Source organism: Pseudonocardia sp. NPDC049635, from assembly GCF_040659795.1.
Lineage (GTDB): Bacteria > Actinomycetota > Actinomycetes > Mycobacteriales > Pseudonocardiaceae > Pseudonocardia.
On the sequence record NZ_JBFAON010000003.1, the window covers coordinates 1 to 54,797 of the forward strand.

The 54,797-nt window shown below is 71.8% G+C and carries 63 protein-coding genes, 1 tRNA gene, 1 pseudogene and 1 riboswitch (1 of these 66 running past the window's edge); of the genes and pseudogenes, 35 read left to right on the top strand and 30 right to left on the bottom strand.

The window, feature by feature from the left end:
- Window positions 1–541 precede the first annotated feature (541 nt).
- The 3 genes and pseudogenes from AB0J24_RS04720 (at window position 542) to AB0J24_RS04730 (ending at window position 3,068) form a co-directional block, all read left to right on the top strand.
- Window positions 542–1,095: pseudogene (locus AB0J24_RS04720) on the top strand (sugar O-acetyltransferase).
- Between the two features lie 648 nt (window positions 1,096–1,743).
- Window positions 1,744–2,121 carry a hypothetical protein gene (locus AB0J24_RS04725; RefSeq protein ID WP_358675463.1) on the top strand — a complete coding sequence of 126 codons (378 nt, stop codon included), beginning with the start codon at window positions 1,744–1,746 and terminating at the stop codon, window positions 2,119–2,121.
- Window positions 2,091–3,068, top strand: a complete 978-nt coding sequence (locus AB0J24_RS04730) for a hypothetical protein (RefSeq protein ID WP_358675466.1) — start codon at window positions 2,091–2,093, stop codon at window positions 3,066–3,068. Before AB0J24_RS04725 ends, AB0J24_RS04730 begins: the two co-directional genes overlap by 31 nt.
- A gap of 150 nt (window positions 3,069–3,218) precedes the next feature.
- Here the strand turns inward: AB0J24_RS04730 and AB0J24_RS04735 are convergent, their stop codons facing one another.
- Window positions 3,219–3,647, bottom strand: coding sequence for an NUDIX hydrolase (locus AB0J24_RS04735; protein WP_358675469.1), 429 nt, complete (start codon window positions 3,645–3,647; stop codon window positions 3,219–3,221).
- A 76-nt stretch (window positions 3,648–3,723) separates the two neighbouring features.
- Here AB0J24_RS04735 and AB0J24_RS04740 point away from each other — a divergent pair, with 76 nt between their 5' ends.
- The 12 genes from AB0J24_RS04740 to AB0J24_RS04795 all read left to right on the top strand — a co-directional run bounded on the left by AB0J24_RS04740 (window position 3,724) and on the right by AB0J24_RS04795 (window position 11,568).
- Entirely contained in the window at window positions 3,724–4,500 is a 777-nt protein-coding gene (locus tag AB0J24_RS04740; RefSeq protein ID WP_358675471.1) for a GntR family transcriptional regulator, read from the top strand.
- Between the two features lie 112 nt (window positions 4,501–4,612).
- On the top strand, window positions 4,613–5,017 hold the full coding sequence (locus tag AB0J24_RS04745; RefSeq protein ID WP_358675474.1) for a hypothetical protein: 405 nt from the start codon (window positions 4,613–4,615) through the stop codon (window positions 5,015–5,017).
- Window positions 5,014–5,277 (top strand): hypothetical protein, encoded by a 264-nt coding sequence (locus AB0J24_RS04750; RefSeq protein WP_358675477.1) that lies wholly within the window; start codon window positions 5,014–5,016, stop codon window positions 5,275–5,277. Before AB0J24_RS04745 ends, AB0J24_RS04750 begins: the two co-directional genes overlap by 4 nt.
- A 278-nt stretch (window positions 5,278–5,555) precedes the next feature.
- Window positions 5,556–5,744, top strand: a complete 189-nt coding sequence (locus AB0J24_RS04755) for a hypothetical protein (RefSeq protein ID WP_358675480.1) — start codon at window positions 5,556–5,558, stop codon at window positions 5,742–5,744.
- Window position 5,745: 1 nt separating this feature from the next.
- On the top strand, window positions 5,746–6,090 hold the full coding sequence (locus tag AB0J24_RS04760) for a hypothetical protein (RefSeq protein ID WP_358675482.1): 345 nt from the start codon (window positions 5,746–5,748) through the stop codon (window positions 6,088–6,090).
- Window position 6,091: 1 nt separating this feature from the next.
- Window positions 6,092–6,280: a hypothetical protein gene (locus AB0J24_RS04765; protein ID WP_358675485.1), complete on the top strand. Its 189-nt coding sequence runs from the start codon at window positions 6,092–6,094 to the stop codon at window positions 6,278–6,280.
- A gap of 100 nt (window positions 6,281–6,380) precedes the next feature.
- Window positions 6,381–7,847, top strand: coding sequence for an FtsK/SpoIIIE domain-containing protein (locus tag AB0J24_RS04770; protein ID WP_358675488.1), 1,467 nt, complete (start codon window positions 6,381–6,383; stop codon window positions 7,845–7,847).
- Window positions 7,847–8,062 (top strand): hypothetical protein, encoded by a 216-nt coding sequence (locus AB0J24_RS04775; RefSeq protein ID WP_358675491.1) that lies wholly within the window; start codon window positions 7,847–7,849, stop codon window positions 8,060–8,062. The genes AB0J24_RS04770 and AB0J24_RS04775 overlap by 1 nt, the downstream gene beginning before the upstream one ends.
- Window positions 8,059–8,748: a hypothetical protein gene (locus tag AB0J24_RS04780; RefSeq protein ID WP_358675494.1), complete on the top strand. Its 690-nt coding sequence runs from the start codon at window positions 8,059–8,061 to the stop codon at window positions 8,746–8,748. Before AB0J24_RS04775 ends, AB0J24_RS04780 begins: the two co-directional genes overlap by 4 nt.
- An 89-nt stretch (window positions 8,749–8,837) precedes the next feature.
- A complete protein-coding gene (locus AB0J24_RS04785; RefSeq protein WP_358675497.1) occupies window positions 8,838–10,208 on the top strand; it encodes a replication initiator in 1,371 nt (456 codons plus the stop codon).
- Window positions 10,205–10,393, top strand: a complete 189-nt coding sequence (locus AB0J24_RS04790; protein WP_062401553.1) for a helix-turn-helix domain-containing protein — start codon at window positions 10,205–10,207, stop codon at window positions 10,391–10,393. The genes AB0J24_RS04785 and AB0J24_RS04790 overlap by 4 nt, the downstream gene beginning before the upstream one ends.
- Window positions 10,393–11,568 carry a site-specific integrase gene (locus tag AB0J24_RS04795; protein ID WP_358675500.1) on the top strand — a complete coding sequence of 392 codons (1,176 nt, stop codon included), beginning with the start codon at window positions 10,393–10,395 and terminating at the stop codon, window positions 11,566–11,568. The genes AB0J24_RS04790 and AB0J24_RS04795 overlap by 1 nt, the downstream gene beginning before the upstream one ends.
- Window positions 11,569–11,632: 64 nt before the next feature.
- Here AB0J24_RS04795 and AB0J24_RS04800 read toward each other — a convergent pair.
- A tRNA-Asn gene (locus tag AB0J24_RS04800) sits at window positions 11,633–11,704 on the bottom strand.
- Between the two features lie 174 nt (window positions 11,705–11,878).
- Here AB0J24_RS04800 and AB0J24_RS04805 point away from each other — a divergent pair.
- Window positions 11,879–12,079, top strand: coding sequence for a hypothetical protein (locus AB0J24_RS04805; RefSeq protein ID WP_358675503.1), 201 nt, complete (start codon window positions 11,879–11,881; stop codon window positions 12,077–12,079).
- Between the two features lie 33 nt (window positions 12,080–12,112).
- Here the strand turns inward: AB0J24_RS04805 and AB0J24_RS04810 are convergent, their stop codons facing one another.
- The 5 genes from AB0J24_RS04810 to AB0J24_RS04830 form a co-directional block, all read right to left on the bottom strand.
- Entirely contained in the window at window positions 12,113–12,883 is a 771-nt protein-coding gene (locus AB0J24_RS04810; RefSeq protein WP_358675506.1) for a trans-aconitate 2-methyltransferase, read from the bottom strand.
- Window positions 12,880–13,395: a hypothetical protein gene (locus AB0J24_RS04815; protein WP_358675509.1), complete on the bottom strand. Its 516-nt coding sequence runs from the start codon at window positions 13,393–13,395 to the stop codon at window positions 12,880–12,882. Before AB0J24_RS04815 ends, AB0J24_RS04810 begins: the two co-directional genes overlap by 4 nt.
- The gene (gene dnaG, locus AB0J24_RS04820) at window positions 13,392–15,257 is read right to left on the bottom strand and encodes a DNA primase (RefSeq protein WP_358675512.1); all 1,866 of its coding nucleotides are present in this window, start codon (window positions 15,255–15,257) and stop codon (window positions 13,392–13,394) included. Before dnaG ends, AB0J24_RS04815 begins: the two co-directional genes overlap by 4 nt.
- A 24-nt stretch (window positions 15,258–15,281) precedes the next feature.
- Complete coding sequence (locus AB0J24_RS04825) at window positions 15,282–16,223, bottom strand: DMT family transporter (RefSeq protein ID WP_358675518.1); 942 nt, start codon at window positions 16,221–16,223, stop codon at window positions 15,282–15,284.
- Window positions 16,224–16,316: 93 nt separating this feature from the next.
- Window positions 16,317–16,550 (bottom strand): hypothetical protein, encoded by a 234-nt coding sequence (locus tag AB0J24_RS04830; RefSeq protein WP_358675520.1) that lies wholly within the window; start codon window positions 16,548–16,550, stop codon window positions 16,317–16,319.
- Window positions 16,551–16,788: 238 nt separating this feature from the next.
- Here AB0J24_RS04830 and AB0J24_RS04835 point away from each other — a divergent pair, with 238 nt between their 5' ends.
- The 5 genes from AB0J24_RS04835 to AB0J24_RS04855 all read left to right on the top strand — a co-directional run bounded on the left by AB0J24_RS04835 (window position 16,789) and on the right by AB0J24_RS04855 (window position 19,839).
- Window positions 16,789–17,136, top strand: coding sequence for a helix-turn-helix domain-containing protein (locus AB0J24_RS04835; protein WP_358675523.1), 348 nt, complete (start codon window positions 16,789–16,791; stop codon window positions 17,134–17,136).
- A gap of 144 nt (window positions 17,137–17,280) precedes the next feature.
- A complete protein-coding gene (locus AB0J24_RS04840; protein WP_358675526.1) occupies window positions 17,281–17,727 on the top strand; it encodes an Hsp20/alpha crystallin family protein in 447 nt (148 codons plus the stop codon).
- A 65-nt stretch (window positions 17,728–17,792) separates the two neighbouring features.
- Window positions 17,793–18,104: a hypothetical protein gene (locus AB0J24_RS04845; protein ID WP_358675529.1), complete on the top strand. Its 312-nt coding sequence runs from the start codon at window positions 17,793–17,795 to the stop codon at window positions 18,102–18,104.
- A 161-nt stretch (window positions 18,105–18,265) separates the two neighbouring features.
- A complete protein-coding gene (locus tag AB0J24_RS04850) occupies window positions 18,266–19,066 on the top strand; it encodes an HNH endonuclease family protein (RefSeq protein WP_358675532.1) in 801 nt (266 codons plus the stop codon).
- 59 nt (window positions 19,067–19,125) lie between these two features.
- Window positions 19,126–19,839 carry a TIGR02206 family membrane protein gene (locus AB0J24_RS04855; protein WP_358675534.1) on the top strand — a complete coding sequence of 238 codons (714 nt, stop codon included), beginning with the start codon at window positions 19,126–19,128 and terminating at the stop codon, window positions 19,837–19,839.
- A gap of 30 nt (window positions 19,840–19,869) precedes the next feature.
- Here AB0J24_RS04855 and AB0J24_RS04860 read toward each other — a convergent pair whose 3' ends face one another.
- The 3 genes from AB0J24_RS04860 to AB0J24_RS04870 all read right to left on the bottom strand — a co-directional run bounded on the left by AB0J24_RS04860 (window position 19,870) and on the right by AB0J24_RS04870 (window position 22,989).
- The gene (locus AB0J24_RS04860) at window positions 19,870–21,153 is read right to left on the bottom strand and encodes a deoxyguanosinetriphosphate triphosphohydrolase (RefSeq protein ID WP_358675536.1); all 1,284 of its coding nucleotides are present in this window, start codon (window positions 21,151–21,153) and stop codon (window positions 19,870–19,872) included.
- Between the two features lie 85 nt (window positions 21,154–21,238).
- A complete protein-coding gene (locus tag AB0J24_RS04865; protein WP_358676424.1) occupies window positions 21,239–21,856 on the bottom strand; it encodes a YdcF family protein in 618 nt (205 codons plus the stop codon).
- Window positions 21,857–21,948: 92 nt separating this feature from the next.
- Window positions 21,949–22,989, bottom strand: a complete 1,041-nt coding sequence (locus AB0J24_RS04870) for an XdhC family protein (RefSeq protein WP_358675539.1) — start codon at window positions 22,987–22,989, stop codon at window positions 21,949–21,951.
- A 316-nt stretch (window positions 22,990–23,305) separates the two neighbouring features.
- On the opposite strand from AB0J24_RS04870, the gene AB0J24_RS04875 reads away from it, so the two are divergent.
- Both AB0J24_RS04875 and AB0J24_RS04880 read left to right on the top strand, forming a co-directional pair.
- Window positions 23,306–24,721 (top strand): hemolysin family protein, encoded by a 1,416-nt coding sequence (locus AB0J24_RS04875; RefSeq protein WP_358675542.1) that lies wholly within the window; start codon window positions 23,306–23,308, stop codon window positions 24,719–24,721.
- Window positions 24,718–25,707, top strand: a complete 990-nt coding sequence (locus AB0J24_RS04880) for a hemolysin family protein (protein ID WP_358675545.1) — start codon at window positions 24,718–24,720, stop codon at window positions 25,705–25,707. The genes AB0J24_RS04875 and AB0J24_RS04880 overlap by 4 nt, the downstream gene beginning before the upstream one ends.
- Before the next feature lie 73 nt (window positions 25,708–25,780).
- Here the strand turns inward: AB0J24_RS04880 and AB0J24_RS04885 are convergent, their stop codons facing one another.
- Window positions 25,781–27,187, bottom strand: coding sequence for a glycine--tRNA ligase (locus tag AB0J24_RS04885; protein ID WP_358675548.1), 1,407 nt, complete (start codon window positions 27,185–27,187; stop codon window positions 25,781–25,783).
- 103 nt (window positions 27,188–27,290) lie between these two features.
- The gene (locus tag AB0J24_RS04890) at window positions 27,291–27,620 is read right to left on the bottom strand and encodes an antibiotic biosynthesis monooxygenase (RefSeq protein ID WP_358675551.1); all 330 of its coding nucleotides are present in this window, start codon (window positions 27,618–27,620) and stop codon (window positions 27,291–27,293) included.
- Between the two features lie 103 nt (window positions 27,621–27,723).
- Here AB0J24_RS04890 and AB0J24_RS04895 point away from each other — a divergent pair, with 103 nt between their 5' ends.
- Window positions 27,724–28,098 (top strand): metalloregulator ArsR/SmtB family transcription factor, encoded by a 375-nt coding sequence (locus AB0J24_RS04895; protein WP_358675554.1) that lies wholly within the window; start codon window positions 27,724–27,726, stop codon window positions 28,096–28,098.
- Entirely contained in the window at window positions 28,095–28,550 is a 456-nt protein-coding gene (locus AB0J24_RS04900; RefSeq protein ID WP_358675556.1) for a Fur family transcriptional regulator, read from the top strand. The genes AB0J24_RS04895 and AB0J24_RS04900 overlap by 4 nt, the downstream gene beginning before the upstream one ends.
- Window positions 28,551–28,554: 4 nt before the next feature.
- Here the strand turns inward: AB0J24_RS04900 and AB0J24_RS04905 are convergent, their stop codons facing one another.
- Complete coding sequence (locus tag AB0J24_RS04905; protein WP_358675559.1) at window positions 28,555–29,910, bottom strand: aminotransferase class V-fold PLP-dependent enzyme; 1,356 nt, start codon at window positions 29,908–29,910, stop codon at window positions 28,555–28,557.
- Between the two features lie 51 nt (window positions 29,911–29,961).
- Window positions 29,962–30,075: riboswitch (SAM riboswitch) on the bottom strand.
- A gap of 143 nt (window positions 30,076–30,218) precedes the next feature.
- Between AB0J24_RS04905 and AB0J24_RS04910 the strand changes: the two genes are divergently transcribed.
- Both AB0J24_RS04910 and AB0J24_RS04915 read left to right on the top strand, forming a co-directional pair.
- Complete coding sequence (locus tag AB0J24_RS04910; RefSeq protein WP_358675561.1) at window positions 30,219–30,902, top strand: hypothetical protein; 684 nt, start codon at window positions 30,219–30,221, stop codon at window positions 30,900–30,902.
- A gap of 82 nt (window positions 30,903–30,984) precedes the next feature.
- A complete protein-coding gene (locus AB0J24_RS04915; protein ID WP_358675564.1) occupies window positions 30,985–31,320 on the top strand; it encodes a DUF2795 domain-containing protein in 336 nt (111 codons plus the stop codon).
- A 77-nt stretch (window positions 31,321–31,397) separates the two neighbouring features.
- Here AB0J24_RS04915 and AB0J24_RS04920 read toward each other — a convergent pair whose 3' ends face one another.
- The 16 genes from AB0J24_RS04920 to AB0J24_RS04995 form a co-directional block, all read right to left on the bottom strand.
- The gene (locus AB0J24_RS04920) at window positions 31,398–31,799 is read right to left on the bottom strand and encodes a hypothetical protein (RefSeq protein ID WP_358675567.1); all 402 of its coding nucleotides are present in this window, start codon (window positions 31,797–31,799) and stop codon (window positions 31,398–31,400) included.
- Window positions 31,796–32,593 carry an isoprenyl transferase gene (locus AB0J24_RS04925; RefSeq protein WP_358675570.1) on the bottom strand — a complete coding sequence of 266 codons (798 nt, stop codon included), beginning with the start codon at window positions 32,591–32,593 and terminating at the stop codon, window positions 31,796–31,798. Before AB0J24_RS04925 ends, AB0J24_RS04920 begins: the two co-directional genes overlap by 4 nt.
- A gap of 32 nt (window positions 32,594–32,625) precedes the next feature.
- The gene (locus AB0J24_RS04930; RefSeq protein WP_358675572.1) at window positions 32,626–33,033 is read right to left on the bottom strand and encodes a hypothetical protein; all 408 of its coding nucleotides are present in this window, start codon (window positions 33,031–33,033) and stop codon (window positions 32,626–32,628) included.
- 88 nt (window positions 33,034–33,121) lie between these two features.
- A complete protein-coding gene (gene recO, locus AB0J24_RS04935; RefSeq protein WP_358675575.1) occupies window positions 33,122–34,003 on the bottom strand; it encodes a DNA repair protein RecO in 882 nt (293 codons plus the stop codon).
- Window positions 34,004–34,049: 46 nt separating this feature from the next.
- Window positions 34,050–34,955 carry a GTPase Era gene (era, locus tag AB0J24_RS04940; RefSeq protein WP_358675578.1) on the bottom strand — a complete coding sequence of 302 codons (906 nt, stop codon included), beginning with the start codon at window positions 34,953–34,955 and terminating at the stop codon, window positions 34,050–34,052.
- On the bottom strand, window positions 34,952–36,232 hold the full coding sequence (gene lhgO / locus AB0J24_RS04945; RefSeq protein ID WP_358675581.1) for an L-2-hydroxyglutarate oxidase: 1,281 nt from the start codon (window positions 36,230–36,232) through the stop codon (window positions 34,952–34,954). The genes era and lhgO overlap by 4 nt, the downstream gene beginning before the upstream one ends.
- A gap of 81 nt (window positions 36,233–36,313) precedes the next feature.
- A complete protein-coding gene (locus AB0J24_RS04950) occupies window positions 36,314–37,813 on the bottom strand; it encodes a hemolysin family protein (RefSeq protein WP_358675584.1) in 1,500 nt (499 codons plus the stop codon).
- A 40-nt stretch (window positions 37,814–37,853) separates the two neighbouring features.
- The gene (gene ybeY, locus AB0J24_RS04955) at window positions 37,854–38,399 is read right to left on the bottom strand and encodes an rRNA maturation RNase YbeY (protein ID WP_358675587.1); all 546 of its coding nucleotides are present in this window, start codon (window positions 38,397–38,399) and stop codon (window positions 37,854–37,856) included.
- 67 nt (window positions 38,400–38,466) lie between these two features.
- Entirely contained in the window at window positions 38,467–39,543 is a 1,077-nt protein-coding gene (locus AB0J24_RS04960; protein ID WP_358676426.1) for a PhoH family protein, read from the bottom strand.
- A gap of 125 nt (window positions 39,544–39,668) precedes the next feature.
- Window positions 39,669–40,532, bottom strand: a complete 864-nt coding sequence (locus AB0J24_RS04965; RefSeq protein ID WP_358675590.1) for a prolyl oligopeptidase family serine peptidase — start codon at window positions 40,530–40,532, stop codon at window positions 39,669–39,671.
- Between the two features lie 312 nt (window positions 40,533–40,844).
- Window positions 40,845–41,618 carry a 16S rRNA (uracil(1498)-N(3))-methyltransferase gene (locus tag AB0J24_RS04970; RefSeq protein ID WP_358675593.1) on the bottom strand — a complete coding sequence of 258 codons (774 nt, stop codon included), beginning with the start codon at window positions 41,616–41,618 and terminating at the stop codon, window positions 40,845–40,847.
- Entirely contained in the window at window positions 41,615–41,899 is a 285-nt protein-coding gene (locus AB0J24_RS04975) for a hypothetical protein (RefSeq protein ID WP_358675596.1), read from the bottom strand. The genes AB0J24_RS04970 and AB0J24_RS04975 overlap by 4 nt, the downstream gene beginning before the upstream one ends.
- A gap of 101 nt (window positions 41,900–42,000) precedes the next feature.
- Window positions 42,001–43,170, bottom strand: coding sequence for a molecular chaperone DnaJ (gene dnaJ, locus AB0J24_RS04980; protein WP_358675599.1), 1,170 nt, complete (start codon window positions 43,168–43,170; stop codon window positions 42,001–42,003).
- Window positions 43,171–43,223: 53 nt separating this feature from the next.
- Window positions 43,224–44,243, bottom strand: a complete 1,020-nt coding sequence (gene hrcA / locus AB0J24_RS04985) for a heat-inducible transcriptional repressor HrcA (RefSeq protein WP_358675601.1) — start codon at window positions 44,241–44,243, stop codon at window positions 43,224–43,226.
- 51 nt (window positions 44,244–44,294) lie between these two features.
- Window positions 44,295–45,515, bottom strand: coding sequence for a radical SAM family heme chaperone HemW (hemW, locus tag AB0J24_RS04990; RefSeq protein WP_358675603.1), 1,221 nt, complete (start codon window positions 45,513–45,515; stop codon window positions 44,295–44,297).
- Window positions 45,516–45,531: 16 nt separating this feature from the next.
- Window positions 45,532–46,254, bottom strand: coding sequence for a hypothetical protein (locus AB0J24_RS04995; RefSeq protein WP_358675606.1), 723 nt, complete (start codon window positions 46,252–46,254; stop codon window positions 45,532–45,534).
- Window positions 46,255–46,686: 432 nt separating this feature from the next.
- Here AB0J24_RS04995 and AB0J24_RS05000 point away from each other — a divergent pair, with 432 nt between their 5' ends.
- The 8 genes from AB0J24_RS05000 to AB0J24_RS05035 all read left to right on the top strand — a co-directional run bounded on the left by AB0J24_RS05000 (window position 46,687) and on the right by AB0J24_RS05035 (window position 53,207).
- The gene (locus tag AB0J24_RS05000; RefSeq protein ID WP_358675609.1) at window positions 46,687–48,354 is read left to right on the top strand and encodes a nitrite/sulfite reductase; all 1,668 of its coding nucleotides are present in this window, start codon (window positions 46,687–46,689) and stop codon (window positions 48,352–48,354) included.
- On the top strand, window positions 48,351–48,527 hold the full coding sequence (locus tag AB0J24_RS05005) for an Insertion element protein (protein WP_085913445.1): 177 nt from the start codon (window positions 48,351–48,353) through the stop codon (window positions 48,525–48,527). Before AB0J24_RS05000 ends, AB0J24_RS05005 begins: the two co-directional genes overlap by 4 nt.
- Window positions 48,524–49,228 carry a phosphoadenylyl-sulfate reductase gene (locus tag AB0J24_RS05010; RefSeq protein WP_358675612.1) on the top strand — a complete coding sequence of 235 codons (705 nt, stop codon included), beginning with the start codon at window positions 48,524–48,526 and terminating at the stop codon, window positions 49,226–49,228. The genes AB0J24_RS05005 and AB0J24_RS05010 overlap by 4 nt, the downstream gene beginning before the upstream one ends.
- Before the next feature lie 22 nt (window positions 49,229–49,250).
- Entirely contained in the window at window positions 49,251–50,165 is a 915-nt protein-coding gene (cysD, locus tag AB0J24_RS05015; protein WP_358675615.1) for a sulfate adenylyltransferase subunit CysD, read from the top strand.
- Window positions 50,165–51,475 (top strand): GTP-binding protein, encoded by a 1,311-nt coding sequence (locus AB0J24_RS05020; RefSeq protein WP_358675618.1) that lies wholly within the window; start codon window positions 50,165–50,167, stop codon window positions 51,473–51,475. The genes cysD and AB0J24_RS05020 overlap by 1 nt, the downstream gene beginning before the upstream one ends.
- Before the next feature lie 232 nt (window positions 51,476–51,707).
- On the top strand, window positions 51,708–51,848 hold the full coding sequence (locus AB0J24_RS05025) for a hypothetical protein (protein ID WP_358675621.1): 141 nt from the start codon (window positions 51,708–51,710) through the stop codon (window positions 51,846–51,848).
- An 85-nt stretch (window positions 51,849–51,933) separates the two neighbouring features.
- Window positions 51,934–52,104: a hypothetical protein gene (locus AB0J24_RS05030; protein WP_358675624.1), complete on the top strand. Its 171-nt coding sequence runs from the start codon at window positions 51,934–51,936 to the stop codon at window positions 52,102–52,104.
- On the top strand, window positions 52,101–53,207 hold the full coding sequence (locus AB0J24_RS05035; RefSeq protein ID WP_358675627.1) for a putative sulfate exporter family transporter: 1,107 nt from the start codon (window positions 52,101–52,103) through the stop codon (window positions 53,205–53,207). Before AB0J24_RS05030 ends, AB0J24_RS05035 begins: the two co-directional genes overlap by 4 nt.
- Before the next feature lie 42 nt (window positions 53,208–53,249).
- On the opposite strand, the gene AB0J24_RS05040 is transcribed toward AB0J24_RS05035, so the two are convergent.
- On the bottom strand, window positions 53,250–54,797 hold the 3' portion of the coding sequence (locus tag AB0J24_RS05040; protein WP_358675629.1) for an FAD/NAD(P)-binding protein. It continues 375 nt past the right edge of the window; 1,548 of the gene's 1,923 nt are visible here — the last part of the coding sequence; its start codon lies off the right edge, out of view; its stop codon occupies window positions 53,250–53,252.

The window sequence follows — 54,797 nt, forward strand, 5'->3', positions numbered from 1 at the left end:
TCCGCCCAGTCCTCCACGTTCAACACCTCCCTAGCGTCGGGAGGGGGTCAACATTCCCGGAACGCCTGGGGGTCAGAGTTCAGGATCCGGCGACAGGTGGCGTCTCACGGCTCAGCGACGGCTCAGACTGCCCGGAGACGGCCAGGAGCCCCCATTGGCCCCGCTCCCCACACGCCTCGGCTGCACCTTGAACGCCATCCCTCGGCCTCGGCGCACCTCGACCGCGCGGTCGTTCGTGGGCAGCTCCTCGACACCGATCGGCAGCCGATCGTGCGGAGCTGCCCGCGGGCGGGCATGCGGTAGCCCGTGGGGAGGTCGACGGGATGGCACGGCCCACCATCCTGGAGGTCTGCCCGCCGGCGAGGGCGCCGCAGTAGGAGATGTACTGCCGCTGGGGAAACTCCGACCACCCGAAACACCGCCGATCCGGTCGCTGAGCTGCGGATTCGCTGGTGGTGGCCGGTCGTCATTGGGTGTCGCTGGCCGGGCTAATTAGTACCGGATCTGTACCCGCGGACCTTCGGGACGCAGGATCGGAAGGGTGGGCGAGCACAAGGAACGCATGCTCCGCAACGGCTGGTACCTCGACGCACCCGACCTCGTCGACGACCGACGTCGCTGCTGGCGCCTCCTCGACCGGTTCAACGCGACCGGCGCTGATGACGACGACGAACGTGCAACGCTCCTCCGCGACATCGTCGGACAAGTCGGTGACGGCGTCGTGGTGCTGCCCCGCTTCCTGTGCAGCTACGGCAGCCACATCACCCTCGGGGACCGCGTCTTCGTCAACCTCGACGCCCTTTTCATGGACGACGCCACGATCACGATCGGCGACGACGTCCGCATCGGGCCGCGCACCCAACTCCTGACAGCACAGCACCCCGTGGAGGACCACGACCGCCGTCGCCAGGGCTGGGAACGTCCACTTCCGATCGACATCGGCAGCAACACCTGGCTCGGAGCAGGGGTCATCGTCTGCCCCGGCGTGACCATCGGGCAGGCGCCGTGGTCGGGGCAGGGAGCGTCGTCACCCACGCCGTCCCTGATCGCGTCCTCGTCGCAGGCAACCCGGCCCGACCCATCCGCCAGATCTGAAAGATCGACAAGATCTTCTGGGAGACCAAGCAGGCTGCCTGATCACAGGCTCTGAAACGGCGCTGACCAGCGGGTACCTTCTCCCGTAGGTCAGCGTCGTTTCTCGTTGTCGGGTGGTCTCCGACGGACCCACGACGGCCCAGACGGCCCGGAGACGGCCCAGGAAACCCCTCGCCGACCCGCTCCCCCACATGCCCCGCTGCGGTTCGAGTGCCATCCCGTCGGCCTGGCGCAGCCCGACCGCACGGTCGTTCGTGGGCAGCCCCTCGACGCACACCGGCGCCTTACGATGCGGAGCTGCTGCCCACGGGCGGCCGTGCGGTAGCCCTCCGGGAGGTTGACGGGATGGCACGACCCCACCATCCCGGAGGTCTGCCGCCCGGCGAGGGCAGGTTCTTGTCGTGGTGAACCGGTAGTCTTCGAACGTACGTTTGACAAGGAGGTGCTGAGATGCGAGTTGGCAGAGGTTCGGACCGGACGCCGGGGCAACTCTTATTTCGAGCAAGACTCTTTGTCAGCGCCTACTCAGTTCTATTCTTTCTATTCGCGATTCGCTACGAGAATCCCTGGACTCAAGGAGTTTTCTACACCCTGGGGTGCATTGGGATACTCAGTGCACTTTCGATAGTTCTTCATTATTCAAGACAGGTGAACTCCTACACGTATAGAGTCCAATCAGTGGAAGATGCAGGCAACTTAGTGAGCGGCTTTCTGGCGAGCCACCTCCTGCCATTCCTTGCCCCCGGCGAGCCCACGATGCGCGACATAATATCGTATGGAGTCTTCTTCTTAGTCCTGCTCGTAGTATCTATCAATTCAGACCTTGCCCTGATCAACCCATTGATATACCTCCTAGGCAGGAGGGTGGTCCGGGTCACAGTAAATGGGCAGTCCCGTATACTCGTGTGCTCCACCCCTCCGAAGGCAGGAGACGACATCCGCGTTGTGCGCGCGACCGGAGGGCTCATCGAGAAGCACGAAGGAGACTCCAGACCATGGATGAGCCGACGGACTGGACACGGCTAGACCTTGCAGACGAGGTAACCCTAGTCCTCGGGTTCCGTCCACGCCCCGGTTCAAAGAACCTAACCGCCGGTCGAGTGGAGATCAAGAAGGATCTGGCGGACGCACTGCTACAGGCTTGCAGGCGATGGTTGCTTGAGCTGCAGACAAAGACCCGAGTTCCCTACGATTCGGATCTACATCTGGACCCAGGCGAGTACCTGAGAACCACCGTGTCTGAGCTCACTCAACGTTCGACGATCTCGAACGAGCTTGCCGACGAGGAGTCCGACCAAGGAACCGAGCTGTACTCGATCCTGTCAACTGCATTTGATTCAGACGACTGGTACACCGCGCCGGAACTGCGTCGAAACTTCCTTTTCTACGCTATCGTTGTGCGTCGAAAGAGTGGGGGAACTGTTGCATTCGTTAAGCAGTCCTCGCCCCAGAGGGTAGCTAAAGCTGGTGGCTGGATGACAATCTTCAGCGACACCCTCAGCGAAGTCGACCGCCCCGTTTTCGTTCTCGAGCCTGACGTCGATATCGTCGTAAGCGGCGAGGAGATTGCAGTCCTGCGACCGTTAGCTTTCGAGCGCTTATTCGCAGACTTGGAACTCTCTAAAGAGCTTATCCCTGAGCACGTTAACGTGATCACAAGCTCGATCAGCTGCGGAGATGACCTTGGGGACCAACTCGCTCTGATTACCAGTCGGAAAGTTCGAGCGCGACGCCTTCTCCGCGATATTTCGTCGTTTACTGCTGATCAATGGGCGGCCAGGACCAACGAGAAGATCCGCGAGGTGATCAGTCGGCGACAGCTAGAGCCCGATGACTTCTTCGACGAAACTGGACGACTGGCCGTTGAAGGAGAACAGGTTGTCACGCTTCTTGAAGTGCTGGCTTCGCGGTACTACACATCAGACTTTGATGAGGAAGAGATGCGGGCGGATAAGGTACGTCGCCGCCTGTAGCCACCAAATAGACCACGGTAGCCCCGGGACCGGCCGGAGGCCGCAGCCCGGGGCTACCCCCGTGAGGGAGCGGGAGCCCGGCGCCGCAGGCGCCACTTGATACCGAATGGAGACTATAAACACGGCGCGCCCTGGCGCCGTCCTTCGAGGTCAGGAGGCTACGAGCTGCACGCCGTCGTGGGCGCGTGATGCGGGGTGGTCGGTGAGGGCGTCGAGGACGCGGACAGCGTAGGCGGGGTCCATGTGAGCGCGGACCTCGTCGGGGGTGAGCCAGTCAACGCGGCGGGACTCGTCGGTCGTGATGGCCTCGCCTCCGGTGGGGCGGCAGCGGAAGACGAGGGCGACGATGCCACGGGGCAGGTTCTTGTAGGCGCCGGTCAGCCGCTCGACCTCGACGGCGATGCCGGTCTCCTCGGCGACTTCACGGCGGACGCCCTGTTCGAAGGTCTCCCCCAGCTCCAGGACGCCGCCGGGCGGTTCCCAGTGAGAATTGTCGCGGCGTTGAATGACCAGGATTCGACCGTCGCCGCGCACGACTATTCCGGCCACACTCACCGAGTGCTTGGGCGTGTCGGACATGTCGCCGCCTCCTGATACTTGCCACCATGCTTGCTCGGATATGCTAACGCCTCGTCTGGACGACTGGAGGAGTGGCGTGCAACTCGGTGAGATCGACCGGCAGGACGGCCGGCCACCGTACCGGCAGATCGCGGACCACCTGCGGTCTGCGATCGACCGCGGTGACCTGCGCGCCGGTGACCGGTTGCCGTCCGAGGCCGAGCTGACCCGCCACTACTCGGTGGCCCGGATGACAGCACGTCAGGCGATCCAGGAGCTACGCACCGAGGGCCGCGTGGTGGCCGAGCACGGGCGGGGGGTGTTCGTGCGCATGCCCGCCCCCGTTCGTCGCCTCGCCTCGGACCGGTTCGCACGTAAGCACCGCGACGCCGGACAGGCCGCTTTCCTGGCCGAGGCGGACAAAGCCGGCGTGCGGCCGACGGTTGACCAGATTGAGATCACCCGCGCCGCTCCCCCACCCGATGTACGCGAGCGACTGCGGCTGTCCGATGACGAGCGGGTCGCGGTCCGCTCCCGGCGCTACCTGGCCGATGACCGGCCGATCGAGGTGGCGACGTCGTTCCTGCCGCTGGCAGTCGCGGAGGGCACGGCGATCCTGGAGGCCAACACCGGTCCGGGCGGGATCTACGCGCGCCTGGAGGAGACCGGGCACATCCTCGACCACTTCATCGAAGAGGTCACCGCCCGGATGCCCACCGCCGACGAACGACGCCGCCTGGAACTTCCCGACGGCGTCCCGGTCCTGGTCGTCGTACGCACCGCCTACGACACCAGCGGAGTCCCCGTAGAGGTCTGCGACACCGTCAAAGCCGCCCCCGCCTACGTGCTGGAGTACGACATCCCCGCACGCTGACCAGCGACAACCCCGACCGACCAGACCCGCTCTTGCAGCTCGTCTAGACGTCCTCTACTCTCAACCTCACTCCCCTAGACGTCCAGTCATGAGGGGTGGAGAGGAGTCAGCGATGAGGGATCTTCCGGTGGTGCTCGATGGCTACAAGCTCACGGTGGTGGAGCCACCCGCACCCAAGACCCGTCAGGACGCGAACGGTGCGGAGGTGCCGGTGACCGATCGGGATGGGGTGATGCAGTTCGTGGTGTCGCTGTTCGCGAAGTTGCAGGTGGCGGCGGGGCAGCGGGCGCCGAAGGGTGAGGAGATCAAGGTGACCCTGACCGCCGATCCCGGGGAGGGGTTTCCGGAGGACGTGCGGGTGCAGTTGATCGATCCGAGGATCAACCCGTACTCGATCGAGTCGCCGGATGGTCGGACGGTGTCGGGGATCGCGTTCAAGGCGGCCGGGCTCAAGCACGCCCACCCCGCACCCGCGCCCGGGCGGCGGGGCAAGGACCACGACGGCGGCGAGCAGTGAGCCGCCCGGACTGGTTGCCGTCCTCGACGGTCACGGTCGACATTTACGTCTACGAGTCGACCACGTTCCCGGTGCACCTCTACCCGGGTGAGGACCGAGCCACGGTGGACCTCACCGGCTCCGGTGGGACCGTCACGCTGTTCCTTCCCCGGGCCGATCTGACCCGGCTCCGGGAGGTACTGGCCCAGGCCGAGCGCGACCTGACCGAACAGCACCAGAACCGCAACAGGGTCCGCGAGATCAGCGGCCCGGCCGCCTGACCCGGCGGCCCATTCAATTCCGCCGGACCTTTTTCCGGCACATCCGAGTAGTTCCGAGACGGGGACACGTGTGTCTCCGATCAGGGGTGATCACCGGTGGTGTGTGGCGAATGCAGTGGTAGCCGCGCCTGCGATGTGTGCGACGGCTACGGCGACTCGATCGACGGGATCGAGTGCCAGGCGTGTGGCGGTTCCGGGGTCTGCCCGGGCTGTTTCGGAGAAGGCGAAACCAGCGACCGGACAGATTCCGGGTCGCGGAATCGAATGGAGATGACGGCATGAACACGACCACGAACGCTCGGCAGCGCACCACCTCGGGAGTGGGGCGGTTGGTGCGCCGGTTGGACATCGAACGGCGTCGCTGGGCCCGCACCGAGGCACCGGTGATCCCGACCGAGCAGGCGTGGCGGGCCGGGGTCGCCGAAGGCCTGCGCCTGGCACAGCTCGCCATCCGCAAGGGCGTCTGACATGGCGTTCAGTCTCGGGGCCCGCGATCGGGTCACGACACTGCCGAAGGTCAACCGGCGCGCGCTGCGCAAGTACGGCGAGTTCTGGCGGGCCCTGCAGCTCGTCGGGGACGCCGAGGCGGAGAAGCTCACCGCCAAGACCCGCGACGCCGAACGCCGCGGTGAACGCAAGAACGCCAAAGGTGTCTCGGCCAAGGCCGGCGTGACCGCTCGGCACGCCTGGTCGCGCGCGAGCGGGGAGGAGATGAGCGCGGCGGCGAAGAAGGCCCACCGCTCCCTGCAGGTCATGTCGGCGTCGGCGAAGCGCTGGGAAGCCGAGCTGGTCTCCCGCGAATGGAGAAAATGACATGTCGAAAGCTGTGGATCGCGTGGTGGAGGACATCGACGCCGCCATGCGGGAACTCAAACGCTCACTGCACGGGATCCCGTACCGGACCGGTGGGTTCAAGAACACCCACGACAATCTCGCCCGCGATGTCGCGCACCTGACGGTGCAACTCGACTCGGCGCGCGGCGCGTTGCGCGAACAGAAATGACCCACTTCGGGTGGTGGGGGCGTCCGCTGCACGGATTCTTGGCGGAAACACACAGCGGACGCCCTCTGCTACCCGACAACTCTGGTGAGGACTGGTAGCAATGACCAAGCATAGTTCAGCAACCCGCATCAACGGCCCCGCCCGCACCCGTGGCGGGCGTGCCACCCGGCCTCCGGGGCGTGAGGTCCAGGCCCTGGCGTGGCTGGCCCGGCATCCCGGATTCGTCGCCCTCCCGCTCATCATCGTCGGGTTGGCGCTGGTGCTCGGGCCGCTCGTGACGGCCGCCGTGCTCGGCGCCCTGGTCGCCTCGGTCGCGGTGTGGGGGCGGTGCCATCCGGCGAGCTTCGACCGGTTCGCCGCTCCTGCTCTGCGGGCCGTGTGGCGGCGGTGGACGGTCTACCGCGGCCGACGGTGGACACAGCTCATGGCCGACTGCGGGCTCACTCGGGAGCATCGGCATACCGGGGACCAGCTCGTGCCCCGCGTGCTGCGGGTGCGGTCGTCGTCGTCCTCGATCGACACCGTCTACGTGCGGATGGTTCGCGGCCAGGACGTGGCGTTCTGGCAGGAGCGCTCCTCGGTGCTGTGGGAGGCGCTGATCGCGCACCGGGTCGCGATCACCCGCCACCGCCCGGGTGTCGTGGCGATCGTGATCGAGTGGGAGCTGCCCTTCACCCGCACCATCCCCGCTCCCGACATCCCCGAGCAGGTCGAGGATGTGGACCTGGGTGCGGTGGAGATCGGCGACAACGAACGCGGCGAACCCTTCACCGCACCCGTCATCGGCGGCCATCGCCTCGTGGCCGGCGCCTCCGGAGCAGGCAAGGGCTCCGTGCTCTGGTCGACCCTGCGTGGGGTCGGGCCGTGCATCCGCGACGGGATCGTCCGCGTGTGGATGGTCGACCTCAAGGGCGGGGTGGAGACCGAGCAGGGCGCGCCGCTGTTCCACCGCTACGCCACCACCATGCCTCAAGCGTTGGAGCTGTTGACCGAGTTCCGGGATGCGATGCGGGACCGGCAGGACGACATGCGCGACCAGAACATCCGCGCCTGCACCCCGAGCGTGGGGACGCCGGTGGAGCTGCTGGTGATCGACGAGATGGCCATGCTCACCGCCTACGGCGACCGGTCGAGCGTGCGCGACGCCCTGCGGCTGCTGGCGGAGGTGATGACCCAAGGGCGGGCGTCGCTGTTCACGGTCCACGGGCATCTGCAGGAACCGTCCAAGGACGTGGTGGACGTGCGGGAGCTGTTCACTCAGCGGATCTGCCTGGGCGTCACCGCCGCCTCACACGTCGACATGGTCCTCGGTGAAGGCGCCCGCGAGCGGGGAGCGCTGGCCGATGAGATCCCCGGGGATGCCCGGCATGCCGGGATCGGGTTCGTGATCGACAAGGGCTCCCGGCTCCCGGTCCGGTTCCGGGCCGCGTTCGTCTCCGACGCCGACATCGCCGAGCTGGTGCAGCGGTGCACACCTCCACCGGCAGCTGAGGTGGTCGACCTCCACGACGACACCGACAGCACCGAGGGCGATGACGTCGACGGCACCGATCGGGGGGCCGCCTGATGGGCTCCACCACCGGATGGGTGCTGCGCACCTGGGCCAAGTTCACCCTGCTCTTCGCGCTCATCGTCGGCGGCGCGTGGCTCTCCCTCGGCACCGACTCCGGGTGGTTCTGGGGCATCACCGCCGGTGTGCTGGTCGCCGAGTGGTACGTGATCCGCCAGCTCGCCCGCGAATGGTCCTGGGAGGCCCGCTCCACCTGGTGGTGGTCAGCATGACCGGCACCGTGCAGGGCGCGCTGTTCGGTGACCCGGTCGCCGTCGAGACACCCGAGCACGGCCCGGCGGCGACGCAGGACCCGCGGGAGGTCGCCCGGATCGTCGCCCTCGCCCAGGACCCGGGTCTGTTCGTGATCGAGCGCTCCGGGCTGGTGCTGCGGGCCGATCCTGCCCGCCCGGGATGCGCGGACGCGGTCTCCCGGCATGACGGGGACACCGTGGTCCAACTCCTCGACACCGGACACCTCCGGCTCGGCGGCAGCCACCACCTCCACCACGCACGCCAGGAAGGCCCAGCCCGCTCGGTACTGGTGCCGAAGCAGACCCGCGACATGGTCTCGCGCTGGGCCCACCTGCGACCGATCCCGGAACCCACACCCGCACCCGCACCGGCACCGGCACCGGCACCGGCTTCGGGATCGAGGAAGGCGGCGCAGCGCTCCACCGGGCTGATCGGCATCGACGTCGTCGCACCCGGCAAAGCCCTGGTCGTCCTCGGCGACACCGGCCACGGCGGCACCGTGCTGCGCGACAAGGGCCGCTACCGGGTCGAGAACGACCACGGCGCCCTCGTCGGCCACGCCTCCTCCTACCGGGCCGCGGCCCGGCTGCTGGCCCGCCACCACGGTTACACCCCCGGCCCGGTCGAGATCGACCACGAACACCGCCTCCACCCGCGCCGCTGAATACCGCTCCGACCCGGTCCCGCCGCTGTGAGACCAGCTCCCGGCGGGACCGGAGCCCCCATCTGCCACAGATCCCCGGGAGGGATGCCGTGAACACGGCTGCCACAACCCAGCACGACCAGCACGACACGGACCTGTCGCACCTGCTGCGCTCGGACGGCTTCCAGACCTGGCGCCGAGAGGTCACCGCCATCGGCGGCTGCGCCGCACCCATCCACCTGTCCGGGTCGTCGCGGATCTACGACCGCGCTACCGGCACCGTCCTCACCGAACGGGAAGGCGACATCCTCGCCCCCTGCGGCAACCGGCGCGCCAGCGTGTGTCCGGCGTGTTCGGACCGCTACGCGTCCGACGCCTACCACCTCCTGCGGTCCGGGATGGCCGGCGGCAAGGGCGTCCCCGACACAGCGGCTGCGCATCCGCGGCTGTTCGTCACCCTCACCGCGCCGTCGTTCGGGGCAGTGCACTCCCGCCGGGTCACCGCCCGCGGCCTGGTCGTGCCCTGCCGGTGCGGGGACAAGCACCACCGCGACGACCCCCGTGTCGGGACCGCCCTCGACCCGACCACGCACGACTACACCGGCGCCGTCCTGTGGCAGGCCCACGCGGGCAAGCTGTGGAACCGCTTCGCGATCCGGCTTCGCCGCATCCTCGCGCAGATGCTCGGCGTGAAGGTGCGCGAGTTCCGCGACCACGCCCGCCTGTCCTACGCCAAAGTCGCCGAATACCAACGCCGCGGCCTGGTCCACTTCCACGCCGTCGTCCGCCTCGACGGCCCCGACGGGCCCACCACCACGCCACCGGCTGGGATCACCGTCGAAGCGTTGAACGCCGCGATGCGTGAGGCGGCCCGGGACGTCTCGCTCGTGGTCGACCGCCCGGACGGGACACCTCTGCTGCTCGCCTGGGGCACCCAGGTCGACATCCGCCCGATCACCTCCACCACCGCAGCCGCGCTCGAGAACGACGACGGCGAGATCACCGACACCGCCCTGGCCGCCTACATCGCGAAGTACGCCACCAAAGGCACCGGCAAGAGCGAGGCCACCGACAGACCGATCCGCGACATCGCCCACCTGCGCCACCTCGACATCACCGGGCACCACCGGCGCCTGATCGAAACGGCGTGGGAGCTCGGCGGACGCGAGGAGTACGAAGAGCTGAACCTGCGCCGCTGGGCGCACATGCTCGGCTTCCGCGGCCACTTCCTCACCAAGTCCCGCGCGTACTCGACGACGTTCGGCGCGATCCGCGGCGACCGACGCAGCTACCGGCTCGGCGAGACCCTGGCGGCCCTGGACACCCCCACCGAGCCCGGGGCGGTGCTGGTGGTCAACGACTGGGCCGTCGTCCAGATCGGCCACCGCAACGACGCCGAACGAGAGATCGCACTCAGCATCGCCGAACGACGACGCGAGCAACGCCGCACCCGCAGCACCGAGCACGGGAGGACGTCATGAACGGGATCGAGAAGCTGTGGGGCGTCAAGGACGTCGCCGAATACCTCGGCATCCCCGTCCAGACGCTCTACCGCTGGCGCTGCCAGGGCTACGGACCCCGCGGCCGCCGGATGGGCAAGCACGTCCGCTACATCCCCGACGACGTCCGCGAGTGGGTCGCGTCGCTGCGGGACGAGGTGGCGTGATGGCCCGCCCGCCCCTGCCGATCGGCACGCACGGCCGCATACGGATCTACAAGCTGGGCCCGAAGCGGTACCGGGCCCGGACGCAGTTCCGCGACCACGACGGCGTCATCCGGCACGTGGAGCGGGTGGGGTCCAGTTCGGCCGGCGCGGAGCAGACGTTGCTTGCAGCGCTTCGTGACCGGGGCCGGGCGACGCGCAGCGGGGAGATCTCCGCGGACTCGACGGTCCGTGAGCTGGGCGAGCTATGGCTGTCGGAGATCGAGCGGGCGGTCTCGCTGGGCAAGCGGTCGCCGAACACGCTCGCGCTCTACCGGCTCCAGTTCGAACGACACGTACGTGACGGGCTCGGACGTCTCCGGGTGCGGGAGCTGAGCACCGGCCGTCTCGACCGGTTCGTGATCGAGGTGCACGACCGTCACGGGACCGCGGCGGCCAAGACCGTGCGCACGGTGCTGAGCGGCATGGTCGGGCTGGCGGTGCGCCACGACGCGATGGACCGCAACCCGGTGCGCGACGTCGGGCGGATCGAGAGCGACCGGTCGTCCACGCGGGCGCTCACACTACCCGAGGCGATCGAGCTACGCGCCAAGCTGCACGAGGACGAGAAGTGCCGCGATCTCGACCTGGTCGAGCTGACCGACTTCATGCTGGCGACCGGCCTGCGGATCGGAGAGGCCACCGCGGTCACCTGGGACGCGCTGGACCTGGACGCCGGAACCGTGGAGGTGCGGGGCACGGTCATCCGGATCAAAGGACAGGGCCTGTCGATCAAGTGGAAGCCGAAGAGCAAGAGCGGGTACCGGACACTGGAGCTGTCGAGCTGGGCGCTGACGATGCTCCGCGAGCGCCGGGCCGCCGTTCCCGAGGCTGATGGCCAGGACCCGGTGTTCCCCGCCGTCATGGGTGGGCTTCGCGATCCGTCGAACACCCAGGCGGACCTGCGGGACATCTTCGCCCGGGCGGGCTTCGGCTGGGTGACCTCGCACGTCTACCGCAAGACGGTCGCGACGCTGATGGACGACGCCGGCCTCTCGGCCCGTCAGGCCGCGGACCAGCTCGGCCACTCGAAGATCTCGATGACGCAGGACTTCTACTTCGGCCGCAAGGTGGCCGCGACCGGAGCCAAGGAGGTCCTGGAGGTCTTCGGAAACACGTCGACCCCCGGAACCCATTAGTGGGGGTTTCCTGGGGGCCGATCTTGAGTCGCTACCCGGATCACGTCACTGACCTGGGGAAATGCTCCTCCGATTGGACTCGAACCAATAACCGCCCGATTAACAGTCGGGTGCTCTGCCATTGAGCTACGGAGGACCGTTCACACCGCCCGGACGGTCGTCCCGGCGATGCACAGAACTCTACAACACGCTCCGGAACACCTCGGCAACCCCCCGTTCGGCGGCCGTTACCGCAGGTCGGCGCCGCATCCGGGTGCGGCACGACGGCTCCCGGGGGTCCGGGTACGGTCGCGGTCGGGAGGTGAGGGGAATGGTCAGGTTCCTCGTCGGAGTTGCTGTCGGGTACGTCCTCGGCACCCGAGCCGGGCGGGAGCGCTACGACCAGCTGGTGCGTACCTACCGCCGGGCCGTGGATCATCCTGCCGTCCAGGGCGCGGCCGGTGTCGCGCAGGCGGGCGTGGAAGGCGTCATCCAGAAGGCGCGCGGCGACCGCACCGACGGCGCCGCCTGAGCGAGGGAGCCTCGTGCGACCGGACGGCGCCGCTCACCGCTTGCGGGCGACCGCGAAGACCCGGCGGAACGGGAACCAGGTGTATCCCTCGGCGTCCGGCGGGTAGGCGCCGCGCAGGCGTGGCGCGAGTTCGTCGACGAACGCGGTGTAGCCGCCCTCGTCGAGGGCATCACGGACCGGCCGCAGCGCGGTTCCGGAGATCCAGCGCAGCACCGGATCCTCCCCGTCGAGCCGGTGCAGGTAGGTGGTCTCCCAGACGTCGACGTCGCCACCCGCCGCGGAGAGCAGCTCGGCGTAGCCGCCCGGGTGGAGCACCGTCTCGGTCCCACGCAGCGAGAGGCGGTTCCGCCAGCGCGGCAGCGCCGCCACCTCCCTGGTCAGGGCGTGTGACGGTGCGTCGAAGTTGCCGGGCACCTGCATCGCCAGCCACGCCCCCGGTGCCAGCGCCGTCGTCCAGCGCCGCAACACCTCGGGGTGCCCGGGCACCCATTGCAGAACCGCGTTGGTGATGATCGCGCCGGTGTCCGGCGGTGGGGTCCAGTCCCGCACGTCGGCCCGGGTCGCCACGATCCCGGCGGCACGGGCCGCGGCGACCATCTCCGGCGAGGAGTCGAACGCCTCGACCCGCGCCTCGGGCCAGCGTCCGGCGAGCAGGCCGGTGAGATGCCCGGGTCCGCATCCGGCGTCGACCACCCGGGGCAGCGCCGGGTCCAGCGGTCCGACCCGCGCGAGGAGGTCGCGGAACGGCCGGGAACGGTGGTCGTCGAAGGACCGGTAGAGCCCCGGGTCCCAGGACGGGTTCACGACGTGCCCGGCAGCCGCCGGGCGAGGCCCTCCGCGAGCCGGCGGGCCGCGACCGGGTTGGTGCCGGCGTCCGGACGGACCTGCAGGACGAGCCCGTCCCGCCCGGGCACCTTGCGCTGGAGCACCCAGGCCCCTCCCCCGGGCAGCTCGCGGCGGTTGCGCGTGCGGATGGACTGCGTGACCCGCTCGTGCACCGCCTGCGGCACCTTCCCCGGCTCGGTCAGCCGGTAGCGGATCGGGCGGGCGTCGGCCAGGAGCTCGACGGCGGGGCCGATCTCCTCCGCCACGGTCGGCGTCACCACCAGGGAGGTCTTGTCCCAGGCGGCCTTGGCGATCTCGTGCCACCCGATCCGTTCCCCGGACGGCGGCCACACTCCCCAGGACGTGACCACGAGCGTCCCCCCGCCGGAGACCTCCGCCGTCGCCACGACGGCCTCCTCGGCGGCGAGGTTGTCGGCGATCGCGTCCGGCACCGGATCGCGGCCGAACAGCCGACGCCACAAGCCGGTCACGACGCGACCCCGGCGGCCTGCTCGCGGAGCGCGATCCGGTACTGCTCCAGCGGCACGAGCACGCCGAACAGCTCGTTGTACTCCTCGAAGTCGGTGGTGGCGTTGGTCCGCTGCAGCTGCGACTTCAGGTCGGCGATCTCCCGCTCGACCAGGCCGAGCCGCACACCGGCCAGAACGCCGTTGACGTAACGCACCTCGTCGGTGTTCCGCTTCGGCAACTCGAGATCCTCCACCGCCATCTCGCTGACCAGCCGCTTCACGTCGTCGGTGGCCACCTGCGCGACGACGGCGTCGAGCCAGGCCGGGCCGTCCAACCCGGCCTGGACCCCGCCCGCAGCCATGATCGCCCGGTGCACGGCCGCGAACTGCGGGTGCGTGAAACCTGCCTCGGGCAGCTCGTCGAACCCGGGCCCGACGATGCCGGGGATCTGCAGTGCCGCCTTGAGCGCCTCCCGCTGCAGGTGCAGCTGGGCGTCACCGCGACGCGGTGCGGGGGGTGCCTCCCGGCGCCGCGAGCGGCCCTCCACCGGCGCTCCGGCGGTCTCCCGCACCCGCCGGACGACGACGGCGATGTCGTCCCAGCCGACCCAGCCGGCGAGCCGGCGGGCGTACTCGTCGCGCAGGTCCTCCCGTTTGATCCGGGCGACCAGCGGGACCGTGCGCTGCAGCGCGGCCACCCGGCCCTCGGCCGAGCCCAGGTCGTGCGTGCGGAGCTCGGTGCGGATCGCGAACTCGAACAGCGGCTCGCGCCGCGCGACGAGGTCCCTGACCGCGGCGTCACCGTGGTTGTTACGCAGGTCGCACGGGTCCTGACCGTCGGGCGCGACGGCCACGAACGTCTGCGCGGCGAAGCTCTGGTCACCTTCGAACGCCTTCATCGCGGCGCTCTGGCCGGCCGCGTCGCCGTCGAAGGTGTAGATGACCTCGCCGCGGTCGAACGAGTCGTCGCCGATCAGCCTGCGGATGACCGAGACGTGCTCGGACCCGAACGCCGTCCCGCAGGACGCGACGGCGGTCGGCACTCCGGCCAGGTGCATCGCCATCACGTCGGTGTACCCCTCGACGACGACGACCTGCCGCGACCTCGCGATCTCCCGTTTGGCCTGGTCCAGGCCGAACAGCACGTGCGTCTTGCGGTAGACGGGTGTCTCGGAGGTGTTGAGGTACTTGGCCTCGATGCCGTCGTCGTCGAACAACCGGCGCGCGCCGAAACCCACCACGTCGCCACCGAGGTCACGGATCGGCCAGAGCAGCCGCCGGTGGAACCGGTCGATCGCGCCGCGCCTGCCCTCCTTGGAGATCCCGGACTTGATCAGCTCGTCGAGCTGGAAACCCTGCCCGAGCAGGTGCTTGGTGACGGTGTCCCAACCGGCCGGGGCGTAACCGCAGCCGAACTTCTCGGCCGCGGCGTCGTCGAACCCGCGCTCGGCCAGGAACTGCACGGCGGGCCGGCCGGCCGGGGTGCGCAGCTGCTCGGCGTAGAACTCCGCCGCCTTCTTGTTGATCTCCAGCAGGCGACTGCGGGTGCCCCGGTCGCGCTGCACCGACGAACCGCCACCCTCGTAGGTGAGCCGGACGCCGCACCGGTCGGCGAGCCGCTCGACGGCCTCGGGGAAGCCGACCATCTCCATCTTCATGACGAAGTCGATGACGCTGCCGTGCTCACCGCAGCCGAAGCAGTGGAAGGTGCCGTGCGAGGGCCGGACGGTGAACGATGGCGACTTCTCGTCGTGGAACGGGCACAAGCCCTTCAGCGACCCCGCCCCGGCGCGGCGCAGCGCGACGTACTCCTCGACGATCTCCTCGATCCGCGTGCGGTTGCGGACCTCGGTGATGTCTGAGTCCCGGATCCGTCCCGCCACGGGGCCGATTCTAGGCGCGGCGGGTCAACGCCGTCCGACCGCGGCCCCCGCCGGCGCCGCCCCGGCGTTGTCCCCGGGCCGGTCGCGACGACCCCACCTGCCGGGGAGTCTGCCGATCCCGACGAACATCCCGACCAGTGCGATCGCCAGGCCGAGCACGGCCTGCAGGGTGAGCGGCTCGCCGAGCACCGGTACGGCGGTGAGCGCCGTCGTCGCGGGCACCAGGTTCAACAGCGACGACACGTAGACCGTCGACCGCCATCGCAACAGCAGGAACATCAGCACGAACGCGCCCGCCGAGTTGACCACCCCGAGCCAGCCGACGGCCAGCCAGCCGCCCGACGTCGGCGGCAGCCAGGCGACTCCGAGGAAGGGGAACACCGCCAGCGTGGCGACCAGCGACGTCGCCATCTGCACGACGACGCTGGTCACGACGGGGGTGCGGTCGTTGAACCGCTTCTGGTAGAGGGTCCCGGCGGCCAGCGCGAGCATGCCGAGCACCGGGAACACGACGTTGCCACCGAGACCGCCGCTCAGGTCGTCGGCCAGGACGACGTAGACGCCGGTGGCACCGATCAGCAGCCCGGCCACCGGGGCGACACCGAGCCGGGTCGCGAGCAGCAGCGGCGTGAGCAGCCCGACCAGCAGCGGCGCCATGCCGAGGATCAGGCTGGAGAGGCCGGCGGGCACCCCCGAGGCGAGCCCGGAGTAGACGAACGAGAACTGGCCGACCTGCAGCAGCAGAGCGGTGACCGCCAGGTGCAGCCAGGCTCGCCCGACCGGGAGCGAAGGCCGCAGCACCGTGGCAGCGGCGAGCATCACGGCCAGCGCGATCACGAAGCGCCACAGCAGGACCGCAGGAACCTCAAGGTGATTGGTCGCGATCTTGCCCGCGATGAACCCGGATGCCCAGAGCGGGACGAACAGCACACTCAGTACGGGCACCAGCCAGCGGGATCCGACCACGGACCCACCTCATCGTGCGCCCGCCGAGGTGGCAAGCACAAGCGATCCGGACCGCACCCGCACCGGCTGCCGGCCGCGAACCGCCCGCAGGGTTCAGGACGCCCCGACCCGCCGGTCGTCGCGCGAGCGGTCCCGGCGAGCAGCCGCCCACTCGTCGTACATGCTCAGCACGGCGGTCGCGAGCGGGATCAGCAGCAGCGCCCCCACGACCCACACGAGGTCGTCTCCACGGTCGATCCACTCGACCGTGGGCGCTGCACCGACGATCCACAGCACCCCGACCGCGGTGGCCAGGAGCAGCACCCCTGGCATCACCGCCCGCAACATCCTCTCCAACCTCCTCCTCTCACTTCCCCCACCAGTGCGCCAGGGCCGCCAGGGCTGCCAGGGCTGCCGGCGCCGTTCACAGCGTCGGTACCGGTCGCACCGTCGGCCAGGAGATCGCGCGGCGGGCGGCCGACCCGCCGGCCACGACGATCGCTACGTATTATCTACAGTTGTAGACGTAGATTTATGTCCTCGGCAACGTGACCATTGCTGCCGACCGGTACGAGAGGACACGCGCATGGGACTGGACCGACTCGACGATCCGGACTACCCGTCGATCGCGATGGGCGAGGCCGCCCACGTCCTCGACGTCGAACCGGCGTTCCTGCGGAGTCTCGACAGCGCGGGCATCGTGACCCCGCACCGCTCGGCCGGTGGCCACCGCCGCTACTCCCGTCGTCAGCTCGAGCACGCCGCCCGGCTGCGGGAACTGCTGGACGACGGCCACTCGCTGGAATCGGCGTCCTGCATCGACCAGCTCCGCTCCGACCTGTCGACGAGCGAGTCCCGACTGCTGGAGGCATACGCCGAGGTGGACCGACTCCGGCGCGAGATCGACGACCTCAGCCGTCACCCGAAAGTCTGACCGACACCCTTGACAACCAGAATTCTCTAGTGCACACTGCAGGTATTCGGAGGGAACGACCTCCGGACGACAGATACGACGAGATGAGACAGCTGGCCGGAGCGGCGGTTGTGCTGACCGGCCGCTGGGAAGGGGTGGTTCGACATGCTGATGCGGACTGATCCGTTCCGCGCACTGGACCGGCTGGCCGCGCAGGCCTTCGAGTCGGGCGGGACGTGGTCCCGGCCGGCCGCGATGCCGATGGACGCCTGGCGTCACGGCGACGAGTTCGTGGTCGAGTTCGATCTTCCCGGTATCGACCCCGACGCGGTGGAGCTGTCGGTCGAGCGCAACACGCTGACCGTCAAGGCCGAGCGCCGTCCGAGCCATGCCGGCACCACTGACGGGATCGAGTGGGTCGCCTCCGAGCGTGCCTACGGTGTCTACTCGCGCCAGCTGTTCCTTGGCGACAACCTCGACACCAACGCGATCCACGCCTCGTACGAGGCCGGCGTGCTGCGCATCCGGATCCCGGTCGCCGAGTCGGCGAAGCCGCGCTCGATCACGATCGAGTCCGGGCACTCAACCGACCGCACCCAGATCAACGCCTGATCCGGGTACAGCTCGCTCCGTCCGAGGACGGAGCGAGTGACCGGACCGCGAGGGAGGTGGTAGCGGTGACCGCCGATCCCGCACCGATGCTCACGGCGCTCCCGGCACCTGCCGACGCCGAGGGCATCGGCCCCCGGGTCGACGCGGTCTTCGAGGAGAAGTTCCTGGCGATCGTCGCCGCATCCGGTCCGTGGCCCGCGCTCGGCGCCCCGCTGCGCGCCACCGGGCGACAGGGTCGTCCGGTCACCGTCGGTGTCCGGCGCCCGGACCGGCAGCGGCACCGTCGCGGCCGGTCCGCCGAGCGACGGCGGCCGGTCGGCGGCAGGCGCCGGATCCGCCCCGACCAGCGTTCTCCTCCGTCGACCCGCGTCCCCTGACCACCACCGCCCGGGCGGGTCCCTCCGGTGACCCGCCCGGGCCCGATTCGTCGTACCGTCCTCGGAGTGCCGACCCGCGATCGGGCGGGCCTGGCACCAGGTGACCAACCTCCCGGCGTGTCCGGCACGGTTCCCACGTTCGCGATCGCGATCATCGTCGGGTGCGTGCTCGTGTGGATGTCGTCGCGGTCATGGCGGCGGTACTGGTGCTGGCCGGGTGTGGTGCCCCCGGATCGTTCGTCGACGTGTGGGCTGCCGGCCCCGGCTCGGCGACGGGCGATACCGAGATCGTGGAGTCCGGGTTCACCCCGGGGGAAGGCCCCGGCGTCGGTGAACCGGCCGACCCGGCAGCGGGGAACGCGGTCGCGGTTCTCGGGACCCTCGAGGTCAAAGGACGCGCGCCGAAGACCGGGTACGCCCGCACCGAGTTCGGCCGCCGCTGGGCCGACATCGACCGGGACGGTTGCGACCAGCGCAACCAGGTACTGGCCCGGGACATGGAGCGCGAGGTCTTCAAGGCGGGCACGCACGACTGCGTCGTGCTGACCGGCACCCTGCGCGACGCCTACACGGGACGGACGATCTCGTTCACCCGCGGCCAGGGCACCAGCGAACGGGTACAGATCGACCACGTCGTCGCGCTGTCGGACGCCTGGCAGAAGGGTGCCCAGCAACTCGACGCCACGACGCGCGAGCAGATCGGCAACGACCCGCTGAACCTGATCGCCGTCGACGGCCCGACGAACAGCCGCAAGGGCGACGGGGACGCCGCCACCTGGCTTCCGCCGGACACCGGCTACCGGTGCGCCTACGTCGCGCGGCAGGTCGCGGTGAAGGCCAAGTACGACCTGTGGGTCACCGCCGCCGAACGCGACGCGATCGCCCGGGTGCTGGGCAGCTGCCCGGACCGGTCGGTCCCGACCGACGACGACGCGCTGCTCCCGGCGATCAGCCTCCGCTAGCCGGCTGCGACGTCCGGCCCCGGTGGCGGCGCGGGGCGGGCACCGGTAGAAGCGGGGACGTGCAGCCGGACGACGACGTCTTCGTGCCCTACGGCACGACACACTGGACGGCGCTGGCGATCGGCGCGGTCGTCGCCGTGCTGCTCGTGCTCGCCGGGCGGCGGATGCGCGGCACCGCGGCCCAGATCGCGACCGGCCGCGTGTTCGCTCTGGTGATCGTCGCGTTCCAGGTGTCGATGCAGGTGCGGCGATTGCTCCCGGAGAACTGGGACGTCCATACGTCCCTGCCGCTGCAGCTCAGCGACCTGAGCTGGATGGCCGCGGCGTACGCGCTGTGGACGCACCGGTGGTGGGCGTGTGCGCTCACCTACTACTGGGGGCTGACGCTCACCCCGCAGGCCGTGCTCACCCCGGCGCTGGACGCGCCGGACTTCCCGCGCATCGAGTTCCTGGACTTCTGGGCGCTGCACCTGTTCGTGACCTGGGCCGCCCTCTACTTGACCTGGGGGGTCGGGATCCGGCCGACCTGGCGCGGCATGCGGGTGACGATCGCGGCGACCGTCGGCTGGGCGGTCGTGGCGTTCACCGTCAACTCGTCGCTGGGCACCAACTACGGCTTCCTCAACCACAAGCCGTCGAACCCGTCGCTGCTGGATCTGCTGGGTCCATGGCCGTGGTACCTGCTCGTCGAGTTCGCGCTCGTCGTGGCCGGTTGGTGGCTGATCACCCGGCCGTGGACGCGCACCCCCGAGCGCACCGAGAGCGGCGCCTGACCGCACGGCGGCCGACCGGGGTGGGGCCGTTCAACCGCCGCGCACCAGCGACCGGTGCCACGCCACCGCCTGCGGGTCGGTGAGCAGCGCGACCTGGTCGATCACCACGCGCAACCGGGCCCGGTCGTCCGGCGCGGCGACCCACTCCTCGGTGCGGACCGGGTCGAGACCGTCCGGGCCCCGCCCGGCGAGGGTCGCGACGAGCTCGTGCAGCAGCTCGCGCTGCCGCGCCTGCATCGCCAGCCGCTGCGGGTCGCTCATCACGTAACGGGTGGCGAGCTCCTTGAGCAGCACCACCTCGGCCTGTGCCTCGATCGGGACGACGAGATCGGCGCGGTGGCGGGCGAGCGGTGCGTCACCGTACGCGTCGAGGGTGGCGTCGGTCGCGGCGAGCGCGAACCGGCCGACGAGCTCGCTGGTCAGCCGCTTCATCGCGACCAGGTCGTCGCTCCCTGCGGTGCGCACGTCGAGGCCGTGCACCGCGCGGACCACCGGCAGCGCGTCCAGCTGCGCGGCGGCCTCGGCGCAGGCACCGGCGTCGGTCCCGAAGCGGCGTGCGGCGTCCGCGGCGAGCGCCTCGCGTTCGGACCGCGAGGAGAGGACGGCCAGGTCCATCCGGCCGGCCAGCACCGCGTCCTCGACGTCGTGCACCGAGTAGGCGACGTCGTCGGCCCAGTCCATGACCTGCGCCTCCATGCAGCGCACACCGGGCCGGGCCCCGATCCGTACCCATTCCAGGGCGGGGAGGTCGTCGGCGTAGGCGCCGAACTTGCGTTCGGCGCCGCGCCGGGGCCACGGGTACTTCGTCGCGGCGTCCAGGGTCGCCCTGGTCAGGTTGAGCCCGCCGGGGCCGCGCCCGTCGGTGGACCGCGCCTTCGGTTCCAGACGGGTCACGATCCGCAGGGTCTGGGCGTTGCCCTCGAACCCGCCGCAGCCGGCGCCGGCCTCGTCCAGTGCACGCTCACCGTTGTGCCCGAACGGCGGGTGGCCGATGTCGTGGGCCAGCCCGGCCGCGTCGACGATGTCGGGATCCAGGCCGAGTTCCTCGGCGATGCCACGGCCGATCTGGGCGACCTCCAGCGAGTGCGTCAGCCGGGTCCGCGGGATGCCGGTGACCTCGGCGCCCTCGCCGGGCCCGACGACCTGCGTCTTCCCGGCGAGCCGGCGCAGCGCGGCCGAGTGCAGCACCCGCGCCCGGTCCCGGGAGAACGGGCTGCGCCGCTCCACCCGGCCGCGCTCCCCCAGGCCGGACCCCTTGGGCGGCTCGGGATGCCGCCGCTCCGCGTCGGCCGGGGTGTATCCGGCCGAGGGCACGGCGCAGGACCGGGGGCCGATGTGGAGCCCCGACGGTACCGGGGGCACCGCAGGCGCTGTGGGCTCTGCCGGACCGGACACGACGTCAGCCCTGACCGGAGCTCGCGGTGTCGACCGAGGCGTGGGTGAGTGCGTAGAACAGCAGCGCCCCGGTCTCCCGGTAGATGTAGCGCAGCTGGGTCTCCCGGGTCTGCACGATCGGACCGCTGCGGGTCGGTGACGTCCAGGCCTCCAGCCCGGCGTCCCGCGCCATCGTGCGCGCCCGGAGGCTGTGCCACGGGTCGGAGACCAGCAACGCCGACGACCAGCCCTGCGCCCGGGCGTTCGCGGCGACCGCCTGCAGGCTGCCGAGGGTGTCGGCACCTTCCGGCACCGCCTCCACCGCGGACGCCGGGACCCCGCGGGCGAGCAGCCAGTCCCGGCTGGCCTCGGCCTCGGTGTGGCGGTCACCGGTGCGCCCACCGCCGACCGTGACGATCCGCGGGGCGACCCCGTCGGCGTAGAGCTGGGCGGCGTGCCGCAGCCGGGCCGCGAGCACCGCGCTCGGCTCGCCGTTGTACTGGGCCGCCCCGAGCACCACGACCGCGTCCACCGGGCGCTGGTCGTCCACCCGGGCGACCTGCCAGACCCGCAGCGCGGTCACCCCCACCACGGCGAGCAGCATCACCAGCCCACCGACGAGCAGCCGGCCGCCCCAGGTCATCCCGGACCGGACCGGGCCGCGGGCCGGGGGGTGCGCCTGCTCCGGTGCGACCGGGGCCGGGCCGCCGAGGCCGCGGCGGGACGAGGCCGCGCTCATCCGCCGATCCGCCCGGTCGAGGACGCCAGGGCCGACGCCGACCGTCCGGCCCGCAGCGCGATCACCTGCGCGACGATCGACACCGCGGTCTCGGCCGGTGTCCGGGCGCCCAGGTCGAGCCCGACCGGGCCGTGGATCGCGGCGAGCCCGTCCTCCCCGACGCCTGCTGCGGCCAGCCGTTCCCGGCGGGCGGACTGGGTGCGGCGGGACCCGAGCGCGCCGAGGAAGCCGCGGCCGTGCGCCAGGCCCTCGACCAGGATGACGTCGAACGCCGGTGAGTGGTCGAGCAGCACCAGCACGTCGGCGTCGGTGAAGGCGGCCACGGCCGACCGCGCCTCGTCCACCGTGGTGACGGTGCGCGCGGACCAGCCGAGCAACCCGGCCTGTGCGTGCAGCGCGGCACCGAGCGCTCCCTCGCCGACCACCAGTACCGAGGGCACCGGGACCCAGATGTCGATCAGCACCGGGGTGCCCGCGGCGTCGATCTGCGCGGTGGCCGTGGCACCGCGGCGCAGCAGCCCGCGGGCCGCCTCGGTGGCCGCCTCGGTGACTGCGCCGGTGCCCAGCGAGCCGTGCCCGGTGGTGAGGTCGGGCCCGGTCAGCACCAGCGCCGAGGTGCCGTCCACGGTGGACAGCAGGGCGGCGGGGCGGGCCTCCTCGAGCGCCTCGCCGAGTGCCGCGGCAGGACCGGCGGCCAGCGGATGCCCGACCAGCGTCGCGCCTCCGGCGCAGGCCAGCCCGGCTGCCACCGCGGAGGACTCGGCGACCTGCGCCTCCCGGACCGCCGTCGCGCCGGCGGCGGCCTCGACCGCGAGCGGTCGCGCGGCGTCGTCGAGCGCACCGAGATAGAGCCGGCCGCGCATCTCACCGTCCGGGGTGCCGGCCAGCAGCTGCCCGGCCTCCACCGAGCCGAAGCCGTGCCGGTCCAGGACCCGGACCACACCGATGCCCGCGGCCGGCCCCGCCGCCCAGCGGCGCAGGGCGGTACCGAGCGCACGACGCGGATCGACGGGGGGCTGGGACGAACCGGTGCTCACGAGCGCCAGGGTAGCGACGGGGACCGGCGAATTCCCGGGGGCGCGGCGGCCGGCCGGGCGCGTGCACCTCGCCCCAGCCCGGGGACCGGGGATCACGGATCGGCGACACGTGAGGTGCCCAACACGACGGATGCGTGCCGGAACCGTACTATTCCGTCACGCGTTCACGCGTGGACGACACATCCGATCGCGAGTCAGGAGTCATGGACCCCAGCGACAGTCCCGGCGCCGTCCGGCAGCAACCCGGACGGCGACCCCGCATCGCCCTCGTTCCCGCCCGTACCCACGGGCCCGACCGCCGGGCGGTGACGCTCCGGTGATCGGCACGATCCTCGGAATCCTGCTCGGCATCCTGGTGGTCCTCGTGATCACCGCGTTCACCGGCTACTTCGTGGCGCAGGAGTTCGGCTACATGGCCGTCGACCGCTCCCGGCTCAAGGCCAGGGCGGCAGCCGGCGACAGCGGAGCCGCACGAGCGCTCGACATCACCCGCCGCACCTCGTTCATGTTGTCGGGCGCCCAGCTCGGCATCACCGTCACCGGCCTGCTGGTCGGTTACGTCGCCGAGCCCCTGATCGGCAACGGCATCGCCGAACTGCTCGGCGTGGTGAACGTGCCGAGCGGCATCGGCCTCGCGATCGGCATCACGTTCGCGCTGCTGCTCTCGACGGTCATCCAGATGGTCTTCGGGGAGCTCTTCCCGAAGAACCTGGCGATCGCCCGCCCCGAGCCGGTCGCGCTCTGGCTGGCCTGGTCCACCAAGATCTATCTGGCCGTCTTCGGCTGGATCATCAAGCTGTTCGACGCCGCGTCGAACCTGCTGCTGCGGGCGCTGCGGATCGAGCCGGTGCACGACGTCGAGCACTCGGCCACCCCGCGTGACCTCGAGGCGATCATCGACGACTCGCGCGACTCGGGTGATCTCGCGCCGGACTTCGCGGTCCTGCTGGACCGGGTCGTCGACTTCACCGACCGGACGGCGCGGGCGGCGATGATCCCCCGCCCGCGGGTGTCCTGGGTGCGCGACGACGCGACCGTCGAGAGCCTGATCGGGCAGATGGCCGTGGAGCACTCCCGGTACCCGGTGCTGGGCACACCGCCGGACGCGGCCGACCCGGACAACGCCATGGAGCTGGTCGGCGTCGTCTGTCTCAAGGACGTCCTGGCCCTGTCCGAGCGGACCGACCTGGGCGGTCGCTCCGCCGGGGAGGTGCGGGTGTCGGAGCTGATGCGCGCGCCGGTTCTGGTGCCCTCCTCGCTGCCGCTGCCCCAGGTCATGACCCGGTTGCGCGAAGAGGGCGAGGAGATGGCCTGCGTGCTCGACGAGTACGGCGGCCTGGCCGGTGTCATCACCGTCGAGGACGTGGCCGAGGAGCTCGTCGGCGAGATCACCGACGAGCACGACCAGGACGGCACCGACCAGGCCCTGCAGGCCGAGGACGGTTGGGTGGTGCCGGGTGACCGGCACGTCGACGAGGTCGGCAGGCTCATCGACGCCGAGCTGCCCGAGGGCGACTACCAGACCGTCGGCGGCCTGGTGATGGCCGAGCTGCAGCGGTTGCCCGAGCCGGGCGACGAGATCGTGGTGGCCATCCCGGCGGAGGACCCGGACGAGCCGGACCGCCGCCTGCGGATCCGCGTCCAGGAGGTGAACCGGCGGGTCCCGTCCGCGGTGCACCTCGTGTGGGGCGAACCGGCCGGTTCCGACGACGAGCAGGAGGTGCGGGCATGAGCGTGACCTCGATCGTCGTGTCCATCGCCCTCGTGGGGCTGAGCGCGTTCTTCGTGGCCATCGAGTTCGCACTGGTCGCCGCGCGCAACTACCGGCTGGAGGAGGCCGCCCAGACCTCGGCGTCCGCGCGGGCCGCGCTGCGCAGCGCCAAGGACCTGTCGCTGCTGCTGGCCGGCTCGCAGCTGGGCATCACGCTGTGCACGCTGGGGCTCGGTGCGGTCGCGAAGCCGGCCGTCGACTACGCCCTGCGGCCGGTGCTGGAGGGCTGGGGGCTGGCGTCGGGCATCGCCGCGGTGACCTCGTTCGTCCTGTCGCTGATCGTGGTCACCTTCATCCACCTGGTGGTGGGTGAGATGGCCCCGAAGTCCTGGGCGATCTCGCACCCGGAGCGCTCGGCGATCCTGCTCGCCATCCCGATGCGCGGGTTCATGGTGCTGACCCGGCCGTTGCTGGTCGTGCTCAACGGTTTCGCCAACCGCTGCCTGCACGCGGTCGGCGTCGAGCCGGTCGACGAGATGGCTTCCGGCCGCAACGCCGACGACCTCCGTGAGCTGGTCGACCACTCGGCGAAGACCGGCGCGCTGGACAAGGAGCGGCGCGACCAGCTCGTCACCGCGCTCGAGTTGGAGCGGACCCCGCTGAGCGAGCTGGCACACGAGCCGTCCGGGGTCGATGCCGACGACGACGTCGCGACCGTGCAGGAAACCGCCCGGCGGACCGGGCACCTGCGGCTCATCGTGCGCGACGGCGACACACCGGTCGGGTACGTGCACGTCCGGGACACCCTGACCCGGGAGCCGAACACCCCGGCACGGGAGCTGATGCGTCCGGTGCTGACGCTGCCGGCGGACACCCGCTACAACACCGCGGTGAACACGATGCGCGAGCAGCGTGCACACCTGGCCCTGGTGGAGTCCGAGAGCGGACTGGTCGGCATCATCACGCTCTCCGACCTGGTGGAGCGGTTGCTGCCCGCCCCGGCCTAGGCACCCGCGCCAGGCGACACGGACCGGCCCCCGCCCGATTCCTCGGGCGGGGGCCGGTCCGTCGTGTGCGCCCTCAGCAGCCGAGCAGGCGGGTGGCCAGGTAGGTCTCGACCTGGTCCAGCGCGACCCGCTCCTGGGCCATGGTGTCGCGTTCCCGGATGGTGACGGCCTGGTCGGTGAGGGTGTCGAAGTCGACCGTGATGCAGAACGGCGTACCGATCTCGTCCTGCCGGCGGTACCGGCGACCGATGGCACCGGCGTCGTCGAAGTCGACGTTCCAGTTCCGCCGCAGGCTCGCGGCGAGGTCACGCGCCTTGGGCGACAGCTCCGCGTTGCGCGACAGCGGCAGCACCGCGGCCTTCACCGGGGCCAGCCTGCGGTCCAGCTTCAGCACGACCCGCTTGTCGACGCCGCCCTTGGCGTTCGGCGCCTCGTCCTCGGCGTAGGCCTCGATCAGGAACGCCATCATCGACCGCCCCACGCCGGCCGCGGGCTCGATGACGTACGGCCGGTACCGGGTGTCGCTGGCCTGGTCGTAGAACGACAGGTCCACGCCGGAGTGGTTGGAGTGCGTGGTCAGGTCGAAGTCGGTGCGGTTCGCGATGCCCTCGAGCTCGCCCCACTCCTGACCGGCGAAGTTGAACTTGTACTCGATGTCGACGGTGCGCTTCGAGTAGTGGGAGAGCTTCTCCTTCGGATGCTCGTAGTGCCGCAGGTTCGCCGGGTCGATACCCAGGTCGGTGTACCAGCGGGTGCGCTCGTCGATCCAGTACTGGTGCAGCTCCTCGTCGCTGCCCGGCTCGACGAAGTACTCCATCTCCATCTGCTCGAACTCGCGGGTGCGGAAGATGAAGTTGCCGGGCGTGATCTCGTTGCGGAAGCTCTTGCCGATCTGGCCGATGCCGAACGGCGGCTTCTTGCGCGAGGTCGTCTGTACGTTGAGGAAGTTCACGAAGATGCCCTGCGCGGTCTCCGGGCGCAGGTAGGCCATGCCCTCCTCGGACTCCACCGGCCCGAGGAAGGTCTTGAGCATCATGTTGAACTCGCGCGGAGCGGTGTACTGGCCACGGGTCCCGCAGTTCGGGCAGGGCACCTCGGAGAGGTCGTTCTGGTCGGCCTGCTCGGGGTCGCGCCCCTTGCGCTCGGCGAACTCCTCGGCCAGCTGGTCGGCGCGGTAGCGCTTGTGGCACGAGGTGCACTCGACCAGCGGGTCGGTGAAGGCGTTGACGTGGCCGGAGGCGACCCAGGTCTGGCGCGGCAGGATCACCGACGAGTCGAGGCCCACGACGTCGTCGCGGCCGGTGACCATCGTCTTCCACCACTGCCGCTTGATGTTGTCCTTGAGCTCCACGCCGAGCGGGCCGTAGTCCCACGCCGACCGGGTACCGCCGTAGATCTCACCGGAGGCGAAGACGAATCCGCGGCGCTTGGTCAGCGCGACGATGGTCTCGATCTTGGCGGAGGTCGGCTTGCTGGCCACTGGCGGTACTCCAGGTCCGGGATTCGGGAATGCCACCCGCGCAGTCGCAAGGTGGGTTCTACAGATTACCGACCCGGTGTGACCCGGGTCCGCCCGCCCGGGCTCAGCTGAGCAGCGACGGGTGCCGGGCGGCGGAACCACCGGCGGTCACCGTCAGCAGGGTCTCGTGCGTCGACTCCGTGGTGGTGTCGGCCTCGGCCAGCAACGGGTGCACGTGCTCGCGCACCGGGAACGGCCCGAGCGCCCGCCGGTAGGCGTCGACCGAATCGAAACGGACCGTCATCACCCACTGTTCCGGGGCCTCGATCGCCCGGCCCGCCTCCCCGCCCCGGCAGCCCGGCTGGGCGGCGAGTAGTTCCAGCGCACGGGCGGCACGGTCGGTGAATCCGGGGGCCTCGTCGGGCGACACGGTGAACCGGCAGACCAGGAGCACGACGCGACGATAACGAACACGCCTACCATGTCAGGTGCGGCCGGCTGCGCTCGATCAGCGCCGGAGGTGTGGCCGCAGCCTCCGGGGACGGGACGGAACCACGATGTCTGCCGCAGCGGAGACCACCCGGGCCCCGGAGTCGGGTGAGCACGCCGAGGAGCACCACCCCGCGCCCGCACCCGGCCCGGTCCGTGACCCGCGCACCCTGGCGGCGGCAGGGGACCTGCTGCGCGCGCTGGCCGCGCCGGTCCGGATCGCGATCGTCCTGCAGCTCCTGGAGCACGCGCGGTGCGTGCACGACCTGGTGGACGCGCTCGGCGTCACCCAGCCGTTGATCAGCCAGCACCTGCGGGTACTCAAGTCGGCCGGCGTGGTCGCAGGTGAACGCAAGGGGCGTGAGGTGCTCTACTCCCTGGTCGACGACCATCTCGCCCACATCGTGGTGGACGCGGTGGCGCACGTGGAGGAGGGTTCGTGAGCGATCAGGCGGTGCAGGGCACGACCGAGCGGACCGCACGCTCGACGGCCGGGCCGCGCGGTATCCGGGCGACCCGGCAGCGGGCGGCGGTCATCGCGCTGCTCGACCGGATCGAGGACTTCCGGTCCGCGCAGGAGATCCACGAGGAGCTCCGCCGCGCCGGGGAGGGCATCGGGCTGACGACGGTCTACCGCACCCTGCAGACCCTCGCCGACGGCGGCGAGGTCGACGTGCTGCGGACGGGTTCCGGTGAGGCCGTCTACCGGCGCTGTGCCAGCGAGCACCACCACCATCACCTGGTCTGCCGGCGGTGCGGGGCCGCGGTGGAGATCGAGGGGCCGGCCGTCGAGTCCTGGGCGCAGGCCGTCGCCGAGCAGCACGGCTTCACCGACCTGTCGCACACCCTGGAGATCTTCGGGCTGTGCCGGTCGTGTTCGACCGCCCACGGCTGATCCTTCAGCGGTCGCAACCCGGGAGGCCTGGCCGCTCCCCCAGCCCGAACGGGTCCAGCGGGCGCGGGTCCGGGGTGGGTGCCCAACGGCCGTCGACGATCGCGTAGGTCCACCGCGGGCCGCTGCCGGCCAGCGTGCCGAGCGCCTCCACCAGCCGGTCGACGTCGGACTCCGCGGTGCGCAGGCCGAGCGAGACACGGACGGCGTCGTCGCCGGCGTTGCAGCGGTCGAGCAGCGGGTGCGCGCAGAACCTGCCGTCCCGCACCCCGATGCCGTACTCCGCGGACAGCGCCGCAGCGACCAGCCCGGCCGGGAGGTCGCCGAGGGCGAACGACACGGTCGCGGTCCGGTCCGGTGCGTCGTCGAAGATCGACAGCGTGCGCAGGCCGGGCACCGCGGTCAGCCCGGCGTGGAGGCGGGCGGCGAGCGCTCGCTCGTGCGCGGGAACCTCGTCGTCGATCACCCGGTCCAGCTCCCGGCAGGACGCCGCCAGCGCGGCCGCGCCCAGCACGTTCGGTGTGCCGCCCTCGTGCCGCTGCGGCGCCGGGAGCCACCCCACCTCGGCACGGTCACCGCGGACGGCGACCGACCGCACGGCACCGCCCCCGGCCAGGTGCGGCTGCGCCGCGTCCAGCCAGTCAGGACGCCCGACCAGGACACCGGCCCCGAACGGCGCGTAGATCTTGTGCCCGGACAGCGCGAGGTAGTCGGCACCCCAACCGGCCAGGTCCAGCCTGCGGTGCGGGGCGAGCTGCGCGGCGTCCACGCAGACCCGGGCACCGGCGGCGTGCGCGATCGCCACGATCTCGGCGACCGGCAGCATCTCACCGGTCACGTTGGACGCACCGGTGACGGCCACCAGCGCGGTGTCCGGGCGGGCTGCCAGCTCGGCGCGCAGCGCGTCCAGTGTCTCGCCGACCGTCGCCCCGGCCGGGACGACCCGGTGCCCCGAACGCCGCCAGGCCAGCAGCGTCGCGTGGTGCTCCAGGTCCAGGGTGACCGTGGGCCCCGGGACCGCCCCGGCGAGCAGGCCGAGCGCGTCGGTGGTGTTGCGGGTGAACACCACGACGTCGTCGGGCCGGGCGCGGACGAAGCGGGCGACGTCGGCACGCGCGTTCTCCAGCAGCGACGTGCAGACCCTCGAGGTGTAGCCGGCGCCCCGGTGCACGCTCCCGTAGTAGGGCAGCACCTGCTCGACGTGCGCGGCGACCGCGGCGAGGGCCGGGGTCGAGGCGGCGGAGTCGAGGTCGCAGTACCGGATCCGTCCGCCGTCGACCAGCGGCACGGTGAGCTCGGCACCGGCCACCACCGGGAGCTCGACGGCCGGGCGGGTGGTCTCGTGGAACAGGGCAGCGGTCATGTCCGTCCTCCGGATCACAAGGATCCGGGGGCAGCAGAGCTGCGGGCGCCGGATCCGCGCTTGCCGACGCGGGTGTCGCGACGGCCCGGTCATCACCCGGGGCACCCCACCGCGGAGGAGGGTTGCCGGCCAGCAAGCCGGGGCTTCGCGCTGGCACTCGTGACCTTTCGGACGAAGACGTTAGCACCGGCCGCGGCGCCGACCACGCAACCGGGGACCGGAGAGGTGGACGTCACAGAACGTCTCATAACGCGACACCGTGCCGCGGCACCCGCCGATAGCGTGATCCACCGGAGGTGGGGTCGACGATGACCGACACGCACGAGGACGGCACTGCCGGAGACGGGGCCCCCGCGGCACCGACGACGGTGCGACGGATCGACGTACCGGAGTCCGGTGAGCTGGCACAGCTCGCGGCGGTCTTCGAGGACCTGCAGTACGTGCTGCGCTGCTGCGAGCACCTGGTGACCGCACTCGGCGGCCCGGAGTCCGGGCCGGTCCGGGTGGACGCCGACCCGGCGCTGGTCGAGGCGCTCTGGACCGGCGCGGTGATCGGCTACGTGCGCTGCTTCTCCGGCCGGACGAAGACCCTCACCAAGGCCGACCTGGAGAAGCTCGAACTCGAGGGCGAGGTCGGCGACTTCCACGAGATGGTGCTGAAGCTGCGTGACCACTACGCGTCCCGGCACGTCAACCCGCGCGAGTCGTACTCGGTCGGTGTCGCCCAGTCCAACGACGGCACCCCGCGCGGCGTCGCGATCGTCTCCACCCCGCGGCCGCTGGTCGACGAGACGACGGTGCGGCTGCTCGGGCGGGTCGCCTACGGACTGTCCGGGCTGGTCGACGCCCGGATGAAGAAGTCGCAGAACGACGTGCTCGGCGTCGCGCACGACATGACACCCGCCCAGCTCTCCGCGCTACCGATCGTCCACCTGGCCGACGAGCCCGATGCCGCCGGACCGGCCGACGGGCAGGGCCCCACCACCGGGTGACGCCCGCGGTGCATGGATCGCCGCACACCGGTAACCCTCGTCGGGACGGACACGACCATCGACGAGGGAGGCAGTTCCCGAGATGACGAGCCGCACGACCACCCCTGAGGCCGTCCACGCCGCGCTGGACGGCGTCACGTTCCCGGCCGGGAAGGACGAGCTGGCCGCCGGTGCCGAGCGCAACGACGCCGACGGCGCGACCCTGGAGGCGATCCGGGCGGTCCCCGCCGCGGACTACGGTTCCGTCTCCGAGGTCGTCGCCGCGGTCGACACCGCCGACGAGTCCCGCGAGGAGACCGAGCAGCTGCGCGCCCAGCGGCGCACCCAGCACACCCATCCCGGTCTCTCCGAAGCCACCAAGGACGTCGACCCGGTCAACCCGATCGCCGAGGAGCTGGGCACCAACCGCAAGAAGTGAGCCGATCGGTGGCGGGCCGGCAGGCCGGCACGGCCCGGCGGGGCGCCACACCCGGGCCGGCCCGCCGCGTGGGCGGGTCAGTCGCCGACCAGCTCCGCGCGCATGCTCGACGCCGAGGAGACGACCAGCATCAGCAGCGTGCCCATCGGCCCCTCGGCCAGCCCGGAGGCCGGGAACGCGTAGCGCAGTGTCACGTCCCAGCCGTGCTCGCCGCGGACCACCCGAGGGGTGCCGAACAATCCCTCGCCCACGCCGAGACCGACCCGCGACGGCACGTCGGGATCGGACAGGTCCCATGCCACCACACAGGTGATGTTGAGAACCGGCAGGCCCTCCTCCAGCTCGGTGCCCTGCACGACGCACAGCACGCCGCCGTGCGCGAAGGTCAGCGCCCCGTCGTCGTCGACGACGACGTCGTGGAAGCGTTCGAGCGCCGCCTGCGCCGTGCCGAGCATCCCGGCGATCACCGTGTCGGTCACTGCTCCCCCACTCCGTCCGCCGTGGCCGCCCGGTCCGTCGCGGCGCCGAACCGCCGGTCCCGCCGGGCGTAGATCTCGATCGCCTGCCAGATGTGCCGACGGTCGAAGTCGGGGAACAGTGTGTCCAGGAAGACCATCTCGGCGTACGCGCTCTGCCACAGCAGGAAGTTCGACGTCCGCTGCTCCCCCGACGACCGCACGAACAGGTCCACATCGGGCATGTCCGGCTCGTCCAGGTGCCGGGCCAGCATCCGCTCGTCGATCTTGTCCGGGTTGATCCGGCCCTGCGCGGCGAGGCGGGCGATCTGTCGCACCGAGTCGACGATCTCGGCCCGGCCGCCGTAGTTGACGCACATCGTGAGATCGAGGACGTCGTTGTGCTTCGTCCGTTCCTCGGCGATCTCGAGTTCCTTGATGACCGAGCGCCACAGCCGGGGCCGCCTGCCCGCCCAGCGGACGCGGACACCCATCGCGTCCATCTCGTCGACCCGGCGCCGGATGACGTCGCGGTTGAACCCCATCAGGAAGCGGACCTCGTCCGGGCTGCGCCGCCAGTTCTCGGTCGAGAAGGCGTAGGCCGACAGCCAACGGACACCCATGTCGATGCACCCGCGGGCGACGTCCATCAGCGACGCCTCGCCACGCTTGTGGCCCTCCGTGCGAGGCAGGCCGCGGGCGTTGGCCCACCGGCCGTTGCCGTCCATCACGAGTGCGATGTGCCGCGGCACCAGCGCCGCGGGGATCGTCGGGGGCCGGGCGCCGGACGGGTGCGGCGGAGGTGGCTGGAACGGCACGCCCAGCACCCTACGTCGGTGCCTGGTCGGGCTCAGATCCGGAACTGCTCGTCGGGCTCCTCCCGGACCGGCCAGGCCGGTACCTCCGAGTCCTCCAGCCGCTCGACGGTCTCGCGCAGTTCCCGGATGCCGCGATGACCGCGGGCCCGGTCGACCTCGGAGAGCGGCTCGCTGTCCTCCGGCCGGATCACCGGCAGCATCGGGATCGCCGGCCAGGCGCCGTCCTCGGTGCGGGCCCGGACCTGGCGCATCGCCCGCGTCGGCCCGTCCGGCGGGGACTCGGGCAGCAGCTCGGTCCGTACCGGGATGAGCTGGGTCGGAGCGACGGGCAGCCGCTGGGTCGCAGCGGCGAGCCGCCGGGTGCGCTCGGCCTCGGCCGTGTCGTCCCGACCGGCCCGGCCGTCCCTGCCGTCCCGAGGGGGGGTGTGGGGTGGGGTCACGTGCGCCTCTCCGTCGGATCCGATCGGTTCGGTTCGATCACAGGAGCGTAACGAGGCACCGGGGTGGGTTGCCCCGTGGAAGCCCGGATCACCCGGCGGAGTCGGCAGATGCGGCGCGAGGCGCGACCGGCGGTCCACCGTCGGCGGGCCCGGCACCGACCGGACCGCTCGGCGTCACCGGGAAACCTTCCGGCGGACGTTGCGGCGCCGCCGGACCCGAGCCGGGCCGGGGCCGGGACCGGCGGTCCACCAGCGGCAACGAGCGGAGCTGGCGCTCGAGGTGCCATTGCAGGTGGGCCGCGACGAGACCGCTGGCCTCCCGGCGGGTCGGGTCGGTGGAGGCGTCGGCGGCCGTCCAGTCACCGTGCAGCAGCGCCTCGAGCAACGCGACCGTCTCGGCCGCCGGGGTGACCGACCCGGGCGGGCGGCAGCGCGGACAGACCATCCCGCCACCGGCCACGGTGAAGGCCCGGTGCGGGCCCGGGGTGGCACAGCGCGCGCAGTCCGACAACGACGGCGCCCAGCCGGCGTGACTCATCGCGCGCAGCAGGAACGCATCCAGCACCAGAGCCGGTTCACGGACACCGTCGGCCAGCGCCCGGGTGGCCCCGAGCAACAGCAGATACACCCGCAGCGACGGCTCACCCTCCTCCGAGACCAACCGGTCGGCGGTCTCCAGGATCGCGCAACCACACGAGTAGGCCGACCAGTCGGCCACGACCGCCGGCGCGAACGCATCGACCGTCTGCGCCTGGGTGACGACGTCGAGCGTGCGGCCGGTGTAGCACTGCACGTCGACGTGGTTGAACGGCTCCAGCCGCGCCCCCCAGCGGGATCGGGTACGTCGCACCCCCTTGGCCACCACCCGGATCTTGCCCCGTTGCCGGGTCAGCATGGTGACGATCCGGTCCGCCTCGCCGAGCTTCTGCACGCGCAACACGATCCCGGTGTCGCGGTACAGCTGGGCCATGCGCCCAGCGTAGGCGCCGCCCGGCGGGCCGGCGCGCGGGCTCGGCTCAGAACCCGAGCTTGCGCAGCTGCTTGGGGTCGCGCTGCCAGTTCTCCGCGATCTTGACGTGCAGGTCGAGGTAGACCTTCGTGCCGAGCAGCTTCTCGATCTGCCGCCGGGCGTCCGAACCGACCTGCTTCAGACGGGCCCCGCCACGCCCGATCACGATGCCCTTCTGGCTGGACCGCTCGACCCAGACGATCGCGTGGATCTCGAGCAGGTTCTTCTTCTCGATCATCTCCTCGACGGTCACGGCGATCGAGTGCGGCAGCTCGTCGCGCACCCCCTCCAGGGCGGCTTCCCGGACGAGCTCGGCGACCAGGGTCTCCTCGGGCTCGTCGGTGAGGTCCCCGTCCGGGTAGAGCTGCGGGCCCTCGGGCAGCTGCGCGACCAGCAGGTCGGCGAGCAGCGCCACCTGGAACCCGGACCGGGCCGAGGTCGGGACGACCTCGGTGAAGTCCATCAGACCCGCGACCTCGGCGAGCCGCTCCGCCACCTGCTCCGGTGGGACCAGGTCGGTCTTGGTGACGACCGCGACCACCGGGGTGTGCGCGGCGACCTTGCGCAGCTCCTCGGCGATGAACCGGTCGCCACGGCCCACCTTCTCGTTCGCCGGGACGCAGAACCCGACCACGTCGACCTCCGCCCAGGTCTCGCGGACCACGTCGTTGAGACGGGAGCCGAGCAGGGTCCGCGGCCGGTGCAGACCGGGGGTGTCCACGAGCACGATCTGGGCGTCGTCGCGATGCACGATGCCCCGGATCGCGTGCCGGGTCGTCTGCGGCCGGCTGGAGGTGATCGCCACCTTCTGCCCGACCAGGGCGTTGGTCAGCGTGGACTTGCCGGCGTTGGGCCTGCCGACGAAGCAGGCGAAGCCGGACCGGAAGCCCTCGGGGGACGCGGGCGGGGTCATGCCGCGGCGCCCAGTCTGCCGAGGATCTCGCGGCCGATCGGCAGGGCCGCGGTCGCCGCCGGGGACGGCGCGTTGAGCACGTGCAGGATCGAGCCCGCCGCACCGGCGCCGTCCGGGCCGGGCTGGTCGAGGAACAGGAAGTCGTCGACCAGGGTCCCGTCGGGCTTGACCGCCTGCGCCCGGACACCGGCTCCGGCCGGGTGCAGGTCCTCGGCGGTCACGTCGGGCAGCATCCGCTGGATCTGGCGGACCATCGCCTTGCGCGACAGCGACCGCTGCACCTCGCCGAGGCCGTAGCGCCAGTGCCTGCGGGCGATCCGGATCATGCCCGGGTAGGTGAGCGTGCCGAGCAGCTCCGCCGGCCGGACGGTGCGCCAGTCGTAACCCTCGCGGGCCATCGCCAGCACCGCGTTCGGCCCGGCGTGCACGTGGCCGTCGATGCCGCGGGTGGCGTGCACCCCCAGGAACGGGAACTCCGGGTCCGGCACCGGGTAGATCAGCCCCCGGACCAGCGAGGCGGCCCGCTCGGAGAAGCCGGAGTACTCGCCGCGGAACGGCACGATCCGCACGCCCGGGTCGGCGCCGGCCAGGGTCGCCAGCTCGTCGCAGCGCAGCCCGCCGCACACCACGACCCGCTTCCCGAGCAGGTCCCCGCCGGAGGTACGGACCACCACGTCCGACGGTCGCCGGGCGAACCCGGTGACGGCCCGGCCCAGATGCACCTCGCCACCGCCCTTCTCGATCAGCTCACCCAGCTTCTCGGCGATCGCGCGGTAGTCGCAGATGCCGGTCGAGGGCACCCACAACGCGGCGAGGCCGCGCACGTCGGGTTCGTAGACCTTCATCTCGTGCTCGTCGAGCCGGTGGTTCTCCACACCGTTCGCCTCGCCCCGACGGGCCAGCGCGTCGAGCCTGGGGAGCTCCGCCGGCTCGGTCGCCACCACCAGCTTGCCGCAGACCCGGTGCGGCAGGTCGTGCTCCCGGCAGAAGGCGACGGTCTCCGCGCAACCGGCGACCGCGAGCCGGGCCTTGTAACCACCGGGCGCGTAGTACAGGCCGGAGTGGATGACGTTCGAGTTGTTGCCGGTCTGGTGGTTCGCCAGCCGCGGCTCCCGTTCGACGACGGCGACCGACAATCCCGCACCGGTCGCCGCGTACGCGGTGGCCAGGCCGACGATCCCGCCGCCGACGACGACCAGGTCGTAGGACGGCGTCGCGGGCAGTCCGACTCCGCCCGGGACGCTCCCGGTGGAGCCGTCGCGGTCGCTTCCAGCCATCGGTTCCTCCTCCGGCCCCGCCACGGGGCGGGGGCCGTTGTGCTGCTCGTCCGCACGGCCGGTCCGGGCCGTGGCGGGTTGCTACGCCCGGTCGGCGCGGGCCACACCGCTGTGCTCGGTCGGGTCGGACACGCTCGGGCCGCCCACCGCCGGGTCGGACACCGTCGGGTCGGACACGCTCGGGTCGGACACGCTCGGGTCGGACACGGTCGGACCGGACGCGTCGACGGGCCGGGCGCGATCCGTGCCGTCGTCATCGGCCGCGGCCGGTTCGAGCGGGCTGACCAGCACCGAGGTGATCCGGATCCGGCCGCGCGCGTCCTTGCCGCCCTCCCCCTGGAGCCGGAGCAGGCCGTCGACCTCGGCGACGGCACCGGGCAGCGGCACCTTGCCCAGTCGCTGGGCGAGCAGGCCACCGACGGTGTCGACGTCGGAGGTCTCCAGCGCGCGGCGCAGCTCGTCCTCCCGGGGGGTGCCGCGGAAGCGCCCGGCGAACAGCTCCTCCAGGTCCTCGACCGGGAGTCGCGATGCCACCCGGAACGCCCCGTCCTCGACCTCGGCGACCTCCGGGATCTCCTCGGTGTCGTACTCGTCGGTGATCTCCCCGACGATCTCCTCGAGGATGTCCTCGATCGTCACGACGCCGGCCGTGCCGCCGTACTCGTCGACGACGACGGCCATGTGGTTGCGGCTGCGCTGCATCTCCCGCATCAGCTCGTCGCTGCGCTTGGAGTCCGGGACGAACGCGGCCGGGCGCAGGATCTCGGGCAGCGACTTCGGCGGGGCGCCGCGGAACTGGGCGTCGTCACGGGCCCGGACCAGGTCCTTGAGGTAGGCGACTCCGATCACGTCGTCGATGCCCTCGCCGAGGACCGGGATGCGTGAGTAACCGCTCTTGAGCGCGAGCCGTAGCACCTTGTCGACCGGGGTGTCGCGCTCCGCCCAGATGACGTCCGGCCGCGGCACCATGATCTCCCGGACCGGAGTCTCCCCCAGTTCGAACACCGAGTGGATCATCTTGCGCTCGCCCTCGTCGACGACGCCGCGATTGCTGGCCATGTCGACGAGTTCGCGCAGCTCGACCTCGGTGGAGAACGGCCCGTCCCGGAAACCGGGCCCGGGGGTGATCGCGTTCCCGAGCAGGATGAGCAGCTTCGCCAGCGGGGAGAGCACGGTGCCCAGCGCGCGGATCGGCGCCGCGAGCATCAGCCCGATCCGGTACGGGTGCTGACGACCGAGCGTGCGCGGGCCCACCCCGACCAGCACGTAGCTGGCCAGGACCATGATCACGGCGGCGAGCACGAGCCCGATCCAGGGCTCCGAGAACAGCGGTGCGAGCGCCACCGCGAGCAAGATGACGGCGACGGTCTCGCAGGTCACCCGTAGCAGCATCAGCAGGTTGACGTGTCGGGGCCGGTCGGCGACCACCGCGGACAACGCTCGCCCGCCGGGCCGGCCGCTGCGCACGGCGGCCTCGACCCGTGCCCGCGAGAGCGACATCAGGGCCGAGTCGGCGGCGGCGAACAGGCCGGCCAGCAACACGAGCAGGAGCGTGGCGACGATCAGCCAGGCGGTGGTCACAGATCCTCCGGAACCGCGTGATCAGAATGGGACGGTACGGTCACCGGCCGGGCTCCTCCTCGAAGCCGGCGGTGCCGAGCAATCGGTCGTCGCTGCGACGCTGGGCCTCGCGGGCGCGCAGTTGGGCGCGGTCGTCACGCCACCGGACCAGCAGCCGGTTCTGCAGCGCGAACATCTCGCGCTCGTCGTCCGGTTCGAGGTGGTCGTAGCCGAGCAGGTGCAGGATCCCGTGCACGGTCAGCAGGTGCAGCTCGTCGGCGAGGGTGTGGCCCGCCTTGCGGGCCTGCTCCCTGGCGAACGCCGGGCACAGCACGACGTCACCCAGCAAGGCCGGGCCGAGATCCGGGGCGTCGGGACGCCGACCGTCCTCGGCCAGCGAGTCCATCGGGAACGCCATGACGTCGGTGGGGCCGGGCTCCTCCATCCAGCGGACGTGGAGCTCCTCCATCGTGTCCAGCCCGACGGCGGTGACGGCCAGCTCCGCCGCCGGATTGACCTTCATCGCGTCCAACGCGTACCGGGCCACCGAGACGATCTGCGCCTCGTCGATCGCGATCCCGGACTCGTTGACGACCTCGATGCTCACCGGCGTCGCCTCGTCCCCACCCGTGTCGTCCGTCTGGTCCCGGCCAGCGTAGACGGGCGGTACGACACTATCGGCGGCGCCCGCCCCGCCGGGTCGGCGGGCCGTTGCGGGGCGCCCCGTTCCCGGCGTTCACCGCCGCGCGCCGCTCGGACACGGCGTCGAACCGGGCGTAGGCGTCGACGATGTCGGACACCAACCGGTGCCGTACGACGTCGGCGCTGTCGAGGTAGGAGAAGTGCACGTCCTCGATGCCTTCCAGTATGTCCTGCACCACGGCGAGCCCGGAGCGGGCGTTGCCGGGGAGGTCGACCTGGGTGATGTCCCCGGTCACCACGATCTTCGAGCCGAACCCGAGGCGGGTGAGGAACATCTTCATCTGCTCGGGCGTGGTGTTCTGCGCCTCGTCCAGGATGATGAACGCGTCGTTCAGGGTCCGCCCGCGCATGTACGCCAGCGGGGCCACCTCGATCGTGCCGGCGGCCATCAGCTTCGGGATCGACTCCGGATCGATCATGTCGTGCAGCGCGTCGTAGAGCGGGCGCAGGTAGGGGTCGATCTTCTCGAACAGCGTCCCCGGCAGGTAGCCCAGCCGCTCCCCGGCCTCGACCGCCGGCCGCGTCAGGATGATCCGGTTCACCTGCTTGGCCTGCAACGCCTGGACGGCCTTCGCCATCGCCAGGTACGTCTTCCCGGTGCCGGCCGGGCCGATCCCGAAAACGACGGTGTGCGCGTCGATCGCGTCGACGTAGCGCTTCTGGTTCAGTGTCTTCGGCCGGATCGTCTTGCCGCGCCGGGACAGGATGTCCAGGCTCAGCACCTCCGCCGGGGACTCGCCCAGCCGGCCGCCCTCGGCGGCGTCGGCATCGGCGAGCATCGCGACCGTGCGGCGGACGGTGTCCGCACCGACCAGCTGGCCGCGCCCGGCGAGTGTGATCAGCTCGGTGAAGACGCGCTCGGCGAAAGCGACGTCACCGGGCGCGCCGGAGAGGGTGAGCTCGTTGCCGCGGACATGGACGTCCGCGGCCAGTTCGTCCTCCGCGGTGCGGAGGCTCTCGTCGCGGGAGCCGAGCAGCGAGAGGAGCGCGGTGTCCGGTACGGACATCTTCGACCGGACGGTCCCGCCCGGTGCCGCGTCGGACCGCAGTTCGGTCCGGGGGATGGAGCCGGGGTCGGTGCCGGTCAAGGGTGTGATCGCCTGCCTCTGGTCTGACGCGGTCGGTTCCCGGAATGGTACCCGCGAGACGCCGCCCGGCACCCGCCCATTCCGGCTCACCCACCGGCCAGTCCCTCCAGGGCGCGCAGGCCGGCGGCCCATCCGGGGTGCGCGACGTCGATGAGCTGCAGGTGGTCGGCCCCCTCGACCCGCACCAGCTCCGACCGGTCGCCCGCAGCGGTCGCCTCGGCGACGAACGTCTCGCTCTGCGCGAGCGGAACGGTCTCGTCGGCGGTGCCGTGCACACACACCGAGGGCACCCCCAGCGGCAGTCTCCGGATCGGGCTGGCCACGGCGTACCGCTGTGGTGCCGAGCGGGGAGTGCCGCCGACCAGGGCGTCCACCGCCCGGTCCCCCAGCGCGGAGGCCGCCGCCAGGTCCAACACCCCCGCCAGCGGGACGACGCCCGCCAGCTGGACGACGGGGTCGGCACCCGGATCCCCGGACTGCTGACCCGGCCGGGTCGCCAACCAGGCCGCCAGGTGCCCGCCGGCAGAGTGCCCGAGCGCGTAGACCTTCCGGAGGTCGAACCGGGTGCTGCCCAGTGTGGAGAGATGGTCGGCGGCCATCGCGACGTCGTCGAACGTGGCGGTCCAGCCACCACCGGCGTCGAGGCGGCGGTACTCGATGTTCCAGGTGGCGAACCCGGCCGCGACCAGCGCGGCCGCGGCCGGGCGCATCAGACCGAGATCGCTTCCGGCCCCCCAGAACCCGCCGTGCACGACGACGACGATCCCCCGCGGCAGCGGCCGGTCCTCGGGCACGGTGAGCTCACCGAACTGGTCGGGATGGCCGCCGTAGGCGATCCGCTGCGGTACCGGCGGGTCGGCGGACGCGGTACTCTCCGGTTCGGCGGGACCGTCGTCACCGGAGGCACAGGCCCCGAGCAGCGGGGTCGTGGCGAGACCGCCCAGCAGCACCCGAAGGTGCGGCGGTCGACCCGCGCAGGGTGGTCGGGATCACGCACGGGCGGATCATGTCACGTGAACCGGACGACGACGAGCAGCTCGGCCGGAGCGTAACCGACCGGGTACTGCGACCGCGGTCCGCGGCCGGCGCAGGCGGTGCGTCGTCACCACCGGTGATGCGCCGTCTCCGCCCGGCCGTGCGCCGTCGCCGCTCGGGCAGGTCCGGCCGAGCACGGCCACGAGCCCCGGCAAGGGAGGTGCCCTTCCCGCGGATCCGCTCACCGGGTGAGCGAATCCGGCGGAGTGTTCCCTCCTCGGCCCGGCTCAGGTCCCGGCCCGGCCCCCGGCTCCGCGGCCCCAGCGCCCGGTGCGGACCGCGATCGCACCGAGCGCGACACAGGCCGCGGTCGAGGCCCGCAGGACCTCGGGCCCCATCCGGACCGCGATCGCACCGGATCCGGTCAGTGCGGCGAGCTCGTGCTCGTCCACCCCGCCCTCCGGACCGACGGCGAGCAGGATCTCACCGTGCCGCGGCAGATCGAGATCGGCCAGGCTCACCCCGGCCGATTCGTGCAGCACCACCGCGAGATCCGCACCGGCGACCCGCTCGGCGAGCTGCCGGGTCGTGACCGGCGCGCCGACCTCGGGCTGCCAGGGCCGTCGCGACTGCTTGGCCGCCTCGCGGACCGTGCTGCGCCAGCGTTCCAGGGCCTTCGCGCCGCGCGGGCCCTCGTCCCACCGGGCGACACAGCGGGCCGCCCGCCAGGGAAGGAACCCGTCGGCGCCCGCCTCGGTCGCGGTCTCCACCGCCAGCTCACCCCGGTCGCCCTTCACCAGCGCCTGCGCGACGATCACACGCACCGCAGGCTCGGGAACGTGCACGACATCGAGCAACCGGACCGCGAGCGCGTCTTTTCCGACGACACCGGTGACCTCGGCGTGCGCGACGGCGCCCCGGCCGTCGGACAGCACGAGCGGTTCACCGGGCCGGAGCCGGCGCACCGTCGCGGCGTGCCTGCCCTCCGGCCCGTCCAGGACCGTCTCCGCACCGGCCGGGTCGCCGAGATGATCGACCAGGAACAGCGGCGCAGTGGTCACGACGCGGGCGGGAGGCGACGCAGGATCTCGCGGAGCATGGCGGTGTGCTCGGCCAGCGTCGCCGCGTGCTGCCCGTGCAACCGCGTGTGCTCGGCCAGCGTCGCCGCGTGCTGCCCGTGCAACCGCGTGTGCTCGGCCAGCGTCGCAGTGTGCCCGGTCAAGGTGGCGGTGTGTCCGTCGACGATCTCACGGACGTCGACGACCGTGTCGGCGACGGCCCGCAGGGTCTCGTCCTGGGAGTCGACCCGTCGGGTCAACGCGGCGATCTCGGCTCGGGTCACGCCGCCCACCATGACAGCCGGACCGGTCCCCCCGCGGCGATTCGCCGGTATCGGGAACCGGCAACCGCGGACGTCGGCGCGGACGACCGCGGAGGGGCGTCTCATCGCCCGCCCCACGTGTCGCGCAACCGGGAGAACAGGCCGTGCCCGTTGCGGGAACCACCGACCAGGTCGGGCTGCTCCTCACCGCGTAGCCGCGCCAGCTGACGCAGCAGCTCGGTCTGTTCCTTGTCCAGTCTCGTCGGCACCACCACCTCGATGTGCACGAGCAGGTCGCCGTACCCGTCCACCCGCCCGGTCGAGCGCAACCGGGGCATGCCCTTGCCGCGCAACGTCCGGACCGCGCCGTGCTGGGTGCCCGGCTCGATGCCGATCTCCTCGACGGTGCCGTCGAGCAGTGTCAGCGGCAGGGTGGTGCCGAGCGCGGCGGCCGTCATCGGCAACGGCAGGGTGCAGTGCAGATCCGAACCGTCCCGGGTGAAGATCTCGTGCGGGGCCTCCTCGACCTCGACGTACAGGTCACCGGCCGGGCCGCCGCCCGCGCCGACCTCGCCCTGCCCGGCGAGCCGTACCCGCATCCCCTCGGCCACCCCGGCCGGGATCTTCACCGCGACGTCGCGCCGGGACCGGACCCGGCCGTCGCCTGCGCACTGCCGGCAGGGATCCGGGATGACCTCGCCGAAGCCTCGGCAGGTGGGACACGGCCGGGCCGTGACGACCTGCCCGAGGAAGGAGCGCTGCACGCTCTGGATCTCCCCGGAGCCGCCGCAGGTGTCGCAGGCGGCCGGACGGGTGCCCTCGGCACAACCGGACCCCTGGCACTGGTTGCACATCACCGCGGTGTCCACGGTGAGGTCACGGTGCACGCCCGAGGCGCACTCCTCCAGGGTCAGCTCCATCCGGATCAACGCGTCCGCGCCCGGCTGCACCCGGCTGCGCGGGCCCCGCCCGCGGCCGCCGGCCGCCGGCCCCCCGAAGAAGGCGTCCATGATGTCGCTGAACCCACCGAACCCGGCGAACGGATCACCGTTGCCGGCGCCACCGCCGCCCCGCGGGTCCAGCGGGTCCCCGCCGAGATCGACGATCCGCCGCTTCTCCGGATCGGTCAGCACCTCGTAGGCCGCACTGACCTCACGGAAACGCTCCTGCGCCGCAGCGTCCGGGTTGACGTCCGGATGCAGTTCCCGGGCGAGTTTGCGGTACGCCCGCTTGATCTCCGCGGCGTCGGCGCCCTGCTCGACGCCCAGGATCCCGTAGTAGTCGCGTGCCACCTGGCTCTTTTCCTCTTGGTCCTTCGTTCACTGGCGACGGGGAGGTCCGCCGATTACCGCCCGGTCAGGATCTCACCCACGTACCGGGCGACCGCATGCACCGCCGAGATCGTGCCCGGGTAGTCCATCCGGGTCGGTCCGACGACGCCCATCCCGCCCAGCGGCGTCCCCGATCCGTACCCGACCGTGACCACCGAGGCGGTCCGCAGGTCCTCGGCCTCGTTCTCCTCGCCGATCCGGACCGTGACCAGGCCGGACTCCTGGGACGCGGCGAGCAACCGCATCACGACGACCTGCTCCTCCAGGGCCTCCAGGACCTGCCGCAACGAGCCGGGGAAGTCCCCGTGGCTGCGGGTGAGGTTGGCCGTGCCCCCGAGCACCATCCGCTCCTCCGGGTGCTCGACGAGCGTCTCGATCAGGACGGTCGCGACCTGCGTCAACGACATCCTCAGGTCGTCCGGGGCGGTCTCGGGGAGCTCGGCGACCGCGGCCGACGCCTCGGTGAGCTTGCGCCCGTTCAGCGCGTTGCCGAGCATCTCGCGCAACCGCGCCACGTCGCCCTCGTCGAGGACGTCGCCCAGGTCGACCACCCGCTGGTCCACCCGGCCGGAGTCGGTGATCAGCACCAGCATCAGGCGGGCCGGCGTCAGCTGCACGACCTCGAGGTGGCGCACGGTCGAGCGGGTCAGCGTCGGGTACTGCACGACCGCGACCTGCCGGGTCAGCTGGGCGAGCAACCGCACGCTGCGGCGCAGCACGTCGTCGAGATCGACCGCCCCCTCCAGGAACGACTGCACCGCCCGCCGCTCGGCCGCCGACAGCGGCTTGACCTGTGAGATCCGGTCGACGAACTGGCGGTATCCCTTGTCGGTCGGGATCCGGCCCGCGCTGGTGTGCGGCTGGGCGATCAGCCCTTCCTCCTCGAGAACAGCCATGTCGTTGCGCACGGTCGCGCTGGACACCCCGAGGTTGTGCCGGTCCACGAGCGCCTTGGATCCCACCGGCTCCTGGGTGGAGACGTAGTCGGCGACGATGGCCCGCAGTACGGCGAACCGGCGCTCGTCGGCGTTCATGTCCCGCATACCTCCCCGGGCGGTCGGTGTCACTCGGCGGCAACGCCCATTCTAGGCGCCGCCGGGCGCCACGGGCCGGACCGTCGCCACCCCGTGATCAGCATCCCGTTCTCCGGCGAGCAGCAGGTCGGTCACCACGCGATCGGCCAGCAGGCGCCCCCGGTCGGTCAGCACCGCCCGGCCCGCCGCGTGCGCGCCGGGATCCAGCAGCCCCTCGTCGACGGCGCCGGCCGCGGCGACCCGCGCGGGTGGTTCGAGCAGGTGGTGGGCGATCCCCTCGGCCAGCCGCAGGCGCAGCATGACCCGCTCGGTGTACCGCTCGGCGGCGGTGAGGTGCTCGCGGCCGGCCTCGGGCGACTCACCGGCGGCGAGCGCACCGGCCCAGCGCGCCGGATGCTTGACGTTCCACCAACGCACCCCGGCCAGGTGGGAGTGGGCACCGGGCCCGATGCCCCACCAGTCACCGTCGCGCCAGTAACCCAGGTTGTGCCGGCAGGCGGCGCCCGGTTGTGACCAGTTCGACACCTCGTACCAGTGCAGACCGGCCGCCCTCAGCCGCGCGTCGAGCAGCTCGTAGCGGGTCGCGGCGACGTCGTCGTCCGGGGCGGGCAGCTCGCCGCGGCGGACCCGGCGGTGCAGCGCGGTGCCGTCCTCGACGATCAGCGCGTAGGCCGACACGTGATCGGCCCCGGCGTCCAGGACGGCGTCGGCGGACCGCCGCAGGTCGTCGTCGGACTCACCCGGGGTGGCGTAGATGAGGTCGAGGTTGACGCTGGCGAACCCGGCGTCGCGGGCCTCCCGTGCGGCGGCGACGGCGCGTCCGGGGGTGTGGGTGCGGTCGAGCACCGCGAGCACGTGCCGGGCGGCGGACTGCATCCCGAGCGAGACCCGGGTGTAGCCGCCGCCGCGGATCCCGGCGAAGAACTGCGGCGACGTCGACTCGGGATTGGACTCGGTGGTGACCTCGCAGTCGGGGGCCACCCGGAACTCGGACCGGACGGCGGCCAGCACCGCGGACAACCGGTCGGCCCCGATCAGCGACGGCGTGCCACCGCCGACGAACACGGTCTGCACCGTCCGGTCGCCGACCGTGCGTGCGGCGAGCGCGATCTCCCGCCGGGCGGCCTCGAGCCAGCCGTCCGGCGAGGAGGCGTCACCGGCCAGCTCGGAGGCGGTGTAGGTGTTGAAGTCGCAGTAGCCGCAGCGGGTCGCGCAGAACGGCACGTGGACGTAGATCCCGAAGGGGGGCGGCACGCCTTCCGAGTGTGCCACCCCCGCCGGGACGGGCTCAGCGCGCGATCACGGTGCGGCGGGCCCGCCGCACCGCCACGCCGAGCGCAGGCAGGTCGAAGCCGTGCACCGGGTAGGACACCCGGTCGGGCTCGGACTCGAGCAGTTCCAGCAGCACGTCACCGTCCGGACGGTGCTTGAGCGTCACCTGCAGCCGCGCCGGCTGCAACCCCTCCGTACCGGGCCGCGGGGTACCGACGACCTCGAGGTCCAGCGCCGCGACGGCCGGCCACGGGATGCGCACCGGCCGGTCGCGCTCGGTCGGGACGCCGAGGACGAGGCCGTCGTCGGCGAAGGTCACCCTGCTGTGCCGCCGGATCCGGGCGAGTCCCGTGGCGAGCCCGACCAGGCCGAGCAGACAGCTGCCGCCGACCGCGACGAACAGCAGGAGCCCCAGGAGGCCGAGCTCGGTACCCCCGCGCAGGTCCTGGACGATGCCGCTCGCGCAGACGACGAGGATCGCGGCGGCGGGTATCGCCAGCGCCGCCCCCCGCAGGGCGGTGCCCCAGAGCGGGCCGAAGGTGCTCCGCACCGATGGCGGCGGGGCGAGCGGGCGGGTGGTCCCACCGGGGGCGGGTACCGGCCGGTCGCAGCGGATCGGGCCGGTTTCGATGTCCCCGGCCGGCACCTGCCACCGGTCCAGCCGTTCCCGGACCGACCGCGCGTCGAACCCGGCGAGGTCCAGCTGCACCCGTCCGTCCGGGCCGTCGATCTCGAGCATCTCACCTGCCCGCCGGCGAGGCGGGGAGATCGGGCGCGTTCATGGCCCGATCGTGCGGGGCCGGGTGCCCGCCGCGCGGCGGATCGGGATGCAGGGTTCGCTGGTGCGAAGCCCACCGCACAGGTCACCGCGGGGCGCACCGTGGATCGACGGACCAGGTTCCTGCGGTGAATCATCGAGGTCGGCACGGTGAGTCCTGTCCCACTATGCGAACTCCCCCGGTGGCCCCCGTCCGGACACCATGAGACGCTGGTCGACGTGCACGCGCTCCGTCTCCGCCTCGTGGCCCGCCGCCACGTGGACCTGAACCGGACCCGCAGCGCGCTCTGTCGCCGTCCTTCCTGACGGCCCCGCATTCCCACCCCCGGGCCGCTCCGCGCCCGTCCCGGGCCGGGGTGTGCCCGTGTCACCGACACCCGGAGCACCCACCACATGGCGCCCTCGAAGACTGCTCCCGGCCGCGTGCGCGGCCAGGGCCAGTGGAAGCTCGGCCACCGCGAACCGCTCAACCCGAACGAGCGGAGCAAGCGCGACGACAATCCGCTGAACGTGCGCTCGCGGATCGAGAACATCTACGCCAAGCGCGGTTTCGACTCGATCGACCCGGCCGACCTCCGAGGCCGTTTCCGCTGGTGGGGTCTGTACACCCAGCGCCGCCCCGGGATCGACGGCGGGCGGACGGCGGCCCTGGAACCCGAGGAGCTCGACGACTCCTACTTCATGATGCGGGTACGGCTCGACGGCGGCGCCGTCTCGGTCGCCCAGCTGCGCGCGCTCGGCGAGGTGTCCCAGGACTACGGCCGGGACACCGCCGACGTCACCGACCGGGAGAACATCCAGTACCACTGGATCCGGGTCGAGGACGTCCCGGCGATCTGGGAGAAGCTCGAGGGCCTGGGCATGCAGACCACCGAGGCCTGCGGTGACTGCCCGCGGGTGGTGCTCGGGTCCCCGGTGGCCGGGGTCTCCGCCGACGAGGTGATCGACCCGACCCCGGCGATCGACGAGATCGTCCGCCGGTTCATCGGCGACCGCGAGCTGTCGAACCTGCCGCGCAAGTTCAAGTCGGCGATCTCCTGGCAGCAGGACGTCGCACACGAGGTCAACGACATCGCCTTCGTCGGTGTCGTGCACCCGGAGCACGGTCCCGGTTTCGACCTGTGGGTGGGCGGTGGCCTCTCGACCAACCCGAAGATCGCCGAGCGGCTCGGGGTGTGGGTGCCGCTGGACGAGGTGCCCGACGTGTGGCACGGGGTCGTGCAGGTCTTCCGGGACTACGGGTACCGCCGGTTGCGGCACCGCGCCCGGATCAAGTTCCTGATCGCGGACTGGGGCGCGGAGCGGTTCCGCCAGGTGCTGCAGGACGAGTACCTGGGCCGGGCGCTCCTCGACGGTCCGGCACCCCCCGTTCCCGACCGGCCGATCGATCACGTCGGCGTGCACAAGCAGAAGGACGGCCGCAACTACGTGGGCGTGGCCCCGCCGTCCGGCCGGGTGTCCGGGACGACGCTGGTGGCGGTCGCCGAGGCCGCCGAGCGGGCCGGGTCAGACCGGATCCGGTTCACCCCCTACCAGAAGATCGTCGTGCTCGACGTCGCCGACGACCGGCTGGACGGGCTCGTCGAGGACCTCAACCGGATCGGCCTCCCCGCGCAGCCCTCCACCTGGCGGCGCTCCACGATGGCCTGCACCGGCATCGAGTTCTGCAAGCTCGCGATCGTCGAGACGAAGGAGCGCGCGATCCGGTTGGTCGAGGAGCTGGAGAAGCGCCTGGCCGACGTGGTTCCGGACGTGCCGATCTCGCTGCACCTCAACGGCTGTCCGAACGCCTGCGCCCGCACCCAGGTCGCCGACATCGGGCTGAAGGGCCAGATCGTCACCGACGGCGACGGCAACCAGGTGGAGGGCTTCCAGGTACACCTCGGCGGCGGGCTCGGCCTGGACGCCGGGTTCGGCCGCAAGCTGCGCGGGCTCAAGGTCACCAGCGCCGAGCTGGGTGACTACGTCGAGCGGGTCGTGCGGAACTTCGCGGCACAGCGCGAGGGTGACGAGCGGTTCGCGCAGTGGGTGCTGCGAGCCGACGAGGCGGACCTCAAGTGAGCGAGCGGGCCGCCCCGTTCTACTGCCCGTACTGCGGGGAGGAGGACCTGCGCCCCGCCGAGCGGTCCGAGAAGGTCCCCGGCGCCGCCTGGTGGTGCGCCGGGTGCCTGCGCACGTTCGTCGTGCGTTTCGTCGGCATCGGCGTCCCCGAGACCTCAGGAGCGGAGTCATGAGCGTTGCCCTGGAGACCGACCTGCGCGCGACGGCCGAGCGCGGTGCCGCGGAGCTGGGCCCGGACGCGACCGCGGGCGAGCTGCTCGGGTGGGCCGTCCGGACCTTCGGCGACCGGCTGATCGTCGCCTCCAACATGCAGGACGCCGTGCTGGTCGACCTGGCGTACCGGGCGAAGCGCGACATCGAGATCCTGTTCCTGGAGACCGGTTACCACTTCGCCGAGACCATCGGCACCCGCGACGCCGTCGACTCGGTCTATCCGGAGCTGACGATCGTCGAGGCCACCGCCGAGCAGTCGGTCGCCGAGCAGGACGCCGAGTTCGGCAAGGATCTGTTCGCCCGTGAACCGGATCGTTGCTGCGCGCTGCGCAAGGTGGTGCCGCTGCAGCGCACGCTGGCCGGTTACGACGCCTGGGTCACCGGTGTGCGCCGGGTGGAGGCACCGACCCGGGCCGGCACCCCGCTGATCACCTACGACGACAAGTTCGGCCTCGTCAAGATCAACCCGATCGCGGCGTGGACCGACGAGGACATGGACGCCTACATCGCCACCCACGGCATCCTGGTGAACCCGCTGGTCGACGCCGGTTACCCGAGCATCGGCTGCGCCCCGTGCACGGTGAGGCCCGCCCCGGGTGCCGATCCCCGCTCCGGCCGCTGGTCGGGCCGCGCCAAGACCGAGTGCGGCCTGCATGGTTGACACGTACACGAGGGAGTTGGCTGTGACCACGGCTGTCACGCGCCCGACGCCGGACGCGCTGGACGCGCTGGAGTCGGAGGCGATCCACGTCTTCCGCGAGGTGGCCGGGGAGTTCGACCGCCCGGTGATCCTGTTCTCCGGGGGCAAGGACTCGACCCTGCTGGTGCACCTGGCGGTGAAGGCGTTCGCCCCGGCCGCGGTGCCGTTCGGCCTGCTGCACGTCGACACCGGCCACAACTACCCCGAGGTGATCGAGTTCCGGGACCGCACCGCGGAGCGGTTCGGCCTGCGGCTCGAGGTCGCGCACGTCGAGGACTACCTCGCCGACGGGCGGCTGGTGGAACGCGCCGACGGCACCCGCAACCCGCTGCAGACCCAGCCGCTGCTGGACGCGATCGCCGAGCACCGTTTCGACGCCGTGTTCGGCGGGGGTCGCCGGGACGAGGAGCGGGCGAGGGCCAAGGAGCGGATCATGTCGCTGCGCGACGCGTTCGGCCGCTGGGACCCGCGCAAGCAGCGCCCCGAGTTGTGGAACCTCTACAACGGCCGGCACGCACCCGGTGAGCACGTCCGCGTCTTTCCGATCTCGAACTGGACCGAGGTCGACGTCTGGCGCTACATCCGGCGGGAGGGCATCGAGCTGCCGTCGCTGTACTTCGCACACTCCCGGCCGGTGTTCCGCCGGGACGGCATGTGGCTGGCCGAGGGCCCGTGGGGTGGTCCGCGTACCGGCGAGACGCTGGAGACCCGCACCGTCCGCTACCGGACCGTCGGCGACGGTTCGTGCACCGGCGCGGTCGAGTCCACCGCGGCCACGCTGGACGAGGTGATCGCCGAGGTGACCGCCTCCCGGCTCACCGAGCGGGGCGCCACCCGGGCCGACGACCGGTTGTCGGAGGCCGCCATGGAGGACCGCAAGAAGGAGGGCTACTTCTGATGGCCGGCACAGTGGATGCGGCACAGCCGCGCGACCTGCTGCGGTTCGCCACGGCCGGCTCGGTGGACGACGGCAAGTCCACCCTGGTCGGGCGCCTGCTCTACGACACCAAGTCGGTGCTCGCCGACCAGATCGAGGCCGTCGAGCGTGTCTCGGTCGACCGGGGGCTCACGACCCCGGACCTGTCGCTGCTGGTCGACGGCCTGCGGGCGGAGCGTGAACAGGGCATCACGATCGACGTCGCGTACCGGTACTTCGGCACCGCGACCCGCGAGTTCGTGCTCGCCGACACCCCCGGTCACGTGCAGTACACCCGCAACACCGTCACCGGTGCATCGACCGCCGAGCTGGCCGTGCTGCTGGTCGACGCCCGCAACGGTGTCGTCCCGCAGACCCGCCGGCACGCCGCGGTGCTGTCGCTGCTGCGGGTGCCCCGGCTCGTCCTGGCGATCAACAAGATCGACCTGATCGACTACGACGAGGCCAAGATCGCCGACATCGAGCGGGAGTTCACCGAGCTCACCCGATCGCTCGGGTTCGGCGACGAGGCCGTCCAGGTGATCCCGGTGTCCGCGCTGGTCGGGGACAACGTCGCCGGCCGCAGCGAACACACCCCCTGGTACGCCGGCCCGACGCTGCTGGAGCACCTGGAGGCCGTGCCGGTGGACGGGCCGGACGTCGACGCCCCGTTCCGGCTGCCGGTGCAGTACGTGATCCGGCCCCGGACCGCCCAGCTGCACGACTACCGTGGCTACGCCGGTCAGGTCGCGTCCGGCACCGTGCGCGCGGGTGACGAGGTCGTGGTCCTGCCCGAGGGGCACCGGACGACGGTCTCCGAGGTGCGCACCGCGGACGGCCCGCTGGCGGCGGCCGGTGCCGGGTTGTCGGTCACCGTGCTGCTCGCCGACGACATCGACGCGCCGCGCGGCGCGATGATCGCCGCCGCGCAGGACCCGCCCGAGGTCACCACCGAGCTGGACGCGACGCTGTGCTGGCTCGCCGAGAAGCCGCTGACGCCCGGCGCCCGGTTGCTGCTCAAGCACGGCACCCGGACCACCCAGGTGATCGTCGGAGCGCTGGCCGCGCGCCTGGACACCGAGGCCGTCTCCTACACCGACGCCCCGGAGCGGCTGGAGATCAACGACATCGGGCGGGTGTCGCTGCGGGTCGCCGATCCGCTGCCGGTCGACGCCTACGTCCGGGTCCGCGCCACCGGCGGGTTCGTGCTGATCGACCCGCCCACCGGGAACACCCTGGCCGCGGGTCTGGTCGGGGATCCGCTCGCCGCCGTGCCGGGCAGCCGCACGTAGGGCGGAGAGTCGGCCCACCGGCTCGGTCGCGCCCACCCCGTGACTGGGCCGACCGCGCGACCGGGTCCGCCGTCGCCGTGGCCGCTCCGGCTCCCGGACACCGCCGGACAGCCGGTGCGACGGCCGTGGGCCGGCACCTGCGCGGCCCGCGCGCCGGCGGGTTGTCCGGACACGCGTCCCGCGGCGCGAGCGGTGGCTTGCCCGTATCGTTCCGCCGCATCACGATCGTCGGGTGACCGACCTCGCCTCCCGCACCTGCGCGGCGCACCCGGCGGTCACCTGGCACCTCGTGGCGCACCTCGAGGAGTTCTGGCCGTCGCGCCGGCCGGCCGCCTTCGACGAGTTCTGTCCGGGCACGGGTCCGCACCGCTGAGCGCCGCGCGGACCCCCACCGTGTCCTGGACCTCCCGTCGTCGAAGGAAACCCACCGTGACCCGCACCGTCACGGGAGGCTGCCCGTGAGCGCCCCCGGAACCCCCACCGACCCTGCCGAACCCACCGGTGCCGCGGGGGACGTCCCCGCACAGCGGCGCACCGCACTCAACGAGGACTGGGCGGCGACCGTCGTCGGCCTGCTGTTGCTGGCCCTGATCCTCAGCGGTCTCTGGCCCGGGTGGCTGGTCCCGTGAGCGACCGGCAGACCGTCACCGCACCCCGTTCGACAGCCGCCTGGGCACTCGGCGGTGTCGCCGTCGTCATCGCGATCGGGGCGCTCGTCCGGTACCTGGAACAGGCCGTCCCGGACGCGGCCGCGGGCACCGCATGGGCCGAGATCGCCGAGGCCGTCGAGTACCCGGTGTACGCGATCCTGCTCGGCCTGCTCGGCAACGTGCTGCTCACCGTCACCGGGTTGCGCGAGCGGCTCTCCGGTGGGTTCCGCACCGAGTTCTTCATCAAGACCGGGCTGGTCCTGCTCGGCGCCTCGATCGACTTCTCGGTGATCGTCCGGGCAGCCGAGCCCGCGGTGCTGCAGGCGCTGGTGCTGATCACCGCCGTGTTCGGTTTCACCTGGTGGCTGGGCGGAAAGCTCGGCGTGGACGACAAGTTGCGGGCGCTGCTCGCCTCGGCCGTCTCGATCTGCGGGGTGAGCGCGGCGATCGCGGCGGCGGGCGCGGTGCAGGCGAAGAAGGAACAGCTCGCCTACACGGCCAGCCTGGTGATCCTGTTCGCGCTGCCCTCGATCTTCCTGCTGCCTGCCGCGGTGAGCGCCCTCGGGCTCTCCCCCGCGGTCGGCGGCGCCTGGATCGGCGGCAACATCGACACCACCGCGGCGGTCAGCGCGGCCGGTGCGATCGTCGGCGAGGAGGCGCTGCAGATCGCGACGATCGTGAAGACCACCCAGAACGCGCTGCTCGGCGTCGTCGCGGTCGCCCTGACCGCCTACTTCGCGCTGAAGGTCGAGCGGACCGCGTCGTCGGCACGGCCCGGGATCAGGGACTTCTGGGAGCGGTTCCCGAAGTTCGTGCTCGGCTTCCTGGCCGCGTCGATCGTCGCGACGATCTTCATCGGCGTGGTCGGCTCGGAGGCGGCCAGGCCGTTGATCAGTGACGTCAACGCGTTCCGGACGACCTTCCTGATCCTGGCGTTCGTCTCGATCGGGCTGGAGTTCCGGGTGGCGCCGCTGCGCGAGGCCGGGTGGCGGCCGATCGGGGTGTTCGCCGCCGCGACCGGGGTGAACCTGGCGGTCGGTCTCGGGCTGGCCGTGCTGTTGTTCTCCGGCCTCACGGTCTGACCTGCCCGGGGCCGCCCCCGTCCGGACGGGGGCGGTCCCGGTTCAGGCGGCCGAACAGGTGTCCGCCGTGGGGGTGGGCAGCGAGGCCAGGACCGCGCGGGCGACGGCGTCGTTGTAGCGCAGGCTCTGCGCGTTCATCCCGGGCCGGGTGAAGGCTCCGGCGACCTTGACCGCGGTGTGCGGTCCGACCGCGAACCGGCGCTCGTGGACGCCACCGCCGGCGGTGCGGAGCGCACCGTCGGCCGGCCGCACGGACAGCAGCCCGGTGTTGCGCAGCGGTGCGCCGTCCTCGTCGAGGAGGATCTCCTCGACCGCCTCACCGCGCGCCAGCAACCCGCCGAGCAGCGGATCGGCGGTGCGGGACAGGCTCGGATCGGGCAGCCGGGCGTCCACCAGCACCCGCGCGGTGACCGGGTCGGCGCCGGCCAGCGTGGTGCTGGTGGCGTGGAACCCGTACCGGTCGAGCGTGACGTCCATGCCTGCGCCGAGGAACTTGAGGTGGCCGCCCCGCGACAGCGCGAGCAGCTCGCGCACCCGGAAACCGGGCGGGCCGGACGCCACGGAGTTGAAGAAGCTCTGCCACCAGGGCAGGTCACGGGCCTGCGAACGGGGTGAGAGCACACCGGAACCGGCCAGCCGGGTGGTCTCGCCGAAGACCGACAGCATCGCAACGAACGCACCGAGGTGCGGCGTGTGCCGTTCGTCGACGTGCTGGCGGAGGTCCTCCGCGATCCGCTCCCGGACCGGACCCTGCAGCGACTCCAGGTCAGGTGCGTGCAGGCCCTCCAGTGGACGGTCGAGCGCGGTCAGGTCGAGCCGGTCGAGCGGGTCCGGGACCACCGAGTTGATCAGCTCCGCCTCCTCGGCGGAACCGTGCGGTGCGGCGGCGAACCGGGCTGCGAAGTCGTCCCAGCCGATGGCGACCCGGTCCGGATGGCCGTGGAAGAGCTCGTGGTACCAGCCCCAGCCGATCTCCTTGGCCATCAGGGGCCAGACCTGCTCCCGGAAATCCACCGGGGCGCCTGCGCCGATGAACCGGTCGGTGACCTCCGGGGTGAGGAATCGCGGCAGCGGCGGACGGCCACCGCGCAGCTGGTAGTGCGTCTTCGAGTGATAGGTGGCGCCGCGCGGCGACCCGGCGATCAGCACGGGTTCCCGGCCGGAGGGGACGTAGCGCAACCCGCCCGGTTCAGCGGGGTGCTCGGCGGGGACGAACCGGCCGCCGCGGCCCTCGAACAGCAGCACGACCAGGTCGATGAACGCCAGCCCCAGCCCGCGGGCCAGCACGGTCTCCCCCGGCTCGATCACCGACAGGTCCGAGTCGGTGGTCTGCTCGGGCGGCAGGTACCGCAGGCCCAGCTCCTCGGCACGGGCCCCGAGCTCGCGTTCGGCGGGGGTGGGCTCCGAGTCCAGGTGACCGGAGGCCAGCACGACGGCGTCGGCCCGCAGGATCGTGCCGTCGGCCAGCCGGACGACCTGGTCGGGGCCGTCGTCGGTGAGCGACTCCGCCGTCGTGCGGTGCAGGTGCACGCGCATTCCGGCGGGCGCCCGCTCGAGTACCTCGCGCAGCACGGCGCCGAGGTAGTGGCT

What these genes read in the sequence shown, in the direction of transcription:
- AB0J24_RS04835 (WP_358675523.1), top strand. Translation starts at nt 16,789, where the DNA reads ATGGGACTGGACCGACTCGACGATCCGGACTACCCGTCGATCGCGATG.
- AB0J24_RS05010 (WP_358675612.1), top strand. Translation starts at nt 48,524, where the DNA reads ATGAGCGTTGCCCTGGAGACCGACCTGCGCGCGACGGCCGAGCGCGGT.
- AB0J24_RS04905 (WP_358675559.1), bottom strand. Translation starts at nt 29,910, where the DNA reads ATGACCGCTGCCCTGTTCCACGAGACCACCCGCCCGGCCGTCGAGCTC.
- AB0J24_RS04780 (WP_358675494.1), top strand. Translation starts at nt 8,059, where the DNA reads ATGACCGGCACCGTGCAGGGCGCGCTGTTCGGTGACCCGGTCGCCGTC.
- AB0J24_RS04880 (WP_358675545.1), top strand. Translation starts at nt 24,718, where the DNA reads ATGAGCGTGACCTCGATCGTCGTGTCCATCGCCCTCGTGGGGCTGAGC.
- lhgO (WP_358675581.1), bottom strand. Translation starts at nt 36,232, where the DNA reads ATGGCTGGAAGCGACCGCGACGGCTCCACCGGGAGCGTCCCGGGCGGA.
- recO (WP_358675575.1), bottom strand. Translation starts at nt 34,003, where the DNA reads ATGGCCCAGCTGTACCGCGACACCGGGATCGTGTTGCGCGTGCAGAAG.
- AB0J24_RS04895 (WP_358675554.1), top strand. Translation starts at nt 27,724, where the DNA reads ATGTCTGCCGCAGCGGAGACCACCCGGGCCCCGGAGTCGGGTGAGCAC.
- AB0J24_RS04830 (WP_358675520.1), bottom strand. Translation starts at nt 16,550, where the DNA reads ATGTTGCGGGCGGTGATGCCAGGGGTGCTGCTCCTGGCCACCGCGGTC.
- hrcA (WP_358675601.1), bottom strand. Translation starts at nt 44,243, where the DNA reads ATGAACGCCGACGAGCGCCGGTTCGCCGTACTGCGGGCCATCGTCGCC.
- AB0J24_RS04770 (WP_358675488.1), top strand. Translation starts at nt 6,381, where the DNA reads ATGACCAAGCATAGTTCAGCAACCCGCATCAACGGCCCCGCCCGCACC.
- AB0J24_RS04735 (WP_358675469.1), bottom strand. Translation starts at nt 3,647, where the DNA reads ATGTCCGACACGCCCAAGCACTCGGTGAGTGTGGCCGGAATAGTCGTG.
- AB0J24_RS04765 (WP_358675485.1), top strand. Translation starts at nt 6,092, where the DNA reads ATGTCGAAAGCTGTGGATCGCGTGGTGGAGGACATCGACGCCGCCATG.
- AB0J24_RS04745 (WP_358675474.1), top strand. Translation starts at nt 4,613, where the DNA reads ATGAGGGATCTTCCGGTGGTGCTCGATGGCTACAAGCTCACGGTGGTG.
- AB0J24_RS05000 (WP_358675609.1), top strand. Translation starts at nt 46,687, where the DNA reads ATGGCGCCCTCGAAGACTGCTCCCGGCCGCGTGCGCGGCCAGGGCCAG.
- AB0J24_RS04730 (WP_358675466.1), top strand. Translation starts at nt 2,091, where the DNA reads ATGGATGAGCCGACGGACTGGACACGGCTAGACCTTGCAGACGAGGTA.
- AB0J24_RS04790 (WP_062401553.1), top strand. Translation starts at nt 10,205, where the DNA reads ATGAACGGGATCGAGAAGCTGTGGGGCGTCAAGGACGTCGCCGAATAC.
- era (WP_358675578.1), bottom strand. Translation starts at nt 34,955, where the DNA reads ATGACCCCGCCCGCGTCCCCCGAGGGCTTCCGGTCCGGCTTCGCCTGC.
- AB0J24_RS05020 (WP_358675618.1), top strand. Translation starts at nt 50,165, where the DNA reads ATGGCCGGCACAGTGGATGCGGCACAGCCGCGCGACCTGCTGCGGTTC.
- AB0J24_RS04910 (WP_358675561.1), top strand. Translation starts at nt 30,219, where the DNA reads ATGACCGACACGCACGAGGACGGCACTGCCGGAGACGGGGCCCCCGCG.
- AB0J24_RS04760 (WP_358675482.1), top strand. Translation starts at nt 5,746, where the DNA reads ATGGCGTTCAGTCTCGGGGCCCGCGATCGGGTCACGACACTGCCGAAG.
- AB0J24_RS04865 (WP_358676424.1), bottom strand. Translation starts at nt 21,856, where the DNA reads ATGACCTGGGGCGGCCGGCTGCTCGTCGGTGGGCTGGTGATGCTGCTC.
- AB0J24_RS04915 (WP_358675564.1), top strand. Translation starts at nt 30,985, where the DNA reads ATGACGAGCCGCACGACCACCCCTGAGGCCGTCCACGCCGCGCTGGAC.
- AB0J24_RS04805 (WP_358675503.1), top strand. Translation starts at nt 11,879, where the DNA reads ATGGTCAGGTTCCTCGTCGGAGTTGCTGTCGGGTACGTCCTCGGCACC.
- AB0J24_RS04840 (WP_358675526.1), top strand. Translation starts at nt 17,281, where the DNA reads ATGCTGATGCGGACTGATCCGTTCCGCGCACTGGACCGGCTGGCCGCG.
- AB0J24_RS04995 (WP_358675606.1), bottom strand. Translation starts at nt 46,254, where the DNA reads ATGCTCGAGATCGACGGCCCGGACGGACGGGTGCAGCTGGACCTCGCC.
- AB0J24_RS04775 (WP_358675491.1), top strand. Translation starts at nt 7,847, where the DNA reads ATGGGCTCCACCACCGGATGGGTGCTGCGCACCTGGGCCAAGTTCACC.
- AB0J24_RS04795 (WP_358675500.1), top strand. Translation starts at nt 10,393, where the DNA reads ATGGCCCGCCCGCCCCTGCCGATCGGCACGCACGGCCGCATACGGATC.
- AB0J24_RS04755 (WP_358675480.1), top strand. Translation starts at nt 5,556, where the DNA reads ATGAACACGACCACGAACGCTCGGCAGCGCACCACCTCGGGAGTGGGG.